Genomic DNA, 43,287 nt, shown 5'->3' with positions numbered 1-43,287 from the left:
ATTATTTAACAACATAGTATGAGTCTGGGTTAATTATTATCCAACGTAATAATTAACCAGGGTGATTGTACCCAATACAATCACCCAAAGTAAAGAGAACTGAATCAAGCGTAAACATAGGTAAATCGTTACACATTACCCATAAGACCCCTTGGGGTTGTATGGTCAAGTAATGAAGTGCACATGGTGGATGCCTTGGCAGTCAGAGGCGATGAAAGACGTGATAGCCTGCGATAAGCGTCGGTGAGGTGGCAATATCCTGTGACCCGGCGATTTCTGAATGGGGAAACCCACCTAAGATAACTTAGGTATCATAATTTATTTTATGAGGCGAACCGGGAGAAGTGAAACATCTCAGTACCCCGAGGAAAAGACATCAATAGAGATTCCCCAAGTAGCGGCGAGCGAACGGGGAGGAGCCGATCAATTTTACAGTAGCAAAATGGCGTGGGAAAGCCAACCGTAGTAGGTGATAGTCCTGTATGCGAAACTGTTTAAGCGACATATTAAGTAGGGCGGAACACGAGAAATTCTGTCTGAAGATGGGGGGACCATCCTCCAAGGCTAAATACTCCTGACTGACCGATAGTGAACCAGTACCGTGAGGGAAAGGCGAAAAGAACCCCTGTTAGGGGAGTGAAATAGAACCTGAAACCGTGTGCATACAAGCAGTCGGAGCGGATTTATTCCGTGACGGCGTACCTTTTGTATAATGGGTCAGCGACTTATATTCTGTAGCAAGGTTAACCATCTAGGGGAGCCGTAGGGAAACCGAGTCTTAATAGGGCGCATAGTTGCAGGGTATAGACCCGAAACCGAGTGATCTATCCATGAGCAGGTTGAAAGTGCCGTAACAGGCACCGGAGGACCGAACCCACTGTCGTTGAAAAGCCAGGGGATGACTTGTGGATAGGGGTGAAAGGCTAATCAAACTCGGTGATAGCTGGTTCTCCCCGAAAGCTATTTAGGTAGCGCCTCGGACGAACACCATTGGGGGTAGAGCACTGTTTCGGCTAGGGGGTCATCCCGACTTACCAAACCGATGCAAACTCCGAATACCGATGAGTGATATCCGGGAGACAGACGGCGGGTGCTAACGTCCGTCGTCAAGAGGGAAACAACCCAGACCGCCAGCTAAGGCCCCAAATTCCTAGTTAAGTGGGAAACGATGTGGGAAGGCACAGACAGCTAGGATGTTGGCTTAGAAGCAGCCATCATTTAAAGAAAGCGTAATAGCTCACTAGTCGAGTCGGCCTGCGCGGAAGATGTAACGGGGCTCAAACTAGGAGCCGAAGCTGCGGATTTAATTGTTTCAATTAAGTGGTAGGGGAGCGTTGTGTAAGCCTGTGAAGGTGCACTGTAAGGTGTGCTGGAGGTATCACAAGAGCGAATGCTGACGTGAGTAACGACAAAACGGGTGAAAAGCCCGTTCGCCGGAAGACCAAGGGTTCCAGTCCAACGTTAATCGGGGCTGGGTGAGTCGACCCCTAAGGCGAGGCCGAAAGGCGTAGTCGATGGGAAATCGGTTAATATTCCGATACTTGTTTATGATGCGATGGAGGGACGGAGAAGGTTATGCCAGCCTGGCGATGGTTGTCCAGGTGGAAGGATGTAGTTAGACTGAGTAGGCAAATCCGCTCGGTTATTAATGAGATCTGATAGCAAGCTGATTGATCAGCGAAGTGGCAAATACCATGCTTCCAGGAAAAGCTTCTAAGCATAGTCATAAATGAATCGTACCCGAAACCGACACAGGTGGTCAGGTAGAGAATACCAAGGCGCTTGAGAGAACTCTGCTGAAGGAACTAGGCAAAATGGTACCGTAACTTCGGGAGAAGGTACGCTCCTGTTTGTGAAATCCTCGCGATGTAAGCGAATGGGAGTCGCAGATACCAGGCTGCTGCAACTGTTTATTAAAAACACAGCACTCTGCAAACACGAAAGTGGACGTATAGGGTGTGATGCCTGCCCGGTGCTGGAAGGTTAATTGATGGGGTTAGCGTATGCGAAGCTCTTGATCGAAGCCCCAGTAAACGGCGGCCGTAACTATAACGGTCCTAAGGTAGCGAAATTCCTTGTCGGGTAAGTTCCGACCTGCACGAATGGCATAATGATGGCAGCGCTGTCTCCAGCAGAGACTCAGTGAAATCGAAATCGCAGTGAAGATGCTGTGTACCCGCGGCTAGACGGAAAGACCCCGTGAACCTTTACTACAGCTTTACATTGAACTTTGACCTAACTTGTGTAGGATAGGTGGGAGGCTTTGAAGTGGCGACGCCAGTTGCCATGGAGCCATCCTTGAAATACCACCCTGGTTATGTTGGGGTTCTAACTTGAGATTAACAGATCTAAGGACAATGTATGGTGGGTAGTTTGACTGGGGCGGTCTCCTCCTAAAGAGTAACGGAGGAGTACGAAGGTGCGCTCAGAACGGTCGGAAATCGTTCAAAGAGTATAAAGGCAAAAGCGCGCTTAACTGCGAGACCCACAAGTCGAGCAGGTACGAAAGTAGGTCTTAGTGATCCGGTGGTTCTGTATGGAAGGGCCATCGCTCAACGGATAAAAGGTACTCTGGGGATAACAGGCTGATACCGCCCAAGAGTTCATATCGACGGCGGTGTTTGGCACCTCGATGTCGGCTCATCTCATCCTGGGGCTGAAGCAGGTCCCAAGGGTATGGCTGTTCGCCATTTAAAGAGGTACGCGAGCTGGGTTTAGAACGTCGTGAGACAGTTCGGTCCCTATCTACCGTGGGCGTTGGAAATTTGAGAGGATCTGCTCCTAGTACGAGAGGACCAGAGTGGACGAACCTCTGGTGTTCCGGTTGTTTCGCCAGAAGCATTGCCGGGTAGCTACGTTCGGATGGGATAACCGCTGAAAGCATCTAAGCGGGAAGCCCACCTCAAGATGAGATTTCCCTAAAGAGCCGTTGTAGACGACGACGTTGATAGGTTGGGTGTGGAAGCACAGCGATGTGTGTAGCTAACCAATACTAATTGCTCGTTTGGCTTGACCATACAACACCCAAGTGGTTTTACCCACTGACAGTGTTGTGTGTAAAGTGTAAGATTTTACCTTAGCTTGATTTAAGTCAAACCATCACAAATGATGATCTTGAAACCAAACTATAACAGACTCATACCGCGTTGTTAATCCTTTTACGCTGACGACAATAGCAAGATGGAACCACCTGATCCCTTCCCGAACTCAGAAGTGAAACGTCTTAGCGCCGATGGTAGTGTGGTTCGCCCATGTGAGAGTAGGTCATCGTCAGCACCCTTATTCAATCCCCCTTGCATTGGAAGATGTGAGGGGGTTTTGTTTGGGGGGTGAAAGGAGTGATGCCCATTGGGAAATAAAAAACACTTGCTGATTGGGCAAGTGTTTTGGTTTTTGGGGGTAAAATAAATTTAATTATAGTTCCTGGTCTTCATGTAAACGAGCATTAAGCTCATCCAATACCAACGCCCAAACAGCATCTTTTTTCCACTCTTCTTGAATGAATGCTCTTTGTGAGTCGCTCCAAAATGGCGCATTTTTTAGGTTGGTTTCTTCGTCTAGCTGGTTTTTTGCGATGAATTGCTCAATGGCTTCGTCGCTGCTTTCAAGACCTAACTGAGCAAACAGCTCATTCATGGTATATTCGATATCACCTAACATGGCTTTCTCCCTTTTGGCTGTGTTTATCGTTGATTTGATTGTAGCAACTTGTTGGTGCTTGAGCAATGCAAGTGTGTATAGTTTATGTTTTTTTGAGTTTTAATTGTCTAAAATATAAAAATATCCAGCCAAAACTGGCTGGATATTTTGATTTATTCTCTAAAATCAAGAAAATAAATGATCGATGGCGGCACGCTCTTCTTCAAGTTCGTTCAGTGTGAGGTTGATACGCTCTTGGCTGAAGTCGTCAATTTCCAAACCTTGAACGATTTGGTATTCGCCATTTTCAGTAGTGACAGGGAAGCCGAACATAACACCTTCAGGGATGCCATACGAGCCATCAGATGGAATGCCCATGGTTACCCATTCGCCATTTGAGCCTAATGCCCAATCACGCATATGATCGATGGCTGCATTGGCCGCTGAAGCAGCTGATGACAGACCGCGTGCTTCGATGATTGCAGCGCCGCGCTTACCAACGGTAGGTAAGAATGTGTTAGCATTCCATTCTTGATCATTGATCATATCTTTGACCGATTCGCCATCAATAGTAGCAAAGCGATAATCAGCATACATGGTTGGGCTGTGGTTACCCCAGACAGTTAGCTTCTTAATGTCTTTGACTGGCTTGCCAGTTTTTTTGGCAACTTGGGTCAATGCGCGGTTGTGGTCAAGACGTAGCATTGCAGTAAAGTTTTTGGCTGGTAAATCAGGCGCTGATTTCATAGCGATGTAGGCGTTTGTGTTTGCAGGGTTGCCAACTACCAAAACTTTGACATCACGGCTGGCAACATCATTGAGTGCTTTACCTTGAACAGTAAAGATTTTAGCATTTTCTTGAAGTAAGTCAGCACGCTCCATGCCTGGACCACGTGGACGCGCGCCAACCAATAGCGCATAATCAGCGTCTTTGAAAGCGACGTTTGGATCATCGGTGCCGATTACATCAACCAAAAGCGGGAAAGCACAGTCATCAAGTTCCATGATAACGCCTTGTAGCGCTTGTTGTGCTTTTTCAACTGGAATTTCAAGCAGCTGTAAAATCACAGGCTGATCCTTGCCCAGCATTTCACCTGATGCAATACGGAATAGTAAGCTATAGCCAATTTGACCAGCGGCGCCAGTCACAGCAACACGTACAGGTTGTTTCATGAATAAAAATCCTTGTTTAAAGTATTAAGAAATTTTAAAAAATAGGTTGATTATACATTTTTAACAATAGCGTTATTGACAAAAATGTCAAATCGTTGTTAGTGTATCATTTTATAGATTTAAAGACAAACCTTTTTGATGGGCATAAGATGGCAAGTTTTGGATATGAATTCTTAAAAATTCAGGCGTGGTAAGCAAGATATGACTAAAAAGTCCAGTAGCGATACTGGACTTTTGATTTTCAAGATTATTAGCGGGGACTGACTGTGCCCATGCGCTGAGAGATCGGCGTGTACCGACCTAAAATGACACCATAAATTGTGGCATTTTCCATGACATGCTTGACATAGGCGCGCGTCTCAAAATACGGAATGGCTTCCACATACTGATCGGCACTGATGGCACCGTGCGTAGGCACCCATCGACGTGCAGCACCAGGACCGGCATTATAACCTGCTGTTGCGACAGCGATTTGTCCACCTGAACGGCTGGCTAAGTCACTTAAAAACCAAGTTCCATAGCGTATATTGGTATCAGGATTGCTCATGTTGCCTGTGGATTCGCCTAAGCTTCGCGCGATCTGGGCGGCGGTGCCGGGTATGATTTGCATCAAACCGCCTGCGCCTGCGCCTGACTGAGCGGATGGCTGAAAGCGGCTTTCTTGGCGCATGATGCCATATGCCCATGCAGGATCAATACCGACACTGCGGCTGTGTCTTAATGTGCTGTCTTGATAAGGGGTGGGATGTGATAGTGCACCATTACGAACGCTATCGGTCGATTCGATCGCTTGGATGCTACGGTGATAAAATCCCAAATCGTGCGCCTTTCGGGTGGCAGCAAGTAGCAAGGCGGTATTACCCGAATCTCGTGCTTTTTTGACCGCCCAGTTCCATTCTCGGTTGATGTGCTCAAGATTGGCATTGTTTTGCATGAGCAGTATCGCGCGCGCAAAGTATTGATCAGCCATTACGCGGCTTTCATCCTGGGCGGTCAGTGGCGGCAAGGTATTTCCACCGATGTCAGTTAGGCTTAATCTTTGTCCAATACGATCTTTGGCAAGAAGCCCATAATAATCAATCCCTGTGGCAAGATTTTGATAAATTCGGCGCGCTTCTGATTGCTTGCCTGTTTGCTCATAAGCTCTAGCTAGCCAATACTGCCAAATTCGCTCTTGCTGTTCAACCGCCGTCATCGCACCAATAGCTGTGATGACATCTGACCATTGACTAAAGTAAATCGCAGCTTGGGCATAGTCTTCTGCTTCTTCATAATTGAAAGGCTCGCCAAGACTATTTCTAAACCAATACACCGAATCCATGCTATAGCCATCGTCGGTGTTCATATTCATGCGCTTGACCGCGATACTGCGCCATGCATATCGGCGCGCCATATCAGAGATGAGTTTTTGTGATCTGCGCTCATCTTGAGCAATGTCATAATTGAGCTGCAAGGCGGCTTCAGAATATGAGCGATGCGCAAGCAAGCTGATGGCATACACATATAAATACTGATTGGCGTTGCTGTAGTTTTCTTGAGAAAAACGAGTAAAAAATCCATTGGGATTGTTGCGAATCTCGCTAATGGTTTGGTAGCTGACGGGTGTATTGAGCTGTCCAAGCAGTGAGACGATATCGCCTGTTTTGTCCAAAGGCGCTTGGCGACTAGAAAGCTGGCGCTTATCAATGCGCAGCATACGCACCAATTGTTCGTGCTTATCAACATTAGTGATGCGTGGATTATACGCCATTTCGGTTGCCAATTTATCACATAAAGATTGGCGGATTTGGGTATTTAGCCACACATTGGGTTTTTGATATAAAGCGCGCACAGAATCGCTGCTTTGATTGAATCCCAAAGCGATGGCGCAGGCTTCAGAATCATCAGGATTTTCGATGCTGTTGGCGACTGCTCGCACCGAAGCATAGTCACCTTGACGCGCCTTGACCTCGGCATAATCTGCGGCAAGCTTTTCGCTCATGACATTGCTTGGATATTGACGCACAAATTGATTGACCGCTTCGGGGGATTGACTGGATAAATTATAATTGAGCCGCCAATAGGTTGGGTACATGCCAAACAGTGTGCCTTGCATACTTTGTTCATATTGGCGCATCGCGTTGGGGCTGCTTTTTTGGCGCTCGGCATCAAAAAATTGATAGATGCTGCCATCATTGGCATGACCTTGTGCACAGGCAGCTTGCGCAATACTGATTGCGCCAAGTAGTGCAGTGATGGATAATTTATTCGCTTTTTTCATCATTGGACTGACTGAGTTAAATTTTTCTTATTCTACCAATCACTCATAAAAAAGTCCAAAATTATCCAGTGTGCTCAACAAATTGGTACGAGTGCGTAGGGTTTTAGAGATGATTTGTTAAATAGTTGGCTTAGATAATCAAAGCTGAATATCGGATTCCAACTCATGAAAAAACTATTAAAACTTACGACAAACCCGCATTAAATTCATGCTGACAAAATGACACTGACATCTTGGTGTGATATAATGGACAAATTTTTTATTTTGCAGACCCTTGGAGAAAACCATGACCGTTAGCACCTTTAATCCCAAAACCCAAAACCAAGATACAGGCTTAAATACGACCGATCATCTGCACCACATTAGTGAGCCAAGTGCTGATTTGTCCACTTCAAAAAAAGTTTATATCGTCACCCAAGGCTGTCAGATGAATGAGTACGATAGCCAAAAGATGGGCGATGTGCTTGGTAGCAGTCATGGCATGGTGATGACGCAGGACATCAGTGAGGCGGACGTGCTGATCATGAACACCTGCTCAATTCGTGAAAAAGCCCAAGAAAAAGTCTTTTCAGAGTTGGGTCGGTGGCGCAAATTAAAAGAAAAAAATCCAAATCTTATCATTGGTGTGGGTGGCTGTGTGGCATCGCAAGAGGGTGATAACATTCAAAAACGTGCACCCTATGTGGATATGGTGTTCGGTCCACAGACGCTGCATCGCCTGCCTGAGCTGTATGAAAGCACAAAAAATCAAGCCAAAACCGACCTTGGTCAGATGCCCAAAAACCGTATCGGTGTGGTGGATGTGTCTTTTCCAAGCATCGAAAAATTTGACTTTTTGCCTGAGCCAAAAGTCGAAGGCTATACGGCATTTGTCTCTATCATGGAAGGCTGCTCAAAATATTGCTCGTTTTGTGTTGTGCCTTATACGCGCGGCGAAGAGCTGTCACGCCCTTTGGATGATGTTTTGGCAGAGATTGACAGCTTGGCTGAGCAAGGCGTGCGTGAGATTAATCTTTTGGGTCAAAATGTCAATGGCTATCGCGGCGAAACAGACGATGGCGGTATTTGCCGATTCAGCGAACTTTTGCATTATGTCTCGCACATTGATGGCATCGAGCGCATTCGCTACACCACGAGCCATCCTTTGGAATTTACCGACGATATTATCGAGGCTTATAAGAGCATTGATAAATTGGTATCGCATCTGCATCTGCCCATCCAAAGCGGCTCAAACAATGTACTGGCAGCGATGAAACGCAATCACACTGTTGATGTGTACATCAATCAAATCGCCAAGCTGCGCAAAATCCGCCCTGATTTGCATCTGTCTAGCGATTTTATTATTGGCTTTCCAGGCGAAACCGATGATGACTTTATGCAGACACTAAATCTGGCAAAAGATCTGGATTTTGACCATTCTTATAGCTTTATTTATTCTAAACGCCCTGGCACGCCAGCGTCTGATTTGCCTGATGATGTCAGCCTTGACACCAAAAAACAGCGCTTGGCTACTTTCCAAGAAGTCATCAAAGAATCCACTTTTGCCAAGACGCGTGCGATGGTCGGTCAGACATTGAGAGTATTGGTTGAGGAGCGAGCGAATCGCCGCGAGGGATATTTACATGGCACAGCCGATAATACGCGCTCGGTCATTTTTAAGGGGGGTGATGAGCTTTTGGGTAAATTTATCATGGTTCATATCACTCATGCCATCAGCATGCATTTGGTTGAGGGTGAAGTGGTTGAGGTGCTGGGCTAGTCTTGGTTCATGCAGACAGGCACGGAGTTGGATGTGAGAGTGAATAAGCTGCGTGCTTGGTTGGGCGGACAGCCTGATATCCCAATCATTGGCGTGCATTTTGGCGATGCGGCAGTGACAGCGGTCTGGCTGGATGAGCACGAGGGGCGCTATCATTGGCTGGGTTCGGCATGTGTTTTGTGCACCGATGCGGTCGTGTCTGGCGAAATTGTTGATAAATCAAAACTTGCCGAGGCGCTACTCCAAGTGATGCAAACGCTTGGGCTGAGCGAGGCGACTGCCATTACTTGCGTGCCTGATGAAGCAGTCATGCAGACAGTCATTGAGCTGCCAGCCGATTTATCAGATGATGACATCGAAGCGCACATTCTTATTGATGCTGAGCGCTACATCGGAAGAAATATTCAGGATGTTTATTTTGATTTTCAAGTGCTTGAGCGATCACAGGCAGCAACTCAAATTCTCCTGACAGTAGCGCACCAAAATAGTGTCCATGACCGCTGCGAAGTGCTTGCGATGGCAGGGATAGAGACATCAGCGGTTGATGTCTATACATCATGTTTGGTGCGCATGATGGCTAAAGTGACAGATCAGGTCAGCGCTTTGGTGGAGATTGCTGACCATGATATCAGCTGCCATATCACGCAAGATGGTAAATTGGTCTATCAGCAAAATGAGCCGATACACACTTTCGCCAATCTCAGCGATCAGCCATCTAATGAGCGGACGGAGACTCATGAATTTTTCAAATTTGCTGATGATCTTAAGATAAGAAAAGATTCGTCCAATCAGTTGCCGTTAAAGGTGTCTTTGGATTTTGAAAATTTGGCAGATCGGTTGCCTGAGGCAAATTTATCAGCCCAAAATCACCTTCTGCAGCTCACTCAAGAAGACTTGCCCCAAAAAAAGACATTGGACACTCCCAAAAACGCTCAAACTGATAATTACCACATCCGTTTTGATGATTGGGTGGATGAAGTAGATGCTGATGATAGGGCATCATTTGACCTAGAGCCACCAAATGAGCCATCTGCCAAGCCATCTGATCAGCCTGAATTGGCGATTGATCAGTTGACCCAAAAAATTGTCGCGCTCATCGAAGACTGTCAAGCACAAACAGCTTTGCCGATTGAGCGGCTATACCTCAGCGGCATGACATTAGCAAAAGCATCCCAGCTGGCGCACGCTTTACAGATGAAGCTTGATATTTCGTGCCTACCCATGCATCCTAAATACGCCATCGATCATCCCATTAAAGATGATGATATGCAGCTAGCTCCGATGCTGACGACGGCATTGGCGCTGGCTTTGACAAGGTCTCAAGGGGTGAATCTGCTGCCATGGCGTGAAGAGCGCCGCAGTCAAGCCGATGCCAAGTTTCGTCAAATGTTTGTGTCAGTGGTGGGGCTTGCCGTCTTAGGGGTGGTGCTGATATTTGGTGCTATTTATTATCAGATGAATCAACAACAGGCGATCAATGGTGAAATTCAATCACGCATCAGCACCCTAGATGATAAAATCGATGAAATGCAGCAGCTTAAAGAGCAGCTGGAGGGCGCCCAAAAACACAGTGAGGCGCTCAATGCCCTGTCAGAAGATCGGCAAGTGGTGTATCGCTGGCAGCAACTATCAACCCTGATACCTGAAGGCGTGTATTTGGATGAGATGAAGCAGTCAGCAGATGTGCTTAGTCTGACAGGAAGGGCGGTATCTACTCAGGCGGTGTCTGCACTTGCGCATCGGCTTGAGCTATCTGGGCTATATACCGATGTGCTCGTGGTGTCCTTGCAGCAGTCAGGTCGGGCGATGAGCTTTTCGCTCACCGCCACCCAGCTGCCGCTGGATGCCAAAGACATGATACAGCCCGTTGCCGAGATATCTATAGATCAAATCAAAACTGCTGATACGGGCGAGAATGGCTATGAATAATTTGACGCAGCAGCTACAAAGCTTTTGGTATGAGCTTAACCAAGTGAATCGCCATACCATCGCTCAAGCGCCTAAATACATACAACGGACGGTGCTTGGTTTGATTGTGATGATTATTGGCATTTTTGGTTGGTTAGTTGCTATTTTGCCAAGCATTCAAAAGCTTAGCGCAGCCCAAAGCCAAGAAACCGCCTTAATTGATGAATTTGCCACCAAATATCATGAAGCTCAGCAGTTTGATCATCTGAGCCATCAGGTCATGCAAAACAATGCCCAGCTTGAAAATCAGCTCAATGCTCTGCCGCGCACAGCACCGATGAGTGAGATTATCGGGATGATCAACACCAAAGCGCAAGCGGTCAATGTGAAAGTGGTGAGTGCGTCGGTTCAAGCGGGCAGCGAACAAGATTATTATACCGAGCGTCCCATCGCAGTGAGCGCGACGGGGGATTATCATGCTTTGGGTCGGTGGCTACTTGGGTTGTCAGACTCTGGTTATTTGCTTACGGTGCATGATTATGATTTGCAAGCTGGCTTGGATCGTCAGCTGATGCTAATCATTCAGATGAAAACTTATCAAGCCAATAAAAAACCAAAACCAGTCGCTCAGCAGGTGTCAGATGGTCAATAAGTATCGGTGGGCTATCTTGGGCGCGTGGGCTTGGATCGGTCTTGGATGTGCTGATCATACCAGTCAAATTGTTGATGATAAGCTTGCGCATATTACCCAAGAAGAGCGCGTGGCGGTCAGTGCACCGATGCCAGTTTCTTTGCCTACGCCAATGACATATCAAGCGGGTAAAGATCCTTTTATCAATCCTTATCGAAGTTTGCGGGCTGATGATGATAATGCTGCCGATCGGGATAACGATGAGCCAAAGATTGAAGCCGCCAAACCGCCTATGATGGATGGTGTACTGCTGCAGCCGCAGGATACTCATCAGCCGTCTGATACTCAGACTATGATCCCCAAAGGCGATCCGATAGCCATTGATACCAACCGCGTTCGAGAGCCCTTAGAAAGTTATGAGTTGTCAAGCCTGCGATATCATGGCAGCATCTCTGATGATGCTAGGCTTGTGGCGCTGATCATGAGTCCTGACGGCATGATTCATCGTGTGAGCGTTGGGCAATATCTTGGTAAACATCACGGAAAAGTCACCCAGATTGACAGGCGCACGATACATCTGATCGAAGCGGTCGCTGACGCACAAGGCGGTCATTATCGCCGCGATGCCAGCATTCATTTTATTCATAAGTAATGACACATGTACGATAAAATTTTAAAACATGGCTTGGTAGCCGCCTTGATATTTGGTGCAACTGACACAAAAGTGCTTGCTAACACTCAGGCTGATCACGATCATTTTACCCAAATGACAGAGCTGCATTATACAGGTAAGCCCATCAGCCTTGAGTTTGCCGATATTCCTGTGCGAGCGGTGTTTGATATTTTGGCAGGCTTTACTGGCATTAATATCATCACGGATGACAGCGTGACAGGCAACATGACCATTCGCTTGACAAATATCCCTTGGGATCAAGCATTTGATGTGATTTTACAAACTCGCAATTTATCAGTACTAAAGCATGGCAATGTGTGGCTCATCAGCTCAAAGTCGATCCAATCCAATCAGCCTACGACGACCGAATATATCCGCCTACACTACGCGCTTGCCGATGATGTGGCGACGCTCATTATGGGCGAAAAAACCCAGCGCGGTAATGTCAATCGTACCAATCAACGTGAAGTCATTTATCCTGAAGTGCCGTTATCGCGTGTCTATGACACCCAAACAGATGACATCATTACCACCATTGAGCGTGGTACGCTGCTGTCTGAGCGTGGTACGGTGACGGTGGATAAGCGTACCAATACTTTGATCATCCAAGATGTGCCTGCAAGCGTCGCTAATATCAAGGCGCTGATTGAGCGCATTGATATCCCTGTTGAGCAGGTGATGATCGAAGCTAGGATTGTCTCTGCGAATGAAAATTTTGGCAAACAGCTTGGCGTAAGCTTTGGGGCGCGTGGTCAAATTGGCAAAGTGCATTATGGCGGCTCACAGGCAAGCTTATGGACAATGCGTCAAGAAGGTGTGGCAGCAGGTTATCAAAAAAACCATTTGAATGTTGATTTGGGTGTGGATAACGCCATGGGGCGCATTGCTTTTGGGCTTTTAAATTTGCCTGATGTGATTTTGGATTTAGAATTATCTGCCATGCAAGCAGAAAATCAAGGTGAAGTCATCTCAACGCCAAAGGTCTTGACAGCCGACAAGCAAACCGCGCGCATCTCATCAGGGCTACAAATTCCTTATCAAGAAACCACACATTCAGGCGCAAGCACAACAAGATTCAAAGAAGCGTCTTTAATTTTGGAAGCCACGCCAAACATCACACCCGATGGTAAAATCGGTCTTAAGCTGAATATCAAAAATGGCAACCCAGTGGCAACACTTGGCAATATCGCCATCCAAGAAGACGCCATCGAAACCAATGTCATCGTCGAAGATGGACAAACCGTCGTGCTCGGTGGCATCTATCGCACCAGTCAAAACGAAGGCGCAAACAAAGTCCCTGGACTGGGCGATGCGCCTGTGCTTGGGCGATTATTTCGGCATGATTCTAAAGCACGCGAAAAGTCAGAGCTTTTGATTTTTATTACACCCAAGCTGGTCAGATAGTTGGCATCATAATGATCACTAAGATGCATGACATTTTTACCAAAGCAAGTAGCTTCTGAGTGGTCAATACACAAAAATACTGGTAACAAATTGCCAAACATTGTATTATAAGATAATTTTCATTCATGTTATTGAGTCTTGTTGGCGCGTAAGCACCCATCATGGCGACGATGGCGATATTAATACTAATTGGAAAATCACAATGCTTGATGACGATTCGGCTTTCATTGAAGGGGTGATGGTCGAAAAAGCAGGTAACGCCTTATCAAAACAGCTGCCTGCGATTTTTTTGGTGGGACCTATGGGTGCAGGCAAGACAACGATAGGAAAGCTGCTTGCCAAACATTTGGGGCGTAATTTTATTGATTGCGATTGGTATATCGTTGATCAGACGGGTGCTGATATCCCATGGATTTTTGAAAAAGAAGGTGAAGAAGGCTTTCGGGATCGTGAAACGCGTGCGCTACAAGAGCTGACGATATTGCCTAATATTGTCATGGCAACAGGTGGCGGAGCGGTTGGGCGCAGCGAAAATCGAGAATTGCTCAAAAAAGGCTTGGTGATTTATTTGGACGCCAGCGTCGATACGCAGTTGGCTCGCACCAAAAAAGACAAAAACCGACCACTGCTACAAGCACAAAATCCCCGAGCGGTGCTCGAATCTTTGTACCAAAAACGCCATCCGCTGTATCGTGAAGTGGCAGATATCGTCATGCCAACGGGTCGCGCATACCCTAAGCAAATGATCGGTGAGATTTTGGCGGTGCTTGAAAATTATGCTTTGGCTAATGCTTCTAACGAATTAAAGCTTGATCAACATACCAAGGAAAACCCATGACCCAAGAGCCGCTCATCGTCAAAACTCAAAGCCATGACTACCCCATTTTTATCCGAGCCAGTGACGGTCAAATTGACTTGGTAAGCCAGATCATTCCATTTATCACCGCCAAGCAAGTACTCATTGTGACTAATGATGTGGTTGCACCTTTGTATTTATCACAGCTACAAGACGGTTTATTATCCACTGGATTTCATGTGGAAGTATGTGTGCTGCCAGATGGTGAAGCGCACAAAACCCAAGACAGTATCAATGCAATCTATGATGTACTCCTTGGAGCGCATTTTGCGCGTGATTGCACCTTGATTGCGCTGGGCGGCGGTGTGATTGGCGACATGACAGGATTTGCAGCGGCAAGTTTTATGCGCGGTGTGAATTTTATCCAAGTGCCTACCACGCTGCTTGCCCAAGTGGATTCAAGTGTCGGCGGCAAAACTGGCATCAATCATCCGCGTGGCAAAAATATGATCGGCGCATTTTGGCAGCCTAGCTGCGTTTTGGCGGATATGGCGACATTCCAAACCCTGCCTGAGCGTGAATTTGCAGCAGGTATGGCAGAGGTCATCAAATACGCACTGATCATGGATGCTGATTTTTTAACTTGGCTCGAAGACAATGCCGATCAAATCAACGCCAAAGACGGACAGCTGCTCGGTGAGATGGTCTATCGCTGCTGCGATTTTAAGGCTCAAATTGTCGCTGCTGATGAGCGCGAATCTGGTAAGCGCGCGCTGTTGAATTTTGGTCATACTTTTGGTCATGTCATCGAGGCGCACCAAGGCTATGGCGCGTGGCTGCATGGAGAAGCAGTAGCAGCAGGCATGGTACAGGCTGCCCAAATGTCACACAAATTGGGTCTGATCAGTGCTGATGATGTGAGGCGCATTGAAACTATAATTGAAAAATATCATCTGCCGACCAAGCCCCCAAAGATAGGCGTAGAACAGGCACTGGATCTGATGGGGCATGACAAAAAAGTCCAACAAGGTAAAATCCGCTTGGTGCTGCTGCGTAGCATAGGCGATGCGTTCGTGACAGCGGATTTTGAGCTGGCAGACTTAGAAGCGGTGCTGGCAGGACAGATGACCGCAAGTCCTTTAATTGATGAGTGAATGGGTAAGATTATGTCACAAACTCCCATGATGAGTGAAAAATATTTTCGTCGTCAGGCGCTTTATTGGCTGATTATGGCGGCTGTGATCGCGGTTTTGTGGTTGATTGTTTGGCTGACCAGCTCTGCACCAGCGATCATCAGCAAACAACAAGCCGATCAAACGGTATCTTCTGCTGATGCATTGCCGACCACAATCACAGCGCTCAATGAGCTGGATGCTGTGGTTAAGCCCATGGATAATTCGGTGCTTGTGCGTGATTTGCGCAGTTATCCCCCTGAATTTAAAGATAAAATTTATTTTAATGGCATCAGTGGGCGCTACGCCATTCAGCTGATGGATGTCGCCGAAAATGAAGTCATTGTGGACTATCTCAACAGCCGAGAAGATCGTGAAGATTTCGCCTATTTTCGCTATACCGATGCTAATGACAAACAGCGCTATGTGCTGACTTATGGTAAATTTACCAGTCCAGCTGAGGCTGAAGCTGCCTTGCAAGGAGTGAACTTTCGATTGCCAGAGTCTGTAGCGCCAAAGACTGCTAAAATCTCTGATTTTATCGCAGTGATGGATAGCTATGAATTGGGTCAGGATGTGGTGGATTTGGCAAGCTCTCAGCCTCGCCGAGTTCGCTTGCAGGCAACACGCACTGAAATTCCAGTAAAGCCAGCCACGCCAGCGGATGAAGAATTGGCACGCCAAAGCCGTGAGCGCGCATTACAAACACAAATCTCTCAGCAGGTCGAACCGGTCAGACAGCCCACCGACTTGGATATCCAAAACGATATTAACCGCCTGTCTAATCAAAGACCGCAAGCAAACTCTGGTGATTTGCCGATGGCGCCTACCGCGCGACCACAGCCACCACAGCCGTCAGCCGATACAGCGCCTAAAAATGAGTCGCCCAGAGATGCTGCGCCAGCCCAAAGCCCTGTGGCAAATACAGAATCGCAATAACAGACAAACAAGGATGGCTTATGTCAAATGAATACGCAAAGCAGATTTTAAACGAACTTAAGGCAGGTAATGATCGCTACGTGGCAAATTTATCCAGCACCGAAAAGATCCCTTTGCCGCCGCCGACTTTGGTTAAGGAACACAAGCCTAATGCGATTATTTTGGGATGTTCGGATGCGCGCGTACCTGTTGAGCTTGTCTTTGACCAAGGTCTTGGGGATTTGTTCGTGATTCGAGTGGCGGGCAATGTGGTTGCGCCCAGTCAAATTGGGTCAATTGAATTTGCTGCCGAAAAGTTTGGCACACGCCTGGTAGTCGTGCTTGGGCACTCTCACTGCGGTGCGGTGACTGCCTGCGTCGAGGCACTCACTAATCCTGAACAATATTATTCACCAAATCTTCAATCGATCGTCGATCGCATTCGTCCAAGTGTGCTTAATTTACACGAAATTGCCACCGCATCGGGCGATGATGTGGATATGGATGAATTGATTGAGCGCTCTGTTCGCGCCAATGTCGGTATGTCAGTCAGTCAGCTTAAACATGGCTCACGCATTTTAGAAGACATGGTCAGACAGGGTGATTTGTTAATTGTCGGTGCTGAGTACGATGTCGCCACCGGCAAAGTGCATTTTTTAGAAGACTAATTTTAACAAGTGATTTATCAACGAAGGGGAAAACGATGAGCATCCAACAACCAAAAAACGCACTGACTGCCCAAGGCGTCAAAGACATTCCAGTGCAGTCAGAAGGCTATATTTTTAATCATACCATGCTGCGTGTCAAAGACCCAGTTAAATCTTTGGAGTTTTATACAGGGGTGCTTGGTATGACGCTGCTTAAGCATCGCAGCTTTCCAGACAGTGAGTTTGATTTGTATTTTTTGGCACGCTTAACCGAAGATGAACGCAATCATTTGCCGTCAGGTGATGAGCTAAAAGATTTTGTCTCACGCCAGCGCAGTATTTTGGAGCTGACGCATAATTATGGCACCGAAAATCAAGCTGATTTTAGCTATCATGATGGTAACAGTGAGCCGCGCGGGTTTGGGCACATTTGCTTTAGCGTACCAAACTTGAGTGAAGCGGTGGCATGGTTTGATGCCAATGGCGTGGAATTTAAAAAGCGTCCTGAAGAAGGCACGATGAAAGACATCGCCTTTATCAAGGATCCAGACGGATATTGGATTGAGATTATCGAAATTAACAATAATCGATAATCAGATGAAAAAACGCTGGATTGTCCAGCGTTTTGACAAGATGGTGTGCTTGGCGGGAATCGAACCCGCGACCTTCAGCTTCGGAGGCTGACACTCTATCCAACTGAGCTACAAGCACTGATGATTTAGGTGGCAAATTGTAGCAAGTTTTTGGGAAAAATGCCACTTAAGCCAGTAAAATAATGATAAATTTATGCAATTCTTGCTAAATTTTAACAGATTTTATAAAAAACATGGCATTTTACCTTGCTTTTCCCTTATAATAGTAGGGGTAAATTTTTATTGTAGGGATGGTGGCTATGCACAATGACTTGCACCGCTGTTCGACACCCCCAGAGCGATTGCTCAAGGCTAAAAACGAGATGATGACAATGAAAAAAGCTGTTATGTTTTCCTTTGCTGCATTGTTAGCAGTGTCAACAATAGCAACTCAAGCGCAAGAAGCTGCCGCACCTGCAGAAACTGCGACTGCTGATGCAGCTGAAGTGGCTACAGCTGAAGCGGCGGCTGAAGCACCTGCTCAAGCGGCAGCACCCGCAGAAGAAGCCCCAAAAGAAAGCCCACAAGTCCAAAAGCTCGTGGCGATGTATCCTAATTTGATCGCTCGTATCGCGCCTTTTGGTAAAGTTTGCTTTGAGGGCGAAGAATGCGATATCAATATCACAGTGCTTGCGCCAGCGGTTGAAGGTCAAGCGCGTGATGGTGAAAGCTTGTATAAGGCGCTTTGTTCTACTTGTCATGATGCTGGCTTGATCGGCGCACCTAGAATCGGTACCAGCGACTGGGCACCTCGAATCGGTAAAGGCACAGCAACGCTTTATAATCATGCCATCAATGGCTTTAATGCGATGCCTGCGCGTGGCGGTTCTGATATTTCTGATGAAGAAGTTCAAAACGCGGTTGATTATATTATCCAGCAATCAAGCTGATCGCCTGATCTAAGGCCTATCCCAAATCATTCAGCGAGTGATTTGGGATTTTTGCATTTGAGCTTTTAGCCTTGAAAATTTTATATTGATCTACATTAATAGGGCAATGATAAAGTTTAGAGTATTTTTATGACCACCGACAATACCCAGCGCATTGATGAGAATATACCAGCACTACAGATCAAAGGATTGAGTAAAACTTATAATAACGGCTTTACCGCACTCAAAGGCATTGATTTGACCGTCCCTCAAGGCGGATTTTTTGCTTTACTGGGTCCAAATGGAGCGGGTAAATCCACCACGATTGGCATTGTCAGTTCATTGTTTCCGCCATCATCAGGAACGGTGGAGATTTTTGGGGTGGATTTGTTCAAAGAACCCTCAAAAGCCAAACAGTTTTTGGGTGTGGTTCCCCAAGAATTTAACTTCATGCAATTTGAAAATGTACAAGATATTTTGGTGAATCAAGCAGGGTATTTTGGCATCACTGCCAAAGAAGCCAAGCCGCGCGCAGAAAAGTTGCTTAAGGCATTGGGTCTTTGGGATAAAAAAGACACCAAAGCGCGAATGCTCTCTGGCGGGATGAAGCGCCGTTTGATGATCGCGCGTGCGCTCATGCACAAACCTAAGCTACTGATCTTGGATGAGCCGACGGCAGGTGTGGACATTGAGCTGCGTCGCTCGATGTGGGAGTTTATGGAGTATATCAATCGAGAAGAAAACACCACGATCATCTTGACCACGCACTATCTTGAAGAAGCCGAACAATTATGTAAATACATCGCCATTTTGGATAAAGGCGAGATCCGCATTAACACCGACATGAAAAGCTTATTGGCAAGCTTGGATATTGAAAGCTTTATTTTGGATTTTGCTGAGCCGTTTGAGTCGCACATTAACCTAACTCAAGTGGTGCGCTATCAAAAAATAGATGACCTTAGCCTTGAAGTGACCTTAAAAAAGGGCGAAAGCCTGAATGATGTTTTTGCGCAATTATCCGAACAAGGCGTTCAAATTGCCAGTATGCGCAATAAGTCAAACCGCCTAGAAGAGCTGTTTATGAATTTGGTTGAAAATAATTTGACTGAAAAACTTACCAATGATTAATCACACATAAAAACAACGAACGAGCAGACGATGAATTTTAGCAAGCAATGGGTGGCATTTTTAACCATTTTAAAAAAAGAAATCAAACGAATACTGCGGATTTGGCCACAGACCTTATTACCGCCTGTCATCACCATGACCTTGTATTTTGTGATTTTTGGGCAGATGATCGGTAGCCGCGTCGGTGAGATGGGCGGCGTGTCCTATATGCAGTTTATTGTGCCAGGCTTGATCATGATGTCGGTCATCACCAACAGCTATTCAAATGTGGTGTCGAGTTTTTTTAGCATGAAATTTCAAGGCAGTATCGAGGAGCTTTTGGTTTCTCCCATTTCAAAGCATACGATCTTATTTGGTTATGTCAGTGGCGGGGTATTTCGTGGTCTTGCCATTGCTTTGATTGTGACGATCGTGGCGCTGTTTTTTACAGAGCTAAGCGTGGTGCATTTTGGCGTGATGCTGACTACCATCATCGGGACTTCGGTGCTATTTTCGCTTGGTGGTCTGATAAATGCGGTGTTTGCTCGTTCATTTGATGACATTTCTATCATTCCAAGTTTTGTGCTGACGCCACTGACGTACCTTGGCGGCGTGTTTTATTCGTTGGATAACTTATCGCCATTTTGGCAAAATTTATCACTGCTCAATCCCATCGTTTATATGGTCAATGCGTTTCGTTTTGGTATCTTGGGATACAGTGATGTCAATGTGTGGTGGTCATTGGTGGCGATTTTGGCATTTTGTGCTCTATTGTATACTACAGCGTATCGCTTATTAATTAATGGCTCAAAGCTTAGACTATAAACCATCATTGAGATGATAAAGGACTCTGATATGAGTATTCATGGCGTCTTAGGTGAGACCACAAGTTATCCAAAAAGTTATGACCCAAGTGTCTTGTTTGCCATCTCGCGTGATTTGGGGCGCGATGAGATTGTAAAGCTAACTGGTGTGCAAGCCGATCAGCTGACAGATGGCGTGGATGTTTGGCAAGCGTTTGAGCTATCGTGGCTGAATGATCAAGGTATCTCAAAGGTGGCGATTGCTCGTATTAGCATTCCTGCTCATTCACCGAATATCGTGGAATCTAAATCGCTCAAGCTGTATCTTAATAGCTTGAATTTTACCTCATTTAGCGATGCATCAGAGGTTCAAGCGCTCATACAAAAAGATCTGTCAGCGTGTGTGGGCGCTGATGTGAGCGCTGAGATTATTCCGCTGAGCGGCAGCGGCTTTGAGGTGCATGAACCGCTTGGGGTGTGCATTGATGAGGTGCTCGATGGCGGAAACGGGGTGATTATTGGCGATGATATTGATGCCTCTGTACTAAGGCACCCGCCTGTGCATCAGATGGCAGCTTATCAATTTCACACCAATTTGCTGCGCTCAAACTGCCCTGTGACCAATCAGCCGGACTGGGGGACGCTGTCAGTCTCAATCACGACTGATAAGGCACTCGATTATCAAAAAATTTTAAGCTATGTACTGACTTTTCGTAAGCACAATGGCTTTCATGAGCAGTGCGTAGAGCGTATTTTTGCTGATTTATTGGTGAATTTTGAGCCGTCATCTTTGATGGTGCAAGCCAACTATACTCGCCGAGGAGGGATAGATATTAATCCTGTCCGTGTGCTAAATCATGATTTGCCAGCCGTGACCAGACAAGTGCGTCAATGAATGGCGGACTGCTTTATTAGAATAATTAAAAAACCTTGTCTTGATGACAAGGTTTTTTAATTATCAGCTACTTAGAGTTAAAATAACGCCAGCAGCTCATCTAGGCTTAGCATCTGCTTATCGCCTGTGGCACGGTTGACATATTCGTATTTATTTTCAGCAAGATTTCTTTCTGAAACCACGACACGATGCGGAATACCGATCAGCTCAAGGTCAGCAAATTTCACGCCTGGGCGTTCATCACGGTCATCAAGCAGGACATTAATACCGCGAGATTTTAGGGTTTGGTACAGCTCTTCAGCCTTGGCTTCAGCGTTACCATCTTTTGATTTCATTGGTACGATGGCAACATAAAACGGGGCGATGCTGTCCGCCTTATCTTGAGCTTCTGCCCAGATGATGCCATTATCGTCATGATTTTGCTCAATGGCAGCAGCGATGATGCGGCTGACACCAATGCCATAGCAGCCCATCATCAAAGTCACAGGTTTGCCTTCTTTACCGAGTACTGAGCATTTCAAAGCTTTTGAATATTTATCCCCCAGCTGGAAAATATGACCGACCTCGATACCGCGTTTGATGCTAATCACGCCCTTACCATCTGGAGATGGATCGCCGTCAACCACATTGCGAATATCGACGATTTGGGTGATTTTAGCATCACGATCCCAGTTCATGCCAGTGGTATGCTTGTGCTCGATATTGGCACCTGACACGAAGTCAGACAGCGCCGCTGCGGCACGATCGACATAGACCGGCATGTTCAAATCTACGCTGATGTAGCCTTTGATCAGTCCAATGTCCTTTAGCTCATCTTCAGTCGCCATGGTCAAAGGAATATGAGCGTCGGCAAGTTTTTCTGCTTTGATTTCGTTTAATGTGTGGTCACCGCGCAAAACCAAGGCAATGAATTTGGGCGCCTCAGGATTATCTTGGCTGTGACTGCCTTTGACGATCAGCGTTTTGACGGTTTGGCTCAGTGGTATGTTTAGGTGCTTGGCGACCGCCTCACAAGTGGGCATGTCTGGTGTATCGACATCAGTGCGTGCTTGGGTGGGTGCCAAACGCTCGTCATGACAGACGGCTTCTGCAAGCTCCACATTGGCGGCAAAATCTGATTCGGTTGAGAATGCGATGTCATCTTCACCGCTGTCCGCTAGCACATGAAACTCATGCGATGCAAAACCACCAATCGAGCCTGTGTCTGCTTGCACGGCACGGAAATTGAGCCCCAAGCGCGTAAAAATACGGCTGTAGGCGTCATACATATCTTGATAAGTCATTGCCAGTGACTCTTTGTCAATGTGAAAAGAATACGCGTCTTTCATGGTAAATTCGCGAGCGCGCATCACCCCAAAGCGTGGACGGATCTCGTCGCGGAATTTGGTTTGGATCTGATAAAATGTGATCGGTAGCTGCTTGTAGCTTTTAAGTTCATTGCGCGCGATGTCGGTGATGACTTCTTCGTGGGTGGGACCCAACACAAAATCACGGCTGTGACGGTCTTTGAATCTTAAAAGCTCAGCGCCATAATCTTCCCAACGCCCAGACTCATGCCAAAGCTCGCCTGGCTGCGTCACCGGCATCAAAAGCTCTTGGCTATGAATACCCTCCATCTCCTCACGCACGATGCGCTCGACGCGCTTAAGCACACGCAGACCCATTGGCATCCATACATACAGACCTGATGCAAGCTTACGAATCAGACCTGCACGAACCATCAGTTGGCTTGAGACGATGTCGGCATCATTGGGTGTCTCTTTTAAGGTGGCAAATATAAATTGGCTGGCTTTCATGATATGACCTTTAAAATTAAGCAAAGCTAAACTTTATTTTTTGAAATAAATATTTTATGAAACAAAACTCATAAACAGCTTATATTACGGCAAACTTTAAAGAATGTACAACAAATTTTTGGGGATTTTACACAAATTTCTTGGCTTTTATGGTATTTTAAACAACACGATCTCAATCAACGGATTTTAAAATGATTCGACAAGATTTGACCAATCATCGCCGCCAACACGGCAAGGCGGCATATATTGTGATGGCGCTTTTGGGTATGTTGGCGCTGATTGCCGTATTTATGCTGGTCAAAAAGCCGGATGCTCAAGCCGAAGTGATCACACGAGAGGGCGTCATCACAGAGATTCAGTCGCTGTCTCGCCTACAAACGGCGGCATTTGGGGTTGAGACCATTGTGACTGCCAATAAAGATGGCACATGGCAGGCACTTTGGCAAGACAAGCAAAGAGGGCTATTTGTTATCAAAGGTCGAGTGCTTGCAGGCATTGATTTGAGTGCCATCGGATCTGAGATGGTGCATATCAGCGAATCGCAGAATGCAGCAGGCGAGCCCATCCAAAGCGTACATATCACTTTGCCGCCGTCTGAGATCTTTGAGGTATTTTTGGATAATATTGAAGTATATGATTGGCAGACTGGATTATTTGGGGCGGTAGCTGGCGATCCGGCATTATTTGCCAAAGCTCAAGCCGATGCCAAAGCACAGGTACTTTCTAAAGCATGTCAAGGTGATGTGCTGACCTTGGCGATGACCAACGCTGCCGAGCAAGTCAAAAATCTATTCATGCTCACAGGTGCGCAGGTGGAAGTCTCAACCCAAGGTACAGGCGCTTGTCAGTTGCCAAGCTCATAGGTATTTTAGATGACTTACTCTTTAAAAGATGTGCCACAGTCAGTCATGCGCATCAAGTTTTGTGGCTTTAGGCGCGCCCAAGATGTCCAAGCGGCAGTAGCGGCGGGCGTCGATGCCATTGGACTTGTGTTTTATCCGCCCAGCCCGCGATCTGTCGATGCCGCGCTTGCCCAAACCCTTGTGGCACATATTCCAGCTTTTGTGAGTATTGTGGCGCTGGTGGTGAACATCAGTGATGATGAGCTGATTCATATCGCTAACACTGTGCCTTTTGATGTGATACAGTTTCATGGTGATGAATCTGCAAGTGAATGCCAAAGACAAGCGGCGCTCGTAGGCAAGCGCTGGATCAAGGCGCTTCGCATTGATGCATCTCGACACGATGCCCAAGCGATCACTCAGATGGTCAATGAGTATCACGCCAAAGGGGCAGTGTCGATTTTGCTTGATGCTTATCATGCGGACAAGTTTGGCGGCACGGGCGAGCGGTTTGATTGGTCAATTATCCCTAAACATGCCAGTTTGCCGATCATTTTGGCAGGTGGTCTGACCCCTGAAAATGCCGCGCTCACCAAGCAGCTGCCGATCCATGCTGTGGATGTCAGCGGCGGCATTGAATCAGCCAAAGGCGTCAAGGACATTGACAAAATGCAAGCTTTTATTACAGCTGTCAGATAGATTTTGTTTGGCGTTAGACGGCTAATCGGCTTTATATTTATAAATACAAAATAAAAGCCAACAATCAAATGATGCCAAATTCTGACGATTTTGATATAGTGGCATTTTCAGCCATCAGTGAGTCAATCATGGATAAAATAGGATACCATATGCATATTATTGTCACAGGCGCAACAGCAGGACTGGGCGAGCAAATTGCGCGAGATTTTGCAGCCCTAGGGCACACCGTCTATGGTACGGGCAGGCGACTGGATAAATTAAATGCACTTAAGGCAGAGCTTGGCGAGCACTTCATACCGCTTCATTTCGATGTTTGTGATACTAAGGCGATGTCAGAAGTGCTTGGCGGCATTGATCTGACCAAGATTGATGTGCTGATTAATAATGCAGGGCTTGCGCTTGGTCTTGAGCCGGCACACCTTGCCGACATTCAAGACTGGCAGACTATGATAGATGTGAATATCAAAGGATTGGTGGGTGTGACGCATCTGGTTTTGCCGTATATGGTGGCAAATAATCATGGATTGATCATTAATATCGGCTCAACAGCGGGCAATCATCCATATTTTGGCGCAAATGTGTATGGCGCTTCTAAGGCTTTTGTTAAGCAATTTAGCAATAATCTTAGAGCTGATCTGATCAATACACGAGTGCGTGTGACAAATATTGAGCCTGGTATGTGCGGCGGTACGCAGTTTAGTCAGGTACGTTTTAAAGGCGATGACACCAAGGCAGCCGCAGTCTATGAAGGTGTGGAGTATCTGACCGCTAGCGATATTAGCAATACAGTGCAGTGGGTCGCCTCACAGCCTTGGCATGTGAATATCAATGCCATCGAGCTGATGCCAACTGCCCAAACTTATGCAGGGCTTGCGGTTGCGCGCGATATTTAAATTTTTTAGAAGTGGTTTAAAAGGTTAATAAAATAAGGTAATTTATGACAACGAATCTTGATTTTGGACAATTCCCTGACGCCAATGGACATTTTGGCGTACACGGTGGTCGTTTTGTTTCAGAGACTTTGATGAAGGCGCTTGAAGAGCTTGAGCAGATCTATAAAACTGCCAAAGCCGATCCTGAGTTTTGGAATGAATTCATGGCGGACTTGACGGATTATGTCGGACGCCCAACGCCACTGTATTTTGCTGAGCGCTTGAGCCGTGAGATTGGCGGTGCCAAAATCTTTTTTAAGCGCGAGGATTTGAATCATACAGGCGCCCATAAAGTCAATAATACCATCGGTCAGGCGCTGCTCGCTAAGATGGTTGGTAAAAAGCGCATCATTGCGGAGACGGGAGCAGGTCAGCATGGCGTCGCTACCGCCACGATTGCGGCGCGTCTTGGTCTTGAGTGTGTGGTTTATATGGGTGCAGATGATGTCGAGCGCCAAAAAATGAACGTCTATCGGATGCGCCTGCTTGGGGCGACCGTTGTGCCTGTCACTTCAGGTTCACGCACCCTAAAAGATGCCATGAATGAAGCCATGCGTGATTGGGTGGCAAATGTCGATACCACTTATTATATCATCGGCACAGTGGCAGGTCCGCATCCTTATCCGATGCTCGTACGCGATTTTCAGGCGATCATTGGTCGTGAAGCAAGGATTCAGCATCTTGAAAAAACAGGTCGCCTGCCTGACGCATTGGTGGCGTGTGTTGGCGGCGGGTCGAATGCCATTGGACTGTTTTATGACTTTTTGAATGACAGTGAAGTGGCGATGTATGGCGTGGAAGCCAATGGCCTAGGTCTTGATACGCCTGATCATGCAGCACCCCTGCAGGCAGGACGCGTGGGCGTTTTGCATGGTAATCGTACTTATTTGATGGCAGATGACGAAGGTCAAATCTTGGGCACGCATTCGATCTCGGCAGGGCTTGACTATCCAGGTGTGGGACCTGAGCACAGCTTTTTAAAAGATGTTGAGCGTGTTCACTATGTCGGCGCGACAGATGATGAGGCTTTACATGCCTTTAAAGAAGTCACTCGCAAAGAAGGCATCATCCCAGCGCTTGAAAGCGCCCATGCAGTGGCTTATGGCCTAAAATTAGCAGCAACTATGCGCCCAGATCAGTCAATTATCGTGAATATGTCTGGTCGTGGCGATAAGGACTTGCATACAGTCATGGCAAAAGATGGCATTGAGGCTGACTAAGCCACCACCAATTACCGACAGTAAATGATTTGATGAGAACATAATGAAAACAAGAATTGAACTGACTTTTGAGGCGCTGCGCCAAGCCGGCAAAAAAGCGTTAATCCCTTATATTATGGCTGGCGATCCACGTCCTGATGTGACGGTGGATTTGATGCATAAGCTTGTTGAGCATGGGGCGGACATCATCGAGGTGGGGCTGCCATTTAGTGATCCGATGGCAGACGGACCTGTGATTGCCCATGCAGCCGAAAGGGCGCTGGCGGCAGGCGTGAGTACGCGAGATGCGCTGAATATGGTTGCCAAATTTCGTGAACACGACCAAACGACGCCTGTATTAGTGATGGGTTACCTAAATCCAGTTGAAATCATTGGGTATGATAACTTTGCCAAGATGTGCGCTGACGCTGGCGTCGATGCGATCTTAATGGTGGATCTGCCACCAAGCGAGGCAGGGAGTTATCCCAAAGCGCTCACTGAACGGACCGATCACCCCATTAATCAAATTTTCTTGCTTTCACCGACCACCGAGCCCGACCGCCGCGCCAAAGTGATCGAAAACTGTAGCGGATTCATCTATTATGTATCGCTCAAAGGCGTGACAGGCTCGGGCGCGCTGGATGTGGACGAAGTGCGCAAGCAAGTCGCACAAGTCAAGAGCGAAACCGACATCCCTGTATGCGTGGGCTTTGGTATTCGTGATGGCGCTTCCGCCAAGGCGCTGGGCGCGGTGGCAGATGGCGTGATCGTCGGCTCAGAGCTGGTCAAAAACTTCGCCGACTGTGAGAATGATGATCAAAAGATCACCCAAGCCAAAGCTAAGCTGCTTGCCAAGATGGATGAATTAAGACAAGCGCTTGATGAGATTCATTGATTTTTGCTGATTCAAAAGTCTTAAGTGGGCGGGCATGGTCGCTTGTGATGGCATGACTTGATGGGCTGTGGGCTAAATTTTGTTTGCCAAAATCAATTTACAAGTGTAAACTATATGCCATATTGGGTGGATGCCCAAACATAGTAAAAAGGATAAATTATGAGTCAAGCTCAACTGACCGAACCCACCATTTGGCTAAAGCGTGAAGTGCCTGGCGTTAAGCGAACCACTGTGCCGACCTTGACCGCTGTCGAGACTGAGCCGTCGACCGAGTGCCCAAATTGCCATGCGCTGATTACCAATACGGCGCTGAATTTAAACCAATATGTGTGCCCTGAATGCGATCATCATTTGACTATGACGGCGCGTCAGCGTTTGGAGTGGTTCTTAAGCAGCATTGATTCAGAGCTTGGTCAAGAGTTCACGACAGGCAATCCTTTGCATTTTGTGGATTCTAAGCCTTATCCTGAACGTATGAAAGAAGCCCAAAATAAGACCGGCGAATCTGAAGGCTTGGTGGTGATGACAGGTAAGCTTAAAAACTTAGATGTCATTGCTTGTGCTTTTGATTTTCGCTTTATGGGCGGATCTATGGGGTCTGTGGTGGGCGACCGCTTTGTCCAAGCTGCCGAAACAGCCTTGGCACAGCGAAAGCCTTTGGTGTGCTTTGCTGCGTCAGGCGGCGCGCGTATGCAAGAAGGGCTGTTATCGCTCATGCAGATGGCACGCACATCCGCTGCCATCGAAAGATTGAGACTGGCAGGCGTGCCTTATGTGGTGGTGCTGACCAACCCTGTATATGGCGGTGTGACCGCATCTTTGGCGATGCTTGGTGATGTACATATTGCCGAACCCAAGGCGATGATTGGCTTTGCAGGTAAGCGTGTCATTGAGCAGACAGTGCGTGAAGTGCTTGATGAGCCTTTTCAGCGAGCTGAGTTTTTGCTTGAAAAAGGCGCGGTGGATATGGTGGTACATCGCCATGAACTCATCGATACGACGCATCGCATTTTAGCAAAACTCTCAAAAGCTGCCGTTTAGCCTTTACTTAAATTTAATGCATTAAAGACGCTTTGTGGGCGTCTTTTTTATTGGCAAATAAAATCTTCCAACCCTGAGTGATTTTTGTTTTAAAAGCCCACCAAACCAAGTACAATAGCCTAAAGTATTTGGGAGTCATAATTATGACAAGAACTGTAAGCCAGTGGCTAGAATATATTGGCAGTATTCATGTCTCTGCCATTGATATGGGGCTTGAGCGCGTGTTGCCTGTTGCCAAGCGCTTGGGCATTCTAAAAGATAGTAGGGTATCTGATAAAAAACCAACAGTTTTTACGGTGGCAGGCACCAATGGTAAGGGTTCAACCACGGCAACCATCGCCGCAATTTGTCAAGCAGCTGGTCTAAAAACTGCGCTGTATCAGTCGCCGCATTTGGTATCTTTTACTGAGCGTATTCGCATTGATGGCGAGCAGATCACCGAAAATGATTTGGTGGCAGCCTTTGAGGTGGCGGAAGCAGCGCGCCTTGCTGAAAATTTGACCTTGTCATTTTTTGAGATGACAACTTTGGCGGCATTTTGGTATTTTGAGCAGTCAAGCTGTGATGTGTGGGTGCTTGAAATTGGACTTGGCGGACGCTTGGATGTCGTTAATATCATTGATCCTGATGTCGCTGTCATCACTAATATTGGCATTGATCATGTGGACTGGTTGGGTGATGATATTGAGGGTATTGGTCAAGAAAAAGCAGGCATTATCCGAGCGGATATTCCTGTGATCTTGGGCGCACGCCAGATGCCAAACAGTGTGCATGCAGTGGCAAACAGTTTGACGAGTCGTGTATATCAGTTGGGCGTAGACTATGACTATGTCGATCAAGGTGAAGCGTGGATTTTTACAAATGATGCCTTGACCATGCGACTGCCTAAGCCAAAGTTATCCTTACAAAATGCCGTCAACGCCGTCGAAGCAGTATTACAAAGTGGTTTACAGATTCATACCGATGCCATCACGCATGGACTTGATGGGGTTAGACTCTCTGGGCGATTTGACCAGCGTACGATCGAAAATAGGCACTGGATCTTTGATGTGGCGCACAACGCCCATGGCATCGAGTTTTTCTTAAAACAGTGGATTTTGGCGTGGCATCAGCATCTCAAAGACTATCCTGATGCGACGCTCAAAGTCCTGTTTTCGATGTTGGGTGATAAAGATGTCGGTGCGGTATTGAGCGCTGTGGCATCTGCCAAGGATGAGATCGCCATTGATCAGTGGCATGTGGCTGCTATTGATCACCCAAGAGCAATGCCGCTAGAGACGCTTTTAAACCAAGTATATGCATACATCGATCCATCTGAAGTGACTTCCTATCAAAGCCTACCGTCAGCCACCCGCGGTATTTTGGCGGACAGTCAGCCTAAGGATATGATTGTGGTTTTTGGCTCATTTCATACGATCAGCGAAAGCTTGATTGAGTTATTTGGTAAGCCGTATTAAATTTTAAAAATCATTTACCCATATCACACAAATTTTATATATGATTGTCTTGACAATTTGATAAAAAAACGATATTTTTATTAGTTTATGATAAAATTAGCCTTATGGCGACATATGCAAATTCTATCTATAAAGTCAATAACAGGTTGGTGGTTTGGTTATGATTTCTAAACAAATTATATTGGGCATTACGCTGATCGTCGGTGGTAGCGTGGCTTTTTTTGCACTGGCAAAAAATGACGCTCAAACCGCCAAATCGGCACAAGTCGCCCAGCAGACATCAACCGATACCAAGGTGGCAAAACCTGTGGTTCAGCCTCTGACGGCAGATGTGGCGACCGAAGAAAAGCTGTTGGCTGAAAAGCAGCGCGCACGTGAGGCGCATACGCTGCAAATGCAAAAGCAAGCGGCAGCTTTGCTTGAAGAGCAAAACAACGCACGCAAACAAGCCCTCGAAAAAGCCAATGCCGAAGCCAATGGACGCACTGTGACCAATACTCAGGCAGTATCGGCAGACAGCGCGGCCAAAAGTGAGCTGATCGCAGCGCCGACGGTTCAGACACGCCCTGAAGCGATAGAAGCTGCTCGTAAAGCCGAAGAAGCCAAAAAGGCCGCTGAAGAAGCCAAAAAATCTGAGCAAAAAGCTAAGGATGAAAAAGCCAAATCAGCCGATAAGCCCACCGAAAATAAAGCTGAAAACAAAAAAGAAGATAAAAATGCCCAAACCAAAGCGCCTGCCAAGGCGGGTACTTATGATGTCCAGCCTGGCGAAACTTGGCAGGGTATCGCTAATCGTCATGGTATTTCGGTGGCGGCATTGGTTGAGGCCAATGGCATGACGCGTCATGATATTTTGAGAGCAGGGCGTAGCATCAAGATACCTTCTGCATCTCAAGTGGCGCGATTGGAGCGTGATAATAAAGCCAGAGAAGCCAAATCTAAAGAAGAAACTAAAAAATCTGATAACCAGTCTCAATCAAAGACAGAGCCTAAGAGCGATAAAAAAACCGACTCAAAATCTCAAAGCACTCAAGCGTCTGGACGATACACCGTTCAAGTGGCGATTTCTCCAGACAAAGACAAGGTCGATGAAGTGGTTAAAAAGTATCGTGACGCTGGCTATAAAGTCACAACCAGTAGCACCAGCCGTGGTTTGCGCGTATTGGTCGGTAGCGAAAAAACAGAAGAAGGCGCAAAAGCCTTGCGCTCCAAAATCGCGGCAGACTCTCGTGTTCCTTCATCAGGCGCTTTTGTGCATAAGACTCAATAATCGGCGCGATGTTTGCGCTGCATTGACCGATCGATAAACTATCGAATTTAAAAGCATGGATCAAAAGCCGTGCTTTTTTATATGGCTTGCCATAATAAGGATAACATATTGGATAATCATTTGATGATCTATGGACTGATCGCTGGTGTGGCGATCTTGGTGTTTTTATTGCGCCCTAAGTCCAAAAAAATCAAAGGCGATGATATGCCTGTGTGGCCATTTGAACCCATGCCTTTGATGACTGACAGTGAAGTGTTGTTTTTTAAGAAGCTCAAAATGGCACTGCCAGAGTATCATATTTTTGGACAAGTTCAATTATCTAGAATCATTGAGCCGACCGAAGATGTGGCGAATGAAAGACAGTTTTGGTTTAATCGAGTTTGTCGGCAGAGCGTTGATTTTGTTTTGGTGGCCGATGATTTGCAAACTGTGCTTGCCGCCATCGAGCTTGATGACTGGACGCACAGCAGTAAGACGCGCCAAAAGCAGGATGCCAAAAAAGATAAAGCGCTTGCCAGCTCTGGCATCCCCATTATTCGATTTCATGCCGAAAAAATGCCGACAGCACAGATGATGCGCGATGATATTTTAGAAGTGCTGCGCCATTATCGCTGATTTTTAGAGACTTACTATCAAAATCATGATCGTGACCGATCGGTTATTCATTTTTATTTTAGCGTGTATTCAATATGATACCATGTGCTAAACCGCCAAAAGGGATAATTATGGAAAATTTAAAGACGCTCACTGTACACATCGAACATCAGACCGCCACCATCACGCTCAATCGACCCGATAAAAAAAATGCCATCAGCTTTCAGATGATGGATGAGCTGATTAAGGTCGCTCATAAGCTTAAGCGCAATCGTGAAATTCGAGCGGTGATTTTGATGGGCGCTGATGGGAATTTTAGCTCAGGTTTGGATTTGGCGGATTTAAATAACCCTAAGAGCTTGGGTTTTGCCTTGTATGAGCTTGCCAAACCGACACCCAGTAAGTTTCAAAAGGTTTGCTTGATTTGGCAGAGTTTGCCTGTGCCGGTCATTGCTGTTGTAGAGGGCGTGTGCGTGGGCGGCGGTCTTCAGCTTGCACTTGGGGCGGATATTCGTATCGCGGCAGCGGATGCCCGCTTATCCGTGCTTGAGGCTAAGTGGGGCTTAGTTGCTGACATGGGCATTACGCGCACCGCTCGCGATATACGCCGAGATGTGATGAAGCAGATTGCTATGACTGCCGAGATGATGGATGCGCCGACCGCCAAAGACTATGGGCTACTCACGCATATCAGTGACGACCCTGTTCAGATGGCGATATCGCTGACAGATGCCATCAAGGCGCGTTCACCGGATGCGGTGCTTGCAGCAAAGCGTGTGATGAATGTTGCACAGCGTCAAGATTATTTGGCGCTATATCAAGAAAAACTTTGGCAGATTAAGCTCATGCTTGGTGCCAATCGCAAGCTGTCTATCAAAAAAGCAAAAGACGATACTGTTCAATTTATCAAGCGCCAATTTAGATGATTTCGCAAATAAAAAATGCCTTACACTAAGTAAAGGCATTTTTATTTTAAATTGAGTTTAATTACTTTTTATAGGCTTTATGGCATGAGCCGCAATTGCTCGCCATTTCGCCATACTGGGCTTCGACATCAGCAGCTGTAGTGGCAGTGGCAGCTGCCGCCGATAGCGCATTGATTGATGCGGTAAATTCCTCGGTCTTAGCTCTAAAGCCTTCGGCATCTGTCCACACCTCGTCTTTGGCATCACCACCTTTGGCGGCATCACCCTCAAAATGAGTCCACATGGCAGCGTTACTGTCAGCAATAAAATCAGCTCGCTCTTTAAAAGTTGCGGCATCAAAAGTATCTGGGTTTTCCATCATGGCTTTCATGCCTTCGTTGGCTTGTCGCCAGTCCTTCATAAGCTTACTGCGCTCTTCAAGCTGAGGATTATTAGCAGCAGAGGTGCCTGAATTATTACAGCCCACCAAAATCATGGTGGCGGACAATGCGGCGGTTAAGGCAATTTTATTAAACATGGCGTCGGCTCCGTTTTGTTAAAAATACAACTTCCGTTTGGAAAGACTTATCATCAAAAGATAAGATTTTTTGGGTATTTTAACCAAGTTTTGCTTAAAAATCTGTATATTTACAGAAAAATACACAAAATTTAACAATTGATTAAAATAAAATCTAAAAAATCCCCTCAATAGCGAGGCGATAAGGGGGTAAAAGTGCTTAAGAAAAGCTTATAAGTTCAACCAATCTTGAGGCTTTAAATAAAAATCGGTGAGCTCAAACTCAGGCGTACCTTCTTCAGGCTCGTAGCGATATTCCCAAGCTGCCAAAGGTGGCATGGAAACCAAAATGGACTCCGTGCGTCCATTAGATTGTAGACCGAACAGCGTACCGCGGTCGAACACCAAATTATACTCCACATAGCGACCGCGGCGATACAGCTGAAAATGCCGTTCACGCTCGGTATAGCTTTGATGTTTATTGCGCTCAAAAATTGGCACGATACCCTCAATATAGCCTTGTCCGACAGCTTGCATAAATTTAAAGCAAGTTTCAAAATCCCACCCTGTGGAGGCGGTATTAACATCATCATAAAACAGCCCTCCAACGCCGCGGCGCTCATGACGATGCTTTAAATAAAAATAATCATCACACCAAGTTTTGTATTTGGTGTAAACGTCATCACCAAAAGGGCGGCATAAATCATGCGCGACTTGATGCCAGTGTTTGACATCATTAAGGTTGGGATAAAAAGGCGTGAGATCAAATCCGCCGCCAAACCACCAAATTGGCGCGCTGCCATCAGCGGGCGTGGCAACAAATAATCGCACATTGGCATGACTGGTCGGGACATACGGGTTTTTAGGGTGCACTACCAAGGACACGCCCAAAGCCTCGGCTTGAGCGCCTGCCAGCTCAGGATGGCGAATGGTGGCGGAAACAGGCATTTGCTTGATATGGATGTGGCTAAACATCACGCCTGCTTTTTCAATGACTTGCCCGCCAGATAAAACACACGATCGACCGCCACCGCCTTCGGGGCGCTCCCAAATGTCTGTGATGAATTTGGTCTCTGTGCGACCATCGACACCGCCCAAGCTTTCTTGCTCTTCGAGTGCTTGGATGATACTTTCTTGCAGGTTTAATAAAAACGCTCTGACTGTTTGGATTTGCGTTTGCATGGATTGTCCTAAGTGGCTATGCTAAGTAATGATCCTGAGTGATTAGGGAAGTTCGTTCAAATCATCTGTCTTGATATAGTGATTCATCTGCTCACCTTTGACCATCAGATAAGAAGCGTTGTATTTATTAACGCCAACGATCAAAGGAATGCGTTTAACCACTTCGACCCCCAGCTCATTAAGCTCATTGACTTTGTTAGGATTATTTGTCATCAAAGCCACTTGACTTACGCCGACATGCGAGAGCATCTGCTGACACATCTCATAAGTGCGCGCATCGGCTGGCAGACCTAATAACAAATTGGCTTCCAGTGTGTCATGACCTTGATCTTGCAGGGCATAAGCACGAATCTTATTGGTCAGACCAATCCCACGCCCCTCTTGACGCAAGTACAAAATCGCCCCCACGCCATGCGCTTGAATGGCACTCATCGCGGCATTGAGCTGTGGTCCACAGTCACATTTTAGTGAGCCAAACGCATCGCCCGTCAAACATTCAGAATGGATACGCACGATGGGCAATTTATCTGACTCATTTGGCAATCCTGTGCTTAATAAAATGTGCTCTTGACCATCCTCATTTTCAAAAATATGAATGTCAAATTCGCCATGAATCGTCGGCAGTTTAGCCTTGGTAATAAATTTATACAAGGGAATATACCTTAAAAATTTCTTTCAAAATCAGTCTATTATAATAAATTATTTACCCAAATCTGTGGGTAAAGCTGACTGTTTGAATCACGCCTAACACGCATTTAAAACATTAAATAAAAATCAAGCTTTCAATGGGGTTTTTCTAGCAAAAATAAAGCCTATCTTGTAAAATAGTCTTTTAACGCCATTGTGATAAAATGATGACACTGCCATGATTTTATGAAAAGATTGGCGGCATCTCGTCAAAAGTGCTATTATGCCATACTCTTTTTGATGATGAAATGTGAATTTATTGATAATCGGAAGCCAAGCAATCATGACGGATTCAGCCACCCATCGCCAATCGTATCGTGCCAAAGTCTTTGATGAGATTTTGACGACGCGTCCTGACACGCCGATCTTGGACCGTGTCGCCAGTCCTGATGACCTAAAGACGATGACGCACGCCGAACTGATCCAGCTTGCCGATGAGCTGCGCGCGTATTTGCTGTACTCTACAGGCGTCAGCGGCGGGCATTTTGGCGCCAATCTTGGAGTGATTGAGCTGACCATTGCGCTACATACGGTGCTGAACACGCCCTATGACAAATTGGTGTGGGATGTGGGTCATCAAGCCTACGCTCATAAAGTGCTGACAGGTCGCCGTGAGCGCTTGCCAAGCATCCGCTCAAAAGATGGCTTGACTGCTTTTCCTGAGCGAGAAGAAAGCGAGTATGATACTTTTGGCGTGGGGCATTCTTCTACGTCAATCTCAGCTGCCCTTGGCATGAGTCTGGCGGCGCGTCTGCATGGTGAGGATCGTAAAGTGGCGGCGGTCATCGGCGATGGCGCAATGACAGGCGGCATGGCGTTTGAGGCGATGAATGATGCAGTACAACAAAATGCCGATTTGATGGTCGTCCTTAATGATAATGACATGTCCATTTCAGCAGCGATTGGTGGTTTCTCGCGTCATTTGGCGAAGCTTTGGCAGCGCGGGCTTGCTATGGATATTGATAAGCATGGCAATATTTTGATGGTCAAGCGTGCCATCTCTTCTGATGATCGCCGCATCCGCCATTATTTACAGATGGCAAATGGCGCGATTGAAGATGTCTCAAGCCGCCTACCAAGTAAAATCAGCGAAAAAATCAGTGAGCTGATCCATGGTGTGCCATCGTCACCATTGCCTGATAAAATTGCCGAAAAAATTGGCGACAGATTGTTTGCAGATAATTTATTCAAAGCGATTGGTTTTACTTATCTTGGTCCTTATGATGGTCATGATTTGCCTAAGTTGATTCAAGTACTAGAGCGTGCCAAACAACTAAAAGGCGCTGTACTTATCCATGTGCATACGGTCAAAGGCAAAGGATTTTTACCTGCCGAAGCTGATCCAATCGGCTATCACGCCATTGGAAAATTGCCCAAAGCAGGCGAAAACAACCCCCCAATATCCAAACCCGCCCCCAAAAAATACTCACAAATATTCGGTGATTGGCTACTTCATCAAGCCTGTCGTGATGATAAACTGGTCGCCATCACGCCAGCCATGGCAGAAGGCTCGGGCATGGTTGAGTATGCTGCCAAATATCCTGAGCGGTTTTTTGATGTGGCGATCGCTGAGCAGCACGCAGTAACGCTGGCAGCTGGCATGGCGACTTCTGATCGTGTTAAGCCCGTTGTGGCGATTTACTCGACTTTTTTGCAGCGGGGCTATGATCAGCTCATTCATGATGTCGCCCTACAAAATCTGGATGTGACTTTTGCCATCGACCGTGCTGGCTTGGTGGGTGAGGATGGTGCAACGCACGCAGGCGTTTTTGATTTGGCATACTTAAGATGTGTGCCAAATGTGATCATCGCCGCGCCAAGTGATGAGCACGAATGTCATCAGCTTTTGAACACGTGCTATCAGTATCAAGGTGTAGCAGCAGTGCGCTATCCGCGCGGTGCAGGCGTGGGGCGCAAGGTCGATATGATGGACGAGCATTACCCAATCGGGCGCGCCAATGTGGTTTGGCAATCACCAGACTTCGATACGCAAACTACCAAAAAACTGGCGGTATTGTCATTCGGTACTCGCCTAAAAGATGCTCTGACAGCTGCTCAAAGACTGTCCGATAGTCAAGCAATCGCTTGTATCGTGGTTGATATGCGCTGGGTTAAGCCCATTGATAGCCAGCTGATTGTACAGCTGCTTGAAGCAGGTGTTGATCACATTGCAACTGTTGAAGAGCATCAAATCGCAGGCGGCGCAGGCAGTGCGGTCAATGAATTTGTGATTACCACTCAATCGCCAGTTAAGCTTTTAAATATCGGCATCAAAGACGCGTTCATTCATCATGCCAGTCACGAAGAGCAGCTGTCACATTGCCGATTGGATGCTGATGGGATTTATCAGTCATTGAGTGAGTTAATGAGTAAACATTAAATCCTTTTCAGATTGATCCTGTGTTGTGTATTTGCCGCCATTGCCATAATTTTCATTGGTTTTTGGCGGTTTTTCACGTATAATAAAAATCTTTTGCGTGATGAGCGCAAATTGACTCTTTAAGTAGTTTAATTCAATGAAGCAGGTGTAGTATGGAACCGATGGTTGTCATGGCGGCAAACGCAGCCAAAAAAGTGGGTCACGAAATTTTGCGAGCGCATCAAAATCGCCATCGCCTTGATTTGGCGGTAGAATCTAAGGGGCTTGATGGCTTGGTTACCCAAATTGATCGCTATGCTGAAGAGCTGACGATTGCTACGCTCAAAGAAAGCTATCCCAATCATTCTTATTTGGGTGAAGAGTTTGGCTTACAAGAGGGCAAGGGTCATGATGCTGATTGGTGTTGGGTAATTGATCCGCTAGATGGCACCCAAAATTTTGTCCATGGCGTACCGCATTTTTGTGTTTCTATCGCTGTCCAAAAAAATGGCGTCACTGAGCATGGCGTGATTTATGATCCTGTTCGTGATGAGATGTTTTCGGCAAGCCGCGGTCGTGGGGCAGTGATGAATCAGCGCCGATTACAGGTCAGCGAGCGCAAGACCATTGAAGGCGGACTGTTTACCACAGGTCATCCTTATGAGCGCATGATGGGCGAAGAGCGCGTCAGCTTTGCGCGTCAGCATTTCGCCAGTTTGCAAGCCATCTGTGAAAATGGTGGTCAAGTGCGCCGCTTTGGTTCTGCTGCCTTGGATTTGTGCTATGTTGCGGCAGGTCGCTATGATGGCTATTTTGAGATGTCGTTGAAGCCTTGGGATGTGGCTGCAGGTGAGCTGATCGTGACCGAAGCGCGTGGTGTGGTGGTTGATCATAAAGGCGCGCCAAATGCGATGACGACTGGTTCTGTGTTTGCTTGTAATGTCAAATTATTAAAGCCGCTGATGCAATTGGTCTTACCACGCTGGGAAAATGCTTTGGTGGGTTAATGCTTTTGCAATTTTTGATGATAACGCTCAATTTGAGCGTTATTTTTATGGACGATCCATGAAAATCTTTGTTTTTTAACATATTTATCCAAAGCCATCAAATATGACAAGATATGTCAAAAATGAAACAAGTGTTTACACTTTATCGGGGTAAATTGGCAATAATTGGTTGTGTACATTTGTAAACCTAGGTTATACTGATCTCAACAAATAAATCAAACACCAAAGCAAATTCATAACAGCCACTGGTGAAAAACATAGGGTATTACAATGAATCAGCCAAAACGCCAAAACATTGAAATGAATATTTTATCTAAAGGGACAGAAAAGCCGATCACTGCCGAGATGATCACTGCCGTCCTAAAAAAACTTGCTAAAGGTCGCCGCGAATCATTGGCGCTGACTGCTTAAATGCTTAGGCAAACCGTTTAATCATTTCTCCAAAACTTGTTGGTTTTCAAGCAAACTTACCGCCTTTGTTGGCGGTTTGTTTGTTTTGGCTCAAAGCTCGCTCAGTTGAATATCATTAAAAATCCTAGCCATGACTGATTTATCAGGACTAATAGGATGTGAGTGGTAATGGTTATAGAGTTTTAAATAAAAAAAGGCTTGCACACTGGCAAACCCTTGATTATTAAGGTAAAAATGGTAGGCCCAGCAGGACTTGAACCTGCGACCAAAGGATTATGAGTCCTCTGCTCTAACCAACTGAGCTATAGGCCCAAATTTAGATAATAAAAAAACCAATGATGACTGTCACTGGCTTTTTAAATTTGGTGGGGACGGAGAGACTCGAACTCTCACACCTCGCGGCGCTGGAACCTAAATCCAGTGCGTCTACCAATTCCGCCACGTCCCCAAGTTGTTTTTCAAGCGATCTGCGCATGACTGCGCGTTCTTGATGTTGGGTATTATATAGACTTTTAAAATTTTGGCAAGCTTTTTTTTTGATAAAATGATGACAATCTCATAAAAATTTTATAAACTTTTGATTTTATTGATGATTTATGGACTCATTTCACCTGTTTGTCAAATTCTATGGTGGGATCTGGAAGATTTTCACGGATTTTTTGGGAAAATTCTGCTGACGATATGGGATTTTGATGGGTGTATTGGTCAACTTTTGGATTGATAAGCGCCCGAGTTTTTAGTTCATTGAAACTTAACTCTGTGTCAATCATTCCAATTTCGTATAGATACTCAGGCAAGCGACCTGATAATAAGATGCGATAGTCATTGGGTATGGCGCGTATTGGATCCATCAAATCAAATATCGCTGTCGTGCAGTTATCTAATAGTGTATTGTACCAAGAAGGATGCGCGGCAAGAGTTTCAGCCGCGCGCAAATAAGCCAAAAACAGCTCGCGGATTTCGCTGCGCGGCAATGACAGCGGATAAAGATAAACGCGCTCACCGCGGGCATTACTGCGAGTGTAGATGATGTCTTTTTCGTCAGCGGCGATGATGGTCATCTCATATTGACGAAAAAACCCGCCAATGGATGAAAAACTTTCGCCAATTTCTTTGCGGATTTCAAAAGAAACGGCTATCCGCTGACCATCATCAAAGCCGAATGAAAGCAAAGTATGTCCAATATTGTCGTTATCCCAAATTGAGACGATCAAATCCAGCGACTTAATTTGGGATAAATCATAACTGCGCACTTCCCACCTGGGCACATACTCAGTTTTGCTGATCCATTCAAAATTTCTGACATTTTCAACAGTGACTTGATCGCCGATTTGATGAAATCGGATTTGTTCTTCAACTTCATCCTGCCAAGGTCGATCATTACTCGGCTTTTGAGTATATAGCCAAAAGGTTATGATGCTAAGTGCAGCTGTCAATAGCAGCGTCTGAGTAGCCGCTGAGCGCCGAAGGGTGCATAAATAAGTGATGGGTAGCGCCACCATGGCAGGATAGGTTGCCAGACCAAATGGCCTGTGCACATATAAAGCCAATACGCCCCATGCCGTCCAAAGCGCAAACGCTGAGTGCAGCGAAAACGATGCCAAATAAGCTGAATATACCAAGCTGGGCTTTGTGAATGGATTTAGGCGCTGTAATTTGTGTCGAAACTGATCGGACTTAAGTGGTATCATGGTCATTGATCAAATAATTTTTAATCATCATAGCATATATGATAAACTTATTGATAAGATTTATTTGGAGACTAAAGGAATCAACAATGATCACTGAACTTAAAATCACTGAATTTACACCAACCAAAGATCAAGTAATTTGGGATGTGCGAGACGCCCAAAAGTATCAAGAAGGGCATATCGAATATGCGGTTAATCATCCGCTTAATACGATTAATAAATCGCTTTTGGATGCCACAAAGGGCGATATTTATGTGCTGTGTGGCGGCGGTACTAAGGCACAAAAAGCAGCAGCATTAATCAATGAGTTAGATCATGAGCGCCGTGTTATTCATTTAACTGGTGGTACGCGCGGTGCGATCGCCAGCGGCATGGTGATTATTACAGAGTCAGATTGAGTTTGATAAATTTCTTATTAAAATCAATAACTTATAAAATTTATGACAAATTATAGAAATTAGTGGTTGACAGCTTGGGGTCTTAGTTGTATTATACGCACCACAACGACGAGCTGATAACAAAAAGCTTGAAGTGATGAAATCGGAGTGTAGCGCAGCTTGGTAGCGCATCTGCTTTGGGAGCAGAGGGTCGGGGGTTCGAATCCCTCCACTCCGACCATTTAAAGCCGAACAGGCTTTTTTTGTTGGCATTGTCAACATACTAAGCCACTCGAGCGCCTGTAGCTCAGTTGGATAGAGCATCTGCCTTCTAAGCAGGTGGTCGCAGGTTCGAATCCTGCCAGGCGCGCCATATGCCTGCATTACTATGGCGGCTATAGCTCAGTTGGTAGAGCCCCGGGTTGTGATCTCGGTTGTCGTGGGTTCGAGTCCCATTAGTCGCCCCATATTCAAAAATCCTATCAATAGGTTATTGATGGGATTTTTTTTGTTGCCTTATTTGAAATTATGGGGTGAATCATTGTCATAAAAAGGTCTTTACTGTACAATATTTCGGCGTATTTATTGATTATTAATCAATCAAGGCATGATTAATGCTGAATTCTTAGACGTTATAAGGGGTTTGATATGTCGGATAAATTGATTATTGGTAGCAGAACTTTTGAGTCGCGCTTGTTGGTTGGTACAGGAAAATATAAAGATCTAAATGAAACCAAAGATGCCATCGAAGCCAGCGGCGCTCAAATTGTCACCGTCGCGATTCGCCGAACCAACATCGGTCAAAATAAAGATGAGCCGAACCTTTTGGATGTGATTTCCCCAAATAAATATACCATTTTGCCTAACACAGCAGGCTGCTTTGATGCCGATAGCGCCATTCGTACCTGTATGCTAGCACGAGAGCTGCTTGATGGTCATAATCTGGTGAAGCTTGAAGTGCTTGGTGATGAGAAGAATTTATATCCAAATGTCATCGAGACCGTCAAAGCGGCACAAGTACTGATTGAGGATGGATTTGAGGTGATGGTTTATACATCAGATGATCCCATCGTCGCCAAAGAGCTTGAGAGCATGGGCTGTGTGGCAATCATGCCACTTGGCAGTTTGATTGGTTCGGGACTTGGGTTGTTAAATCGTCATACATTAAGTTTGATTATTGAGCAGACCCAAGTGCCTGTACTGGTCGATGCAGGCGTGGGTACGGCGTCAGATGCAGCGATCGCCATGGAGCTTGGATGTGATGGTGTCTTGATGAACACTGCCATTGCTCACGCCAAAAATCCAGTTTTGATGGCTTCAGCGATGAACCATGCGGTGGTAGCAGGTCGAGAAGCTTTCTTGGCGGGGCGTATGCCAGCACGCTATATGGCACAAGCAAGCTCACCGCAGACAGGATATTTTTTCAAATAATCCGACGATGCCTTAAATTGGGCAGCCTTAGCCTGATTTGACCATCAGTGCTTAGCAGTGACAAAAATAAAAATTTGAGGACTTATCATTAACCCAAAATTTTGTTATCATAGAACACTTTTTGGGTTAAGGGGTCTTGGATTATGCGTGCGCTAAGCATTGTTGATTCACTATTTTTATTACTAGAAAATGCCAAACAGCCAATGCATGTGGCTGGCATTTGTGTTTTTGAGCTGCCCGAAGATCAAGATGAAGCCAGCTTTATCAATGAGCTTGCCAATCGAATCGACCCTGATGCCATCCCTAATTTCCCATTTAATCAAGTGCTTTATCATAGGGTTGCTTGGAAAACCATTCGCAAATTTCATATCGACCGCCATTGTTATCAGCACAGCCTACAAACTGGCAAGATGTCGGAGGCGCTCGCTCAAATCTCAAGACTGCATGAGCGTCAATTAGATCGCACCAGACCGCTATGGGAGCTGCATTTATTTGATAATCTTGAGCCAGAAACACAAGGCGGATCTAAGCGGTTTTTGTTGTACCTAAAAGTTCATCATGCCATGATGGATGGCGTCGCTGCGATGAGATTGTTTCAGCGTTCGCTGTCGCACTCGCCTGACGAAAAGCTGTCCAAGCCAATTTGGTTGAGAGACATTCGCCGTAAAGGGTCAAGCTTTGCAATGGATAAAAAGTCGATTTTAGGGCA

At 46.2% G+C, this 43,287-nt stretch carries 38 protein-coding genes, 6 tRNA genes and 2 rRNA genes (1 of these 46 cut by a window edge); 35 read left to right on the top strand and 11 right to left on the bottom strand.

Going from position 1 to position 43,287, the window contains the following annotated elements:
* The first annotated feature begins 163 nt into the window (after nt 1-163).
* Both U0021_RS02710 and rrf read left to right on the top strand, forming a co-directional pair.
* Nucleotides 164-3,017, top strand: a 23S ribosomal RNA gene (locus tag U0021_RS02710).
* Between the two features lie 145 nt (nt 3,018-3,162).
* A 5S ribosomal RNA gene (rrf, locus tag U0021_RS02705) occupies nt 3,163-3,276 on the top strand.
* A gap of 138 nt (nt 3,277-3,414) precedes the next feature.
* On the opposite strand, the gene U0021_RS02700 is transcribed toward rrf, so the two are convergent.
* The 3 genes from U0021_RS02700 to U0021_RS02690 form a co-directional block, all read right to left on the bottom strand.
* Entirely contained in the window at nt 3,415-3,660 is a 246-nt protein-coding gene (locus tag U0021_RS02700) for a DUF2789 domain-containing protein (protein WP_114800786.1), read from the bottom strand.
* A 165-nt stretch (nt 3,661-3,825) separates the two neighbouring features.
* Nucleotides 3,826-4,812, bottom strand: coding sequence for a malate dehydrogenase (locus tag U0021_RS02695; protein WP_114800785.1), 987 nt, complete (start codon nt 4,810-4,812; stop codon nt 3,826-3,828).
* Nucleotides 4,813-5,062: 250 nt separating this feature from the next.
* Nucleotides 5,063-7,072 (bottom strand): lytic transglycosylase domain-containing protein, encoded by a 2,010-nt coding sequence (locus U0021_RS02690; protein WP_114800784.1) that lies wholly within the window; start codon nt 7,070-7,072, stop codon nt 5,063-5,065.
* A 286-nt stretch (nt 7,073-7,358) separates the two neighbouring features.
* Here U0021_RS02690 and miaB point away from each other — a divergent pair, with 286 nt between their 5' ends.
* The 10 genes from miaB (at nt 7,359) to gloA (ending at nt 17,573) form a co-directional block, all read left to right on the top strand.
* On the top strand, nt 7,359-8,831 hold the full coding sequence (gene miaB, locus U0021_RS02685; protein ID WP_114800783.1) for a tRNA (N6-isopentenyl adenosine(37)-C2)-methylthiotransferase MiaB: 1,473 nt from the start codon (nt 7,359-7,361) through the stop codon (nt 8,829-8,831).
* A 33-nt stretch (nt 8,832-8,864) separates the two neighbouring features.
* Nucleotides 8,865-10,760: a pilus assembly protein PilM gene (gene pilM / locus U0021_RS02680; protein ID WP_114800790.1), complete on the top strand. Its 1,896-nt coding sequence runs from the start codon at nt 8,865-8,867 to the stop codon at nt 10,758-10,760.
* Nucleotides 10,753-11,391, top strand: a complete 639-nt coding sequence (locus tag U0021_RS02675; RefSeq protein WP_114800782.1) for a type IV pilus inner membrane component PilO — start codon at nt 10,753-10,755, stop codon at nt 11,389-11,391. Before pilM ends, U0021_RS02675 begins: the two co-directional genes overlap by 8 nt.
* Entirely contained in the window at nt 11,381-12,022 is a 642-nt protein-coding gene (locus U0021_RS02670) for a pilus assembly protein PilP (protein ID WP_114800781.1), read from the top strand. The genes U0021_RS02675 and U0021_RS02670 overlap by 11 nt, the downstream gene beginning before the upstream one ends.
* Before the next feature lie 6 nt (nt 12,023-12,028).
* Nucleotides 12,029-13,447: a type IV pilus secretin PilQ gene (locus tag U0021_RS02665; RefSeq protein WP_114800780.1), complete on the top strand. Its 1,419-nt coding sequence runs from the start codon at nt 12,029-12,031 to the stop codon at nt 13,445-13,447.
* A gap of 238 nt (nt 13,448-13,685) precedes the next feature.
* Complete coding sequence (locus U0021_RS02660; protein ID WP_407666583.1) at nt 13,686-14,285, top strand: shikimate kinase; 600 nt, start codon at nt 13,686-13,688, stop codon at nt 14,283-14,285.
* Nucleotides 14,282-15,397, top strand: a complete 1,116-nt coding sequence (aroB, locus tag U0021_RS02655; RefSeq protein WP_114800778.1) for a 3-dehydroquinate synthase — start codon at nt 14,282-14,284, stop codon at nt 15,395-15,397. The genes U0021_RS02660 and aroB overlap by 4 nt, the downstream gene beginning before the upstream one ends.
* Nucleotides 15,398-15,409: 12 nt before the next feature.
* Nucleotides 15,410-16,354 (top strand): hypothetical protein, encoded by a 945-nt coding sequence (locus U0021_RS02650; RefSeq protein WP_114800789.1) that lies wholly within the window; start codon nt 15,410-15,412, stop codon nt 16,352-16,354.
* A 20-nt stretch (nt 16,355-16,374) separates the two neighbouring features.
* Nucleotides 16,375-17,001 carry a carbonic anhydrase gene (locus tag U0021_RS02645; protein ID WP_049237416.1) on the top strand — a complete coding sequence of 209 codons (627 nt, stop codon included), beginning with the start codon at nt 16,375-16,377 and terminating at the stop codon, nt 16,999-17,001.
* Nucleotides 17,002-17,036: 35 nt separating this feature from the next.
* Nucleotides 17,037-17,573: a lactoylglutathione lyase gene (gene gloA / locus U0021_RS02640; RefSeq protein WP_114800777.1), complete on the top strand. Its 537-nt coding sequence runs from the start codon at nt 17,037-17,039 to the stop codon at nt 17,571-17,573.
* 41 nt (nt 17,574-17,614) lie between these two features.
* Here the strand turns inward: gloA and U0021_RS02635 are convergent.
* Nucleotides 17,615-17,691 (bottom strand) — tRNA-Arg (locus U0021_RS02635).
* Between the two features lie 244 nt (nt 17,692-17,935).
* Between U0021_RS02635 and U0021_RS02630 the strand changes: the two genes are divergently transcribed.
* From U0021_RS02630 to queF, 4 genes are all read left to right on the top strand, one after another.
* Nucleotides 17,936-18,502 carry a c-type cytochrome gene (locus U0021_RS02630; protein WP_114800776.1) on the top strand — a complete coding sequence of 189 codons (567 nt, stop codon included), beginning with the start codon at nt 17,936-17,938 and terminating at the stop codon, nt 18,500-18,502.
* 129 nt (nt 18,503-18,631) lie between these two features.
* Nucleotides 18,632-19,609, top strand: a complete 978-nt coding sequence (locus tag U0021_RS02625) for an ABC transporter ATP-binding protein (RefSeq protein WP_114800775.1) — start codon at nt 18,632-18,634, stop codon at nt 19,607-19,609.
* Between the two features lie 30 nt (nt 19,610-19,639).
* Nucleotides 19,640-20,413, top strand: a complete 774-nt coding sequence (locus U0021_RS02620) for an ABC transporter permease (RefSeq protein ID WP_114800774.1) — start codon at nt 19,640-19,642, stop codon at nt 20,411-20,413.
* Between the two features lie 30 nt (nt 20,414-20,443).
* On the top strand, nt 20,444-21,286 hold the full coding sequence (gene queF, locus U0021_RS02615; protein ID WP_114800773.1) for an NADPH-dependent 7-cyano-7-deazaguanine reductase QueF: 843 nt from the start codon (nt 20,444-20,446) through the stop codon (nt 21,284-21,286).
* Nucleotides 21,287-21,363: 77 nt separating this feature from the next.
* On the opposite strand, the gene U0021_RS02610 is transcribed toward queF, so the two are convergent.
* Nucleotides 21,364-23,082 (bottom strand): proline--tRNA ligase, encoded by a 1,719-nt coding sequence (locus U0021_RS02610; protein ID WP_114800772.1) that lies wholly within the window; start codon nt 23,080-23,082, stop codon nt 21,364-21,366.
* Between the two features lie 191 nt (nt 23,083-23,273).
* Between U0021_RS02610 and U0021_RS02605 the strand changes: the two genes are divergently transcribed.
* From U0021_RS02605 to U0021_RS02560, 10 genes are all read left to right on the top strand, one after another.
* A complete protein-coding gene (locus tag U0021_RS02605) occupies nt 23,274-23,945 on the top strand; it encodes a DUF4230 domain-containing protein (protein WP_049237425.1) in 672 nt (223 codons plus the stop codon).
* Between the two features lie 45 nt (nt 23,946-23,990).
* A complete protein-coding gene (locus U0021_RS02600) occupies nt 23,991-24,623 on the top strand; it encodes a phosphoribosylanthranilate isomerase (RefSeq protein WP_114800788.1) in 633 nt (210 codons plus the stop codon).
* Between the two features lie 149 nt (nt 24,624-24,772).
* Entirely contained in the window at nt 24,773-25,516 is a 744-nt protein-coding gene (locus U0021_RS02595; protein WP_078255746.1) for an SDR family NAD(P)-dependent oxidoreductase, read from the top strand.
* Between the two features lie 44 nt (nt 25,517-25,560).
* The gene (gene trpB / locus U0021_RS02590) at nt 25,561-26,775 is read left to right on the top strand and encodes a tryptophan synthase subunit beta (protein ID WP_114800771.1); all 1,215 of its coding nucleotides are present in this window, start codon (nt 25,561-25,563) and stop codon (nt 26,773-26,775) included.
* A 43-nt stretch (nt 26,776-26,818) separates the two neighbouring features.
* Nucleotides 26,819-27,649: a tryptophan synthase subunit alpha gene (gene trpA / locus U0021_RS02585; RefSeq protein ID WP_114800770.1), complete on the top strand. Its 831-nt coding sequence runs from the start codon at nt 26,819-26,821 to the stop codon at nt 27,647-27,649.
* A gap of 159 nt (nt 27,650-27,808) precedes the next feature.
* Nucleotides 27,809-28,690, top strand: a complete 882-nt coding sequence (gene accD / locus U0021_RS02580) for an acetyl-CoA carboxylase, carboxyltransferase subunit beta (protein ID WP_114800769.1) — start codon at nt 27,809-27,811, stop codon at nt 28,688-28,690.
* Between the two features lie 143 nt (nt 28,691-28,833).
* Nucleotides 28,834-30,147 (top strand): bifunctional tetrahydrofolate synthase/dihydrofolate synthase, encoded by a 1,314-nt coding sequence (gene folC, locus U0021_RS02575; RefSeq protein ID WP_114800768.1) that lies wholly within the window; start codon nt 28,834-28,836, stop codon nt 30,145-30,147.
* 160 nt (nt 30,148-30,307) lie between these two features.
* The gene (locus U0021_RS02570; protein ID WP_114800767.1) at nt 30,308-31,417 is read left to right on the top strand and encodes an SPOR and LysM peptidoglycan-binding domain-containing protein; all 1,110 of its coding nucleotides are present in this window, start codon (nt 30,308-30,310) and stop codon (nt 31,415-31,417) included.
* 108 nt (nt 31,418-31,525) lie between these two features.
* Nucleotides 31,526-32,032, top strand: coding sequence for a DUF2726 domain-containing protein (locus tag U0021_RS02565; protein WP_227538720.1), 507 nt, complete (start codon nt 31,526-31,528; stop codon nt 32,030-32,032).
* A gap of 110 nt (nt 32,033-32,142) precedes the next feature.
* Entirely contained in the window at nt 32,143-32,937 is a 795-nt protein-coding gene (locus U0021_RS02560; protein ID WP_114800766.1) for a crotonase/enoyl-CoA hydratase family protein, read from the top strand.
* Between the two features lie 61 nt (nt 32,938-32,998).
* Here the strand turns inward: U0021_RS02560 and U0021_RS02555 are convergent, their stop codons facing one another.
* From U0021_RS02555 to ribA, 3 genes are all read right to left on the bottom strand, one after another.
* A complete protein-coding gene (locus U0021_RS02555; RefSeq protein ID WP_114800765.1) occupies nt 32,999-33,454 on the bottom strand; it encodes a c-type cytochrome in 456 nt (151 codons plus the stop codon).
* A gap of 210 nt (nt 33,455-33,664) precedes the next feature.
* Entirely contained in the window at nt 33,665-34,615 is a 951-nt protein-coding gene (hemF, locus tag U0021_RS02550) for an oxygen-dependent coproporphyrinogen oxidase (protein WP_327037538.1), read from the bottom strand.
* Between the two features lie 42 nt (nt 34,616-34,657).
* Nucleotides 34,658-35,272 (bottom strand): GTP cyclohydrolase II, encoded by a 615-nt coding sequence (gene ribA, locus U0021_RS02545; RefSeq protein WP_205276572.1) that lies wholly within the window; start codon nt 35,270-35,272, stop codon nt 34,658-34,660.
* A 313-nt stretch (nt 35,273-35,585) separates the two neighbouring features.
* Between ribA and dxs the strand changes: the two genes are divergently transcribed.
* The 3 genes from dxs (at nt 35,586) to U0021_RS02530 (ending at nt 39,079) form a co-directional block, all read left to right on the top strand.
* Complete coding sequence (gene dxs, locus U0021_RS02540) at nt 35,586-37,682, top strand: 1-deoxy-D-xylulose-5-phosphate synthase (protein WP_114800972.1); 2,097 nt, start codon at nt 35,586-35,588, stop codon at nt 37,680-37,682.
* 152 nt (nt 37,683-37,834) lie between these two features.
* A complete protein-coding gene (locus tag U0021_RS02535) occupies nt 37,835-38,668 on the top strand; it encodes an inositol monophosphatase family protein (protein WP_114800973.1) in 834 nt (277 codons plus the stop codon).
* Nucleotides 38,669-38,938: 270 nt separating this feature from the next.
* A complete protein-coding gene (locus U0021_RS02530) occupies nt 38,939-39,079 on the top strand; it encodes a hypothetical protein (protein WP_192831310.1) in 141 nt (46 codons plus the stop codon).
* Nucleotides 39,080-39,314: 235 nt separating this feature from the next.
* Here the strand turns inward: U0021_RS02530 and U0021_RS02525 are convergent.
* The 3 genes from U0021_RS02525 to U0021_RS02515 form a co-directional block, all read right to left on the bottom strand.
* Nucleotides 39,315-39,391 (bottom strand) — tRNA-Ile (locus U0021_RS02525).
* Between the two features lie 51 nt (nt 39,392-39,442).
* Nucleotides 39,443-39,527: transfer RNA gene (locus tag U0021_RS02520), tRNA-Leu, on the bottom strand.
* Between the two features lie 154 nt (nt 39,528-39,681).
* A complete protein-coding gene (locus U0021_RS02515; RefSeq protein ID WP_162816822.1) occupies nt 39,682-40,770 on the bottom strand; it encodes a DUF4105 domain-containing protein in 1,089 nt (362 codons plus the stop codon).
* Between the two features lie 86 nt (nt 40,771-40,856).
* Between U0021_RS02515 and U0021_RS02510 the strand changes: the two genes are divergently transcribed.
* From U0021_RS02510 to U0021_RS02485, 6 genes are all read left to right on the top strand, one after another.
* Complete coding sequence (locus U0021_RS02510) at nt 40,857-41,168, top strand: rhodanese-like domain-containing protein (RefSeq protein ID WP_114800975.1); 312 nt, start codon at nt 40,857-40,859, stop codon at nt 41,166-41,168.
* Between the two features lie 143 nt (nt 41,169-41,311).
* A tRNA-Pro gene (locus U0021_RS02505) sits at nt 41,312-41,388 on the top strand.
* 55 nt (nt 41,389-41,443) lie between these two features.
* Nucleotides 41,444-41,520 (top strand) — tRNA-Arg (locus U0021_RS02500).
* 18 nt (nt 41,521-41,538) lie between these two features.
* A tRNA-His gene (locus U0021_RS02495) sits at nt 41,539-41,614 on the top strand.
* A 181-nt stretch (nt 41,615-41,795) separates the two neighbouring features.
* A complete protein-coding gene (locus tag U0021_RS02490; RefSeq protein WP_049237378.1) occupies nt 41,796-42,578 on the top strand; it encodes a thiazole synthase in 783 nt (260 codons plus the stop codon).
* A gap of 143 nt (nt 42,579-42,721) precedes the next feature.
* Nucleotides 42,722-43,287: the 5' portion of a wax ester/triacylglycerol synthase family O-acyltransferase gene (locus U0021_RS02485; protein ID WP_114800976.1), read on the top strand. The gene runs 841 nt beyond the window's last position; 566 of the gene's 1,407 nt are visible here — the first part of the coding sequence; its start codon is at nt 42,722-42,724; the stop codon falls past the right edge of the window.

Source organism: Moraxella canis (genome assembly GCF_034424565.1).
In the GTDB taxonomy this organism is placed as follows: Bacteria; Pseudomonadota; Gammaproteobacteria; order Pseudomonadales; family Moraxellaceae; genus Moraxella; species Moraxella canis.
Note: the sequence above shows the minus strand (reverse complement) of the source record. Positions and strands in the feature narration are given on the sequence as shown.

Excerpts from the sequence above, each read along its gene's own strand:
- U0021_RS02625 (WP_114800775.1), top strand. The coding sequence starts at position 18,632 with ATGACCACCGACAATACCCAGCGCATTGATGAGAATATACCAGCACTA.
- aroB (WP_114800778.1), top strand. The coding sequence starts at position 14,282 with ATGACCCAAGAGCCGCTCATCGTCAAAACTCAAAGCCATGACTACCCC.
- U0021_RS02660 (WP_407666583.1), top strand. The coding sequence starts at position 13,686 with ATGGTCGAAAAAGCAGGTAACGCCTTATCAAAACAGCTGCCTGCGATT.
- U0021_RS02650 (WP_114800789.1), top strand. The coding sequence starts at position 15,410 with ATGTCACAAACTCCCATGATGAGTGAAAAATATTTTCGTCGTCAGGCG.
- U0021_RS02690 (WP_114800784.1), bottom strand. The coding sequence starts at position 7,072 with ATGAAAAAAGCGAATAAATTATCCATCACTGCACTACTTGGCGCAATC.
- U0021_RS02605 (WP_049237425.1), top strand. The coding sequence starts at position 23,274 with ATGATTCGACAAGATTTGACCAATCATCGCCGCCAACACGGCAAGGCG.
- U0021_RS02600 (WP_114800788.1), top strand. The coding sequence starts at position 23,991 with ATGCGCATCAAGTTTTGTGGCTTTAGGCGCGCCCAAGATGTCCAAGCG.
- U0021_RS02700 (WP_114800786.1), bottom strand. The coding sequence starts at position 3,660 with ATGTTAGGTGATATCGAATATACCATGAATGAGCTGTTTGCTCAGTTA.
- U0021_RS02530 (WP_192831310.1), top strand. The coding sequence starts at position 38,939 with ATGAATCAGCCAAAACGCCAAAACATTGAAATGAATATTTTATCTAAA.
- hemF (WP_327037538.1), bottom strand. The coding sequence starts at position 34,615 with ATGCAAACGCAAATCCAAACAGTCAGAGCGTTTTTATTAAACCTGCAA.
- U0021_RS02645 (WP_049237416.1), top strand. The coding sequence starts at position 16,375 with ATGTCAAATGAATACGCAAAGCAGATTTTAAACGAACTTAAGGCAGGT.
- U0021_RS02610 (WP_114800772.1), bottom strand. The coding sequence starts at position 23,082 with ATGAAAGCCAGCCAATTTATATTTGCCACCTTAAAAGAGACACCCAAT.
- dxs (WP_114800972.1), top strand. The coding sequence starts at position 35,586 with ATGACGGATTCAGCCACCCATCGCCAATCGTATCGTGCCAAAGTCTTT.
- gloA (WP_114800777.1), top strand. The coding sequence starts at position 17,037 with ATGAGCATCCAACAACCAAAAAACGCACTGACTGCCCAAGGCGTCAAA.
- U0021_RS02620 (WP_114800774.1), top strand. The coding sequence starts at position 19,640 with ATGAATTTTAGCAAGCAATGGGTGGCATTTTTAACCATTTTAAAAAAA.
- U0021_RS02670 (WP_114800781.1), top strand. The coding sequence starts at position 11,381 with ATGGTCAATAAGTATCGGTGGGCTATCTTGGGCGCGTGGGCTTGGATC.
- accD (WP_114800769.1), top strand. The coding sequence starts at position 27,809 with ATGAGTCAAGCTCAACTGACCGAACCCACCATTTGGCTAAAGCGTGAA.
- U0021_RS02535 (WP_114800973.1), top strand. The coding sequence starts at position 37,835 with ATGGAACCGATGGTTGTCATGGCGGCAAACGCAGCCAAAAAAGTGGGT.
- U0021_RS02560 (WP_114800766.1), top strand. The coding sequence starts at position 32,143 with ATGGAAAATTTAAAGACGCTCACTGTACACATCGAACATCAGACCGCC.
- U0021_RS02665 (WP_114800780.1), top strand. The coding sequence starts at position 12,029 with ATGTACGATAAAATTTTAAAACATGGCTTGGTAGCCGCCTTGATATTT.
- queF (WP_114800773.1), top strand. The coding sequence starts at position 20,444 with ATGAGTATTCATGGCGTCTTAGGTGAGACCACAAGTTATCCAAAAAGT.
- trpA (WP_114800770.1), top strand. The coding sequence starts at position 26,819 with ATGAAAACAAGAATTGAACTGACTTTTGAGGCGCTGCGCCAAGCCGGC.
- U0021_RS02490 (WP_049237378.1), top strand. The coding sequence starts at position 41,796 with ATGTCGGATAAATTGATTATTGGTAGCAGAACTTTTGAGTCGCGCTTG.
- U0021_RS02630 (WP_114800776.1), top strand. The coding sequence starts at position 17,936 with ATGATGACAATGAAAAAAGCTGTTATGTTTTCCTTTGCTGCATTGTTA.
- U0021_RS02510 (WP_114800975.1), top strand. The coding sequence starts at position 40,857 with ATGATCACTGAACTTAAAATCACTGAATTTACACCAACCAAAGATCAA.
- trpB (WP_114800771.1), top strand. The coding sequence starts at position 25,561 with ATGACAACGAATCTTGATTTTGGACAATTCCCTGACGCCAATGGACAT.
- miaB (WP_114800783.1), top strand. The coding sequence starts at position 7,359 with ATGACCGTTAGCACCTTTAATCCCAAAACCCAAAACCAAGATACAGGC.
- U0021_RS02675 (WP_114800782.1), top strand. The coding sequence starts at position 10,753 with ATGAATAATTTGACGCAGCAGCTACAAAGCTTTTGGTATGAGCTTAAC.
- U0021_RS02595 (WP_078255746.1), top strand. The coding sequence starts at position 24,773 with ATGCATATTATTGTCACAGGCGCAACAGCAGGACTGGGCGAGCAAATT.
- U0021_RS02695 (WP_114800785.1), bottom strand. The coding sequence starts at position 4,812 with ATGAAACAACCTGTACGTGTTGCTGTGACTGGCGCCGCTGGTCAAATT.
- U0021_RS02515 (WP_162816822.1), bottom strand. The coding sequence starts at position 40,770 with ATGATACCACTTAAGTCCGATCAGTTTCGACACAAATTACAGCGCCTA.
- folC (WP_114800768.1), top strand. The coding sequence starts at position 28,834 with ATGACAAGAACTGTAAGCCAGTGGCTAGAATATATTGGCAGTATTCAT.
- U0021_RS02570 (WP_114800767.1), top strand. The coding sequence starts at position 30,308 with ATGATTTCTAAACAAATTATATTGGGCATTACGCTGATCGTCGGTGGT.
- U0021_RS02555 (WP_114800765.1), bottom strand. The coding sequence starts at position 33,454 with ATGTTTAATAAAATTGCCTTAACCGCCGCATTGTCCGCCACCATGATT.